Origin of the sequence: Psychroflexus maritimus (genome assembly GCF_011089875.1) — a bacterium.
Taxonomy (GTDB): domain Bacteria; phylum Bacteroidota; class Bacteroidia; order Flavobacteriales; family Flavobacteriaceae; genus Psychroflexus; species Psychroflexus maritimus.
In genome coordinates this window covers 1-48,889 of sequence record NZ_JAANAS010000041.1, presented here as the reverse complement: position 1 = coordinate 48,889, position 48,889 = coordinate 1, and the positions used below count along the sequence as shown (strand labels likewise).

Below are 48,889 nucleotides of genomic sequence, written 5' to 3'. Positions count from 1 at the left end.
CGTAGCTATGGTTTCTTTTTATAATGAAACAGAAAGGGAAAAAGGGCGTTTTATTGCGGTAATTTCAATTGATAAATGGTATAACCAAAGACATGATCAGAATTCCAATCCATAAGATTCCGCATCTCGTTATCGCTCGTGCGGAATGACAAAAGGAAGGGGAAGTGCGGTATCTCCCTGTAACGAAGACTAAATCTACCTCATCATTTCTTGTGAAAATCTTAAAATAATTGCTTTTTTAAGTCGATTTAAAAAAGCTATCTTTGAAGCGAATTTAAAATAATTATAATTATGGGAAAAGGATTTTTTCACGTGCCACCGGCAGTTAATGAACCAATAAAGTCATACGCACCAGGAACTCCAGAAAGAGAGGAAGTGCTTAATACATATAAAGAAATGTGGAATTCAAAAGTAGAAGTTCCACTATTTATTAATGGTAAAGAAGTTAAATCTGGAAATATTAAAAGTATTCGTCCACCTCATGACCATCAACATGAAGTAGGTACGTATCACACCGCAGAAAAAAAACATGTTGATGAAGCCATTCAAACGGCTTTAGAAGCAAGACAAGCTTGGGCAGATTTACCATGGGAGCAACGTGCTGCAGTATTTTTAAAGGCAGCTGATTTAGTTGCTGGCCCATATCGCCAAAAGTTAAATGCGGCCACCATGATAGGTCAGTCTAAAAATATCTTTCAAGCAGAAATTGATTCGGCTTGTGAACTTGCAGATTTTTTACGTTTTAACGTAGAATACATGAGTCAGATTTTTGACGAACAACCCGAATCTGATGCGCAAGCTTGGAACCGCGTTGAACACCGACCATTAGAAGGATTTGTTTATGCAATAACGCCTTTCAATTTTACCGCTATTGCAGGTAATTTACCTTCAAGTGCAGCTTTAATGGGGAATGTTTGTGTTTGGAAACCAAGTGACCACCAAATGTATTCAGCAAAAGTTGTCATGGACGTTTTTAGAGAAGCAGGAGTCCCAGCAGGAGTAATCAACATGATTGTTGGAGATCCTGTTATGATAACCGATACCATTTTAGCACATCCTGATTTTGCAGGTGTACACTACACTGGAAGTACGGATGTCTTTAAAGGACTTTGGGCTAAAATTGGACAAAATATTAATACCTATAAATCTTATCCTAGAATTGTAGGAGAAACAGGAGGTAAAGACTTCATTGTTGCTCATCCTTCAGCAGATGCAAAAGTAGTTTCAACAGCTTTAGTTAGAGGTGCTTTTGAATTTCAAGGACAAAAATGTTCGGCCGCTTCAAGAGCTTACGTTCCAAAAAGTCTTTGGAATCAAGTAAAAGATTTTATGGTAAAAGACATTGAATCCTTCAAAATGGGTTCTCCAGAAGATATGCGTAATTTTATTACAGCAGTAATTCATGAAAATTCTTTTAATAAATTAGCTAAATATATTGACCAAGCAAAAGCCGCTTCTGATGCAGAAATTATTGCCGGTGGAAATTATGATAAATCAAAAGGTTGGTTTGTTGAGCCTACGGTAATAGTTACTACTAATCCAAAGTACGAAACAATGGAAACCGAACTTTTTGGCCCTGTTTTAACCATTTATGTATATGAAGATGAAAAGTATGAAGAGACGCTTCATTTAGTAAATGAAACTAGTATCTATGCGCTTACAGGTTCAATTATTTCGACCGATAGATACGCGGCTACTTTAGCGACTAAAATTCTAGAAAACGCAGCAGGAAACTTTTACATTAATGACAAATGTACTGGAGCTGTTGTTGGAAGACAACCATTTGGAGGAGCAAGAGCTAGTGGAACCAACGATAAAGCAGGTTCTAAATTAAACTTACTTAGATGGGTTTCCCCTCGATTAATCAAAGAAACCTTTGTTCCTGCAAAAGATTACAGATATCCATTTATGGGAGAGTAATTCATTATATCTTTTTAAATGATCTAAAAACCCTGAATTTATTCAGGGTTTTTTGTTTGTGCTATTGATAATTAAAAAGTTTGGCTAAAGCCTACATCCCCCCATATTTTGCAAACGGTATAAATTCTGTTTCTATTGAATGATTTTAATTTTCTGAATCATTTCCAGTACTTAGTGGAGGAATCCAAAAATGCTTTTCAAAATTAATAATTTGGTCATTTTCAACTTTAATTCCTTCATCTTCAAGTAATCTTTGCATAGCGTCTGAGGCAGAAAAATGATGTTTTCCAGTGAGTACACCATTTCTATTTACTACTCGGTGCGCGGGAACATCATCGTAGGTGTGTGAATGATTCATAGCATAGCCAACTACGCGACTGCTTTTGGGAGCGCCTAATGCCTTGGCAATTGCACCGTAGCTAGTTGCTTTTCCCTTAGGTATTTGTCTTACCAAATCATACACTTTTTCAAAAAAATCTTGCTTGTCCTTACCCATAGTAAATTCTTACACTTGTAACTAGAATTAAAATCAGCATCAAAATTGCCATCACAAAATTAGAATACTTTTTAAGCTTTGGAAGTTTTTCGTCTAACTTAGCAAAGGAAACAATGTATAAATAAAGCATGAGTAATGTTCCTAAGCAAGCTGCAAAACTAAACACAAAAATAGCGATTGGAGTGTATGAGGTTCCCGGTAATTTTTTCTGAAGTGTACTCAATACCATAAAAAATGGAATTGGGAAAAGGTTGATAGCTGAAACGCCCAACCCCTTAAAAAAACTCCATCCCGAGACGCTTTTAATTTGTTTTACATTTTTGTTCTTGTTTCCTTGAAATAAAAAAAAGACGAATAAAATGGCTAAAATAACCAATCCTGTTCGTAGAAGCATTCCTTCTGCATCAGGGTGTTTAAAAATATACCTAGCTAAGACAACTCCAAGTAAAGCTTGAAAAAAGACGGTTACTGAAGCACCAACCGCCATAAGTAACCCATCTTTTTGTGTACGTTCCAAACTCATTTTTACCACACTCATATTGACTAAGCCCGGCGGAAAAACCCCCGCAAAAGCGGCTGCAAAAGTGGTGATAAAAAGGAGCAGTGTTTCCAACGCTTAATAATTTAGCCTAAATTTAGTATAAGTAATGGGTTTTCCTTGTTCAAGGTATTGGGCTTCGTAGAAAGTTTGAATACTTACAATTTCTTCAGGAGCTTCAGTATTTTTATAAATGTCATGATGAGCGTATAGAATTTCATGTCCGCTGCCTTGAAGTAAACCTAAAGTATAACCATGCATGTATTCGCTATCTGTTTTTAGGTGAACAACACCTTCAGGTTTTAGAATTTGATGGTATTTTTTTAAAAAATCTGGATTTGTCATTCGGTGTTTGGAGCGTTGGTATTTAATCTGTGGGTCTGGAAATGTAATCCAAATTTCATGAACTTCACCAGGGGCAAAGATTTGATCAACCAATTCAATTTGCGTACGTAAAAACTTAGCGTTATTAATTCCTTCTTCAAGTGCTGTTTTTGCACCGCGCCAAAATCTTGCTCCTTTAATGTCTATCCCTAAAAAATTATACTCAGGATAACGTTTAGCTAGACCAACAGTATATTCGCCTTTGCCACAACCTAGTTCTAGGATTAAAGGTTTTCCATTTTTAAAAAACTCACTTGTCCATTTTCCTTTTAATGGATAAGTTTGATTGACAATCTCCTCTCTACTAGGTTGAACTACGTTTTCAAAAGTTTCGTTTTCCTTAAAACGTTTCAGTTTATTTTTGCTACCCACTTGAATGTATTTATATCTTTTGGCAAAATTACATATTTCAAATTAGATAAAGCAGCTTTGAAAAAACCTATTTTTGTGTAGATTGATGTTTAATTAATTAATGTAAATTTTCAATAAAGACTTATTTTGAATTAGGGTGTATTAGACATAAACATTGTTTGTAAATGAAGTTTTTATTGTTTTTTATGGTGAAGTTAACTTTAAAAGAATAGGCCTAATTTACTTGTTGTTTCTTTAGTTGTTGTTGGTTTTGTTTTTTGTAAAGTAAAGATAAACGTACTGCCTTCCCCAAAGCTTGAAGTTGCAGTAATTTGTTCTTCATGGGCTTCCAAAATGTGTTTTACAATGGCCAATCCAAGACCTGATCCTCCTTCTTTTCTTGAGCCTGACTTGTCAACTCTAAAAAATCGTTCAAAAAGTCGAGGTAAATTTTCTTCTTCAATGCCAATACCATTGTCTTGTACTTTGATCGAATACTTATCTTCATTAAATTCTTCAACAGAAACTTTAATATATCCATCTCTGTTTCCGTACTTAATAGAGTTAACAATTAAATTGGTTAAGACTTGTTGGATTCTTTCTTGGTCTGCCGAAACCATTACGGCGTCTTCTGGAGAGATTACTTCTACCTCTATATTTTTTTTAGTTGCCTTCATTTCAATAAGTTCAACTACATTTTCAATTACTTCATTAAGGTTAAAATCCTCTCTAAATAAAGTCATATCTCCCGTTTCCAACTTGGTAATCATATCCAAGTCTTTTACAATATAAAGTAATCGATCTACGCCTTTACTTGCCCGTTTAAGGTATTTTTTTCTTACTTTTTTGTCTTTAATGGCTCCGTCTAGGAGCGTCATAATGTAGCCTTGAACGGTAAATAGTGGGGTTTTTAATTCATGCGAAATATTTCCCATAAATTCTTTTCTAAAGTTTTCTCTAACTTTAAGGCTTTCAATTTCTAGTTTTTTGTCTTGAGCAAACTTTTCAACTTCAGCTTTTAGCGACGCCATATCTGTAGTAATACTATCTTTCCTTAAAGAAGCTGCATCAAGAAGGGAGACACTATTGTAAATAGATTTCACTCTTCGGTAGATAAAATGTTCAACCCTATATTGAATGATAAAGAAAGATGCTATAAAACAAACAAGTGCATAAATTAAAACTGAACTCCATATAACAGTGTGAAAAACCAGTTCATAAATTACGATTAACCCGCTTAACACTAAGGTAAGAAGCGATGATGTATAAAAAGCAAATTTGTAGGTTTTTTTTAGTTTAGTACCCATTAGTTTTTAAACTTATAGCCAACCCCTTTAACGGTTTGTACTTTTTCTGGTCCTATTTTTTCTCTTAATTTTCTAATGTGAACATCTATTGTTCTTCCTCCAACTACTACATCATTTCCCCAAACGGTATCTAAAATTTCATCGCGTTTAAAGACTTTATTTGGAGCTGAAGTTAAAAGTGCTAAAAGTTCAAATTCTTTTCTTGGAAGTGTCATTTCTTCACCTGATAAAACTACTTTGTACTCTAACCTGTTTATAGTTATGTTGCCTACCGAATAAATTTCACTTTTAGTTTGTTCTTCTTTAAATCTTCTAAGCAGTGATTTTACCTTACTTATAAGTAGCTTTGGTTTAATGGGTTTGTTGATGTAGTCGTCTGCTCCAGCTTCAAAACCAGCAATTTGAGAATAATCTTCGCTTCTTGCTGTCAAGAAAGTGATGATGGTATTTTTTAAGCTATCTATTTCTCTAATTTTACTACATGCTTCAATGCCATCCATTTCGGGCATCATAACATCTAAAATAATGAGATTAGGTTTTAATTCTTTTGCTTTTTCAATAGCTTCAAGGCCATCTTCGGCCAAAGCTACTTGGTAGCCTTCATTTTTCAGGTTATAACTTAAAATTTCTAAGATATCTGGTTCGTCGTCAACCACTAATATAAGCGTGTTTTTTTTCTTCATTAGTCTATTATTATTCACTGCAAATGTACAAGCTAATTTAAAGCTTAAAGTTAAGAAATAATTACTAAAACCAGCATGACATGTAAATTTAATGTAAACTTTAAAAAATAGGGCGATGGGTTATTAAATCGTTAATTCAAATTCAGTTCGAATACGTTCCTTTTTATTTTTGTATTTTTGTTCAAAATTATAAATAACAAATACAATGAAAAAAATTACTTTATTGCTAACTTTACTTATTAGTGCATTTGCATTAGGCCAAACTCCTGTTTTAACGATGATTTCTGATGGAGATTGTTCAGGAGGAAACCCTAAAGTGGTTGAGATTTATGCTCAGGGAACTGTTGATTTTGCTGATTATTCGTTAGAGATACAAACCAATGCTAATGATACTTGGGGAAACGCTTTAAATTTAGCTGATTTAGGTGTAATTACAGATGATTTTGTTTATATTCATAAAGAAGATGATTCTTTTGCTACAGAATATCCATCGGCTTCCAATGTGCTTTCAACAACTTCAAGTGCTGTAAATTTTAATGGAGACGATCGTATTCGTATTATTGAGGATGCTTCAACTACAGTAATTGATCAATATGGTGAAGAAGCTACTGATGGAACAGGTGAAGTTTGGGAATATAAAGACGGTTATGCAAAGCGTAACAATAGCACAGGTCCAGATGCAGGTTTTTTTGCGGGCAATTGGTCTTTTTCTAATGGTGCTTTGGATGGTGAAGGAACTTGTCAAGGTGGTTCAACTTTTGAATCTATTATAGGTATAGGAACTTATACTCCAGGTAGCGGAAATAACGACCCTAGTGTGTTTATTGATTCACCTGCTAACAATGCAGTTTTAAATCCAGGAACCACGAGTGTAGATATTTCTTTTAGTACTCAAAACGAACCTGATGGAGCTCAATTTGATATTACTGTAAATGGTTCAACTACTACAGGAGTAACTTCTCCTTTTAATTTAACTACTCAAAACGGAGAAACTTATGCTGTTGAAGTTGAATTACTAGAAGGACAAAGTGTAGTTGCTTCTGCAACTATCGAATTTAGTGTAGCTGACATTATTCAAGTTCAAAACATTACTGAATTAAGAGCTGATTTTGAAGCCAATGGTGAAGGAAGATTTTACGAAATTACTGGGGTTTCTACAATGTCTCACGCAGATGGTTTCAATAATAGAAAATGGTTTCAAGACGATAGTTTTTCTGGAATTATGATTTATGACCAATCTGAAGTAATTGCTGAGGATGCTTATGAAGCGGGTGACCAAGTTACTAACTTAGTAGGCGAAACTGCTGTTTTTAATGGAGTTTTACAGTTAGTGCCTTCATCAGATAATGGAGTAGTAGTTGGTAATCAAATGCCAGCCACTCAAATTATCACTTTGTCTCAATATCTTGCTGATTTTGAAACTTACGAATCTACTTTAGTAGGTTTTGAAAATGTTTCCTTTGTTGATGCCGATGGAACTATAGAATTTGGAACAGGTCAAAATTATGATTTTACCGATGGTCAAGATACTTCTGTAATTAGAACTGAATTCTTTTCTGCAGACTACATAGGCACAATTATTCCAACAGGAACATTAGACGGATTAAGAGGTGTTGGTTCTCAGTTTAATGGAACAGCACAGATTTTTCCTAGAGATTCTGAAGACATCAACGTTGTTTTAAGCATCAATGGATTTGAGAAAACACAATTTAGTTTGTATCCTAATCCAGCTTCAAACTTTGTTCATCTTGAAGTACCCTCAGGAGAATCTTTTGAAGTGAGTATTTACAATGTTACTGGTAAAAAGGTCTTTGCTACAAAAATTAACCGCACAACAAAACTTGATGTGAACTCTTTAAACGCGGGAGTTTATATGGTAAACTTTAAACAAGGAAATCAAAATACAACTAGAAAATTGATTATTAAATAATCATATTCTTTTTATAATTAATCTAACAACCGCTTCAACTTAGAGGCGGTTGTTTATTTTTGTATTTCATTTAAACATTCCAAGACTTTGGATTATTTTACTTGTATTGATTCAATTCATAAAAAAGGATTTGAGCTTACTGCACTCGAAGTGTTTAAGTTTCAATATAATCAGGTGCCTGTATATCAAGAGTTTTGTAACTTATTGAATAAGTCTCCTGAAAATGTAAGTCAATTAACCGAACTCCCTTTTTTGCCAATTTCTCTTTTTAAGCAATACGAAATTAAAAACACTAAATTTTCAAGCTTTTCTAAAGTTTTTACAAGTAGTGGTACCACAAGCTCAAGACCAAGTCAGCATTTTATTCCTAAAATTGAAGAATACGAGGCCAATTTTAAAATGAATTTTGAACACTTTTATGGACCAATGCAAGATTATGTTATTTTGGGTTTATTGCCTTCTTACTTAGAGCGCTCTGGGTCGTCTTTGATCTATATGGTCAATCATATGATTAATCAAAGTCAGTTTAATGAGAGTGGTTTTTTTCTAAATAATTACGATGAACTTTTAGCCACATTAATGGCTGTTTCAAAGCAAGGAAAAAAATGCCTACTAATTGGAGTTTCGTTTGCTCTTTTAGAATTTGCTGAAAATTATAGTCAAGAATTACATCAACTAGACTTGTCTAATCTTATACTTATGGAAACAGGAGGCATGAAAGGTAAACGAAAAGAAATTATACGAGAAGAACTTCACCAACAATTAAAGTTTGGTTTTGGGAAATCAGGCATAGCAAGTGAATATGGAATGACTGAAATGCTTTCTCAATCTTACGCAATAAAGAATGGCGTTTTTGAATGCCCACCTAGCTTACAGTTTATGTTAAGAGATACAGAAGATCCTTTGAGTTATGTAAAAGAAACTAAAGTAGGAGGGATTAATTTTATTGATTTAGCCAACGTAAGTAGCTTATCTTTTGTAGCTACCCAAGATTTAGGTAAACAAATTTCATCTAACACTTATGAAGTCCTAGGTAGGTTTGATCATAGTGATATTAGAGGTTGTAATTTGATGATGATGTAGTTTAAATTAATGTTTAAAAAAAGTTAATTTGTGTTTTTTGTAGGTTTTTTTCTGCTTTTTATTTTGTCACTTCTTACTTAGTACATATATTTGCAGTGGATGAAGTTTTTTCATAATAGATTGGTTAGTTAATTCAAAGCCTTGCTCGCCTGAGCGGGGCTTTGTTGTTAATGAAAATCAACCTGCTTGTAGGTTATTTAATTGAGGTTTGTTGAATAAATTTAGAAATAGCATATAGTTAAGATGGAACATTTTAGGTTAACCAATATAGAAAATGAGCCGGTACAGCTTTCAAAAATAGTTGATTCTAATCAGCTTAGCCTTTTTTTGGTTTACCACCAATTTTGTTTAGGATGTACGGGAAGGGCAATACCTATGGCTTGGGAAATAGCCCAAAAACATCAATGGATAAATGTCAATTTAATTCATTCTAATTTAGGCGGACAAAAATTCACAAAGCAAGAATTATTGTCGGTTTTTGTTCATCAAAAAAGTCCGCTACCCATTTATATAGACAACGAACATCTGATGTACGATTTTTATGAGGCCGAGGGAACGCCAACTTGGTTGTTTTTTGACCAGCAAGGAAAACTCATCAAACACATTTTTGGTTCTCAACATAATGCAAAGAACAGGATTTTGTATTTTTTGGATGAGTTTAAAAATAGTTAGTCATCTCAATTTTGAATTTAAATGAATAATAGTTACGCATCTTGACACAACTCTATCAAAACACCATGATTAGATTTTGGGTGTAAAAAGGCTATTATTTTTTGGTCGGCTCCCGGTTTAGCTTCTTTATTGATTAATTGAAACCCCTCCGTTTCTAGACGTTTAATCTCTTTATTAATATTATCAACAGCAAACGCAATGTGATGGATGCCTTCGCCTTTTTTTTCAAGGTACTTGGCAATTGGACTAGAAGAAGAGGTAGCTCCTAGAAGTTCAATTTTACTTTCTCCAGTTTCAAAAAAAACGGTTTTAACCCCCTCAGAAGCAACCTCTTCTTCTTTGTATGCCTTTTTATTGAAAAGAAGTTCGTAAGTTTTAGTAGCTTCTTCAATATTGTTTACGGCAATACCAATATGTTCAATTTTTCTCATTATTATTTTTTAAAATTAAAAGCCGAAATTTTTTATATTTCGGCTCAGGAATTTTTTGATGCTTAAGTTTACTTAATTTTAAATGTTACCACAGGTCGTTTAGCATGATTAACAAGATCTTCACTAAGGCTACCATTAATTAGGCGGCTCAATCCTTTTCTACCATGGGTACCAATACCTATAACATCGGCTTTTACTTTCCTTGCATAATTCAAAATGCCGTCTTCTGTGTTTTTGTCGCTTTGAACAGTTACGTGATAGTTTCCTTCGCCTACAGCACTTTTAAACGATTTAATGCGATCATCAATGTCTTTTGAAGTTTTAAATTTAGCAGGTGTATTGATGAAAACCACATCAATTTCAACGTTTAACTTTTCCGCAAAACTCAAGGCCTGTTGAAATGATTTCGCTGTTTCAATAGAGAGATTGGTGGCATAAACAAACTTTTTTGCATCAAATTCTTCTTGATTGTGTTTGACCACTAAAACAGGAATTTCAGAATACCTAACCACTTTTTCTGTGTTAGAACCAATAAAGACTTCCTTCGCTCCTTCGGCTCCGTGAGACCCCATAATAATCAAGTCGCAGTTATTGTTTTGACTTACCTCCATAATTCCTTCAAATGCAGCACTAAATTCAACTGTTTCATGAATCTTTAGGTCTTTTAAATAAGGTTTTTCCATAGCTTCTGTAAAGCGTTGGTGAGCTAACTTCATAAAAAATATAGATTCAGGGAGATTTTGGCTAGAACTTCCTTTATCTACTAAATCTAAGGGCAGGTCTAATAGGTGTAGAAGAAAAATTTCTCCATCATGTTTCTTTGCTATCTGCGCCGCAATCTTAAGAGCCGATTCGGCTAAAGGTGAAAAATCGGTAGGAACTAGTATTCTTTTCATTTTGTTATTATTTGTTATAAATGTACAATTTTGTTAAGTATTTAGCAAAAATAAGTAGAATGTTTTTTGTAAAAAACGATTTTTGTCATTTCAGCGATAAAATTTGATTGAATTGATTGATTAACTTAATTAAGATACTTGTGTTTACACGTGTATAATTTTAATTCTAGAAAAACTATTTGGTTTAAACTTTTGTATCTTAGTTAGTTTAATGATTTGTCTTTAATTTTTAATCTTATGAATATAAATCTCATAAAGTTTTTTAATTAGCATAAAATACCTATATTTGCACCGAATTAAAACGAGGATGGAGGGGACTAATTATGTTCCCTTTTTTTGGTACTTATGTCAAATTTAAAGGAAAAGTCAACTGTATTTTTAAACGAAGCGCTCGAGGAGAATTCTTCGCTGTTTCTGATTAAACATGAGGTCACTTCAGATCACCAGATACGTGTGATTATAGATAGTGACGACAATGTGTCTATTCAGGATTGTATAGCGGTAAGTAGAAAAATAGAACATCAATTAGACCGTGATGAGGTTGATTTTTCTGTAGAGGTGGCTTCACCTGGAGTTTCAGAACCTTTGGTCTTGCCGCGTCAATTTAAGAAAAATCTTGGCAGAAAACTTGAGGTTAAGCTTAAAGATGGCGTGCAAATTAAAGCCGATTTGGTAGGGGTAAATGATGACTTTATTTCTTTAGAATGGAAAGCTAGAGAGCCAAAACCTATTGGTAAAGGAAAGCATACCGTAAATATAACAAAAGACCTTCCTTACGATGAAATTGAAATAGCTAAAGTGATGGTAATATTTAATAAAAAATAGTATGGAAAATATTGATTTAATCAATTCGTTTTCAGATTTTAAAGATAACAAGCTAATTGATAGAGTAACCTTAATGGCTATTTTAGAAGAGGTTTTTAGAGGTGCTTTAAAAAGAAAATTTGGACAAGATGATAATTTTGATATAATCATAAATCCCGATAAAGGTGATTTAGAAATTTGGCGTAATAGAATTGTAGTAAATGACGGTGAAGTTGAAGATGATAACCAAGAAATTTCGTTATCTGCTGCTAGAAAAATTGAACCCGATTTTGAGGTTGGTGAGGATGTTTCTGAAGAAGTGAAATTGTCTGATTTAGGTAGAAGAGCTATTTTGTCACTTCGTCAAAACTTAATCTCTAAAATTCACGAGCATGATAATACCAACATATTTAAGTACTTTAAAGATTTAGAAGGTGAGATTTATACTGCTGAAATTCATCATGTTAGGCATAAAGTGGTTATTTTAGTGGATGACGATGGAAACGAATTAGTTCTCCCAAAAGAACACCAAATACCTAGCGATTTTTATCGAAAAGGAGATAGCGTTAGAGGGGTTATTCACAGTGTAGAGCTCAGAGGTAATAAACCTAATATTATACTTTCTAGGACTTCGCCTCAATTTTTAATTAAATTGTTTGAGCAAGAAATCCCGGAGGTTTTTGATGGTTTAATTACCGTTCAAAATGCTGTTCGAATTCCTGGTGAAAAAGCCAAAGTGGCTGTTGATACTTATGATGATCGTATTGATCCAGTTGGAGCCTGTGTGGGGATGAAAGGGTCTAGAATTCACGGAATTGTAAGGGAATTAGGCAATGAAAACATTGATGTAATTAATTATACAACCAATAATCATCTTTATATAACCAGAGCTTTAAGCCCTGCTAAAGTTTCTTCCTTAAAAATTAATGAAGAAAACAATACCGCTGAAGTTTCGCTCAAGCCCGATGAGGTTTCTAAAGCTATTGGAAGAGGAGGGCATAACATCAGACTTGCAGGAAAACTTACCGGGTTTGAAATTGAAGTCTTTAGAGAAGGCGTTGAAGATGACGTAGAATTATCTGAATTTAAAGATGAAATTGATGACTGGATTATCAAAGAGTTTACTAAGATTGGTTTAGATACAGCTAAAAGTATTTTGGAACAAGAGGTAGATGATTTAGTAAGAAGAACAGACCTAGAAGAAGAAACTATTTACGAAGTAGTACGAATTTTAAAAGAAGAATTTGAAGAATAGTATTACATAAACTATTCTTTGTGTATTTTTGACACGAAATTATATTGGCAATTTATGGCTGAAGAGAAAAAAATAAGATTAAATAAGGTTTTAAGAGAGTTTAATATTTCATTAGACCGAGCAGTAGAATATTTAACTGCTGAAGGTCATGAAATTGAAGCTAGACCTACTACAAAAATTTCTAACGAAGTTTACCAACTTTTATCTGATAAATTTGAAACAGATAAAAGTAAGAAGGTGGCTTCTAAAGAGGTTTCTGAAGAAAAAAAGAAAGAAAAGGAGGAGCTTAAAAAGCAACGTGAAAAAGAACTTCAGCTAATAAAAGAGAAAGAGGAAGCCGCTAGAAAAGAACGTGAGAAACAAGAAGAAATTCTCCGTGCTAAGAAAGAGTTGGCTAAACCTAAAACAGTGGGTAAAATTGATCTTGAAAAGAACAATAAGTTTGCTCAAAAGCCTTCTGGTGAATCCAATAAAAAACAAAAACCTCAGCCTAAAAAAGAAGATGCTAAATCGGATGCTAAAAGGACTGAAAATAAACCTCAAAAAAAGGAAGCTGAAAAAATAACTCAGATCGAAAAAACTAAAGTTCCTAATCAACCGGCTCAACGAAATGAAGCCGAACCTGGTGAAACCGATAACGGTCATGTAGAAACTAAGTATAAAAGACTGAAAGGACCAAATTTTACTGGTGATAAAATTGATTTAGGTAAGTTTAACGATAAAAAGAAAAAAGAAAAACCAAAAGACAATAACGCTAACAAAAAACGTAAGCGCAAACGTATTGTTAAAGATAAGCCTGGAACTTCAAACACAGGTAAACGACCTTTCGACAAAAACAAACCTACGGGTAAAGGAAGAAGAAATAATAAGCCTGCACCGCGTGTTGTAAAAGAAGAGCCTTCTGCAGAAGAAGTACAAAAACAAGTTAGAGAAACGCTTGAAAAACTTCAAGGTAAAGGAGGAAAAAATAAAGCTGCTCGATATAGAAAAGATAAAAGACAGCAACACAAAGAAAAAACACAACAAGAACTTGACCAACAAGAAAAAGAAAGCAAAACATTAAAAGTAACCGAGTTCGTTACAGTTAATGAAGTGGCTATTATGATGGATGTTTCTGTAACTAAAATCATTTCCGCTTGTATGTCGCTTGGTATGATGGTAACAATGAACCAACGTCTTGATGCAGACACACTGAGTGTAGTTGCAGAAGAGTTTGGTTACGATGTTGAATTTATAAGCGAAGACGCTGAAGAAGACATTGAAGTTGAAGAAGAAAATCCAGACGACTTAGAGCCGCGTGCACCAATTGTTACTGTTATGGGCCACGTTGACCACGGTAAAACTTCTTTACTTGATTTTATTAGAGAAGAAAACGTGATTGCTGGCGAAAGCGGAGGAATTACTCAGCATATTGGTGCTTATGGAGTGAAGTTAAAAGGAGGTCAGAAAATAGCTTTCTTAGATACACCTGGTCACGAAGCCTTTACAGCTATGCGTGCTAGAGGAGCAAAAGTAACAGATATTGCTATCATTGTAATTGCTGCAGATGACGATGTAATGCCGCAAACTAAAGAAGCCATTTCACATGCTCAAGCTGCAGGTGTTCCTATTGTATTTGCTATCAACAAAGTAGATTTACCAACAGCTAATCCAGAGAAAATTAAAGAAAAACTGGCTGCCATGAATTTACTTGTAGAGGATTGGGGAGGTAAAGTTCAATCACATGATATTTCTGCTAAAAAAGGAGATGGCGTTGAAGACCTCTTAGAAAAAGTATTACTAGAAGCTGAATTGCTAGACCTAAAAGCAAATCCTAACCGACTAGCCAAAGGTACAGTAGTTGAAGCTTTCTTAGATAAAGGTAGAGGTTATGTTTCTACCATTTTAGTTCAATCTGGAACTTTGAAAATTGGTGATTATATTTTAGCTGGTACTACAAGTGGTAAAATAAAAGCCATGCACGATGAGCGTGGAAAGAAAATCAAAGAGGCTGGGCCTTCTACTCCCGTTTCAATTCTTGGTTTAGATGGCGCCCCACAGGCAGGAGATACTTTCCAAGTAATGGAAGACGAAAGAGAAGCTAAAGATATTGCTTCTAAACGAACCCAACTTCAACGTGAGCAAAGCGTTAGAACAAAGAAACATATTACCCTTGATGAAATTGGAAGAAGAATTGCTATAGGTGATTTCAAAGAATTAAATGTAATTCTTAAAGCTGATGTTGATGGTTCTGTAGAAGCCTTAACAGACAGTCTTCAAAAACTTTCAACCGAAGAAATACAGGTAAATATTATCCATCGAGGGGTAGGTGCAATTACTGAATCTGACGTGTTATTAGCTTCGGCTTCAGATGCGGTAATTATTGGATTTAATGTAAGACCTGCTGGTGCAGCTAGACAATTAGCCGATAAAGAAGAGATTGATATTAGAGCTTACTCAATTATCTATGATGCTATAAACGACATCAAAGATGCCATGGAAGGTATGCTTTCTCCTGAATTGAAAGAAGAGATTACAGGAAATGCAGAAATTAGAGAAACTTTCAAAATTTCTAAAGTTGGAACCATTGCTGGTTGTATGGTAACTTCAGGTAAGATTTATAGAAATTCGAATATTCGCATTATCCGTGATGGAATTGTAGTACACACCGGAACTCTTACTGCGCTTAAACGTTTTAAAGATGATGTAAAAGAAGTTTCTAAAGGCTATGATTGTGGTATGCAAATAAAGAATTACAACGATATCAAAATTGGAGATATCATTGAAGCTTATCAAGAAGTAGAGGTTAAAAAGAAGCTTAAATAGTCAATATTTTAACTGAATTTATATTAAAAGTCGGCTTAGGAATAAGTCGGCTTTTTTAATTTTTATACCAATTTGATTATTAAACACCATTATTTTTTCCTAGATAAGACAATGATTAGTTTACATCTTGTACGAACAGAATGGTAATAATGAACAGGGAAATTTAGCAGGAAATGAATGAGCTAAATAGTTACATTTGATGGTTAAGTTGGTATTAAACTCCAGCCAAAAAAAAAGCCTGAAAATTAATTCAGGCTTTCTCACTAACACACTAAGATTATAGGTTTTATCTGAAACGGTCAACAGATTTTACGAGATCTTCGTCCTTTTTAATGGCTTTATTAGCCAATACTAAAAACACGATAGAAACAAGGGGCACAAACATCCCAATACCTTTCTCTGAAACTTGCGTTTCTCCAGATAAGTTTAGTGACCAGTAAACAAAAAATCCTATTATAAAAAAGTTGATAAGTATATTTATTCTTCCTAAAACAAACTGCAGCTTTCTGTTTTTAAAAAGAAATATACTTATTAATGCCAAAACTGCTGAAGCACTTACACCAATTAAACTAGGAGCGAAATTAAAGGCAAACTGAACCTCTAGACTTTCGTTTTTCCATAGCGGAAAAGTGCTAAGTAATAAAGAAGAAAGTATAACTACCACCAATAAATAAAGGCTTTGTTTTCTTTGTATCATATTACATCTAAATTTCGTACAAAAATAATTGATTTTTTAAATTAAGCTGTGTAAAATTAAAATAATGTTGTATAATTGCAGTATAATTCTTCGCATAAGGGTTTAAGTAACCAACAATCAAATACTTATTATACAAAATATTTAATGTATTCATGTTAGAAATAATCGAATTAAAATCAATGAAATTGACTGAGTTACAGGCAATGGCTAAAGAACTCAGAATCCCAAAATTTAGAAGCTTAAAAAAATTAGATCTCGTTTATCAAATTCTTGATTTTCAGGCAGCTAACCCTCATAAAGTTAAAGAGGTTCTCAATAAAGATAAAAATGAGACCAAATCAGAGGCAGTTCAAGCTGTTTCTTCTGCTGGTGCATTTAAAGAAACTCCTAAAAATTCTAATGACTTGGCTAAAGAAAATTTGGAAAAGCAGCAAAGACGAAAACGCATTAAGAAAAACGATCCTGTTGCAAAAAAACAGAAGCCTAAAGATCAACCCCAGAAGTCTCCTAGTCCTAAGCATTCTCCTAAAGTTAGTCACCCCAAAAAAGAAGTTACTTCTGAAAAACCTCAAGAAAAAAACGAGGCTAAATCACAAACTAAACCAGAAAAAAGGTTCGATAAAAAGCCTGAACAGAAAAATACTTCTTCAAAACCAGAAGTAAAACCTAAAAAACAACACACGAACAAATCTAGTAAAGACCAATCTAAACCTACTAAACCCGAATCTAGAAAACAAGATTCAACTTCAATTAATAAAAATAAATATACCAAACCCGATTACGAGTTTGACGCAATCATAGAAAGTGAAGGCGTTTTAGAATTAATGCCTGACGGATATGGTTTTTTAAGGTCTTCCGATTATAACTACTTATCTTCTCCAGATGACATTTACTTATCTCAGTCACAAATAAAATTATTTGGGTTAAAAACAGGTGATACAGTATTAGGTCAAGTTAGACCCCCAAAAGAAGGTGAAAAATATTTTCCTTTAATACGCATAAATAAAATTAATGGATTAGACCCTCAAGTGGTAAGGGATCGTGTTTCATTTGAACACTTAACCCCTCTTTTTCCTCAAGAAAAATTTAAGTTAGCTGAACGAAGAGCAAGTGTTTCTACTCGTATCATGGACTTGTTTTCGCCAATTGGTAAGGGGCAGCGAGGAATGATTGTTTCTCAACCTAAAACAGGTAAAACAATGCTATTAAAAGATATAGCTAATGCAATTGCTGCCAACCATCCTGAGGTTTATCAAATTGTATTGCTTATTGATGAGCGTCCCGAAGAGGTTACCGATATGCAGCGAAATGTAGATGGTGAAGTAATTGCTTCTACTTTTGATAAAGAGGCTCATGAACACGTAAAAGTAGCTAATATTGTCATTGAAAAAGCAAAGCGTTTGGTAGAAAGCGGTCATGATGTAGTCATTTTACTTGATTCTATTACCCGCTTGGCTAGAGCTTATAACACCGTACAACCGGCTTCTGGAAAGGTGTTGAGTGGAGGGGTAGATGCTAACGCACTGCACAAACCAAAACGCTTTTTTGGAGCAGCTAGAAATATTGAAAACGGTGGTTCTTTATCCATTATTGCTACAGCATTAACCGATACAGGTTCTAAAATGGACGAAGTCATTTTTGAAGAGTTTAAAGGAACAGGAAATATGGAACTTCAATTAGATCGAAGAATAGCTAATCGAAGAATATTCCCTGCAATCGATCTAAACTCATCAAGTACAAGACGTGATGATTTATTACTGCCTGAAAATGTAGTACAAAAAATGTGGATTATGAGACGTTACTTAGCCGATATGAACCCTATTGAAGCAATGGAATTCATTAATGATAGAATTAAACAATCAAAATCAAACGAAGAATTTTTGATTTCTATGAATGGTTAATCTTGTGTCTAGAAGAATATAACTTATTGATTTTTCGATCAAAACCCTTGCTTTTCTGTAAGGGTTTTTTGTTTTATGGTTTTCAATATAACTGTTGCTTAACCATCTATTTTTAGATTTTTAATTATTGAATGAAATTTAAAAAGTTCTGTTTTTTCCAGTAATTATAAATTAAAATCAGTTCACTCAGCATTCAAAAAATATTTACCTTTGTTACTCAGATTATTATAATTATTATCCTAAATCACGCTTGAGGTTATTATTTATAAAGAGCTTTAAGCAATAACAAGTTGTAGTTTACTATAAAACAAAAAGAATTATGCACATAGCTATTATAGGAAGTGGAACAATGGGTAGCGGAATTGCTCAAGTTGCAGCAACAGCCAATTGCAAAGTGAAGCTTTATGATACTAAAAAAGAAGCTTTAGAAAAAGCAAGCAATTCATTAGATAAAATTTTAAACCGCTTAATTGAAAAAGGTCGAATTGATGAAGTCGAGAAAAAAAGAATTCAAGGCAATATTTCTTATGTAGAAAGTTTACAAGATTTACACGACGCCGACTTAACCATAGAGGCTATTGTAGAAAACCTTCAGGTGAAACAAAATGTTTTTCAGGAGCTGGAAGGCATTCAAAAGAAAGATGCGATTATGGCAAGTAATACTTCCTCCTTGTCTATTGCTTCAATAGCCTCTTGTTTAAAAAATCCTGAACGTTGTATTGGAATTCACTTTTTCAATCCTGCGCCCTTAATGCCATTGGTAGAAATTATTCCAGCTGTTCAAACTTCTGTAAAAGTTTTTAATCAAGTTTTTTCTATTATTCAGTCTTGGGATAAAGTGGCGGTAAAAGCAAAAGATACACCTGGCTTTATTGTAAACCGTGTAGCGCGTCCGTTTTATGGAGAAGCATTGCGAATTTATGAAGAAGGCTTTGAGGGTTTACCCGAAGGCGAAAAAGGATTCGCCACCATTGATTGGGCCATGAAAAGCATCGGCAAATTTAGAATGGGGCCTTTTGAATTAATGGATTTTATTGGAAATGATGTGAATTATACCGTAACTGAAACAGTGTTTACTGCTTTTTATTTTGACCCACGATACAAACCCTCATTTACACAAAAACGATATGCTGAAGCAGGATATTTAGGAAGGAAATCGGGTAGGGGTTACTACAATTATGCAGAAGGAGCCGAAAAAGCAAACCCCATTCAAGATGAAGCTTTAGGAAATAAAATTTTTAATCGGATTTTGGTGATGCTTATTAACGAAGCAGCCGATGCTTTATTTTTAAAAATTGCCACCGCTAAAGATATTGATTTAGCCATGACCAAAGGAGTGAATTACCCTAAAGGTCTGCTGAAGTGGGCTAACGAAAAAGGCATTGATTGGTGTGTGGAAGAAATGGATAAATTATACGATACATACCGAGAAGATAGGTACCGATGTAGTCCGTTGTTGAGGAAGATGAGCGAGAAAAGAGAGGTTTTTGAGATTTAAATTTACAGCTTTGATTGTTTGTTTTTAAAATAACTAATCTGAAAATTACATTTACTTTTTGAATTTAAGAATTCACAAATTAAGAGAGATAAATAGATTAAAACTAGATGAGCTCAACAAAAATACCGCACAAAATGCTTTCTCTTGACCCATTTAGTTCGTGGTTGGGAATAGAAATTATTGAAGTAAAAATTGGTTATTGTAAATTAGGTCTTCGCATAAGAAAAGAAATGCTGAATTCCATGCAAAAAGCGCATGGAGGAATTACCTATTCATTGGCCGATACTGCTTTTGGGTTTGCTGCAAATACCCACGGTAAATTTGCAGTATCAATAGAAACTTCGATTAATCATATTGAAGCACTTCAGGAAGAAGATTATATTACCGCCGAAACTAAACTAGAGTTATCTAAGAACAAACTCGGTTTTCAGGTGGTTGAAATCAAACGAGGCGAAGAGCTTGTGGCTTTGTTTAAAGGTGTTGTTTATCGTACTTCTAAAGAGTGGGAGGTTGATTAGTACGAACCGCAATGCAACTTACTGTTGAAAAAGTCTTATGACGTAAGCTCAAATTGAGTTTATTGAATATGCGATAATTGGGAAATTTGAAAGTTTTTGATGTTGGTTTCTAATATAAAAACCCAAAATGCCACAACGGAATTACATTTCCAAAACCATTAATTATATCATCTTTCACGATATATGAATTAGGTATGTTTTCAATTTGTTTTTTCTTTTTGTTTTTACCTCCAATTTCAAATTGGAAGTCTTCCACTTGAAAATCAACTTTTGCAGACAGACTAATCGTATGTTTGACACTAACTTGATTGAGAAAAAATGTTTCTCTAAGTGTTCCAATATTCGTTTTATCTTCACTTAAAGCCATAGCTAAGTTGGTGTTTTCCAGATAGATTTTTTCGGTTTTACCAATACTTCTTATACCTATTTTAGGAAGTGAAATTTGTATGATAAGTCCTGCCTCTTCTAAGTAGTTTAAGTAATCAGCAATATTATTTCTACTTACTCCTACTATTTCAGCAATTTTACTAAAGTTCGGTTTAAAGGGAACGCTTGTGGCAATTATGCTTAGAAGATGCTTAATTTTTCTTGCGGTCGAAATATTCATCCCAGCAAAGAAAGGAATATCAACTTCCATGGTTTGATTAATTATTTGGCGAAGACGAATTTCAAAATCATCTTCTAAGGAAAATGGATAATATCCTGAATTCAAATAGGTGGTAAAATAAGGGAGAGGCGCTTCAAGAGAAGAAAAATCTGCTTTTAATTGAAGTATTTCCGTCAGGCTGTATGCGGGTAAATTAATTTGATGAAACAAACCTAGGTATTCCCTAAATGATAACCCCCTCATAAAGTAAATAATGGCTCTTCTGCTTAAATCTGCATTCCCTTTTTTAATGTCTAAAACAGATGAGCCTGTAAATATGACTTGTAAATTTGGATGTAAATCGTAGATTAACTTTAATTCTTTTGACCATTTTTCGTATTTGTGAATTTCATCTATAACAAGGTGTTTTCCTCCATAGTTGACAAATTCAGTGGCTAGCTCAATCAGTGTATGTGTACTAAAAAACAAGTCCTCAGCTGTTACATAAAGTGCCTTTTTCTCATCGAGTGATTGCTTGATATATTGAAGCACCAAGGTTGTTTTGCCAACACCTCTAGCCCCTATAATTCCAATTAACCTATTGTTCCAATTGATTTCGTTGTGTAAATATCTTACAAATTTAGTATCAACTTGTTTAAGTAGATTAGTCGAATATTCAATTAATTGATTCATTTCTAATAGTTTGGCGCAAAAATACAAAAAACGCACTATAATAGTGCATAAAACCACAAAAAACGCACTATTATAGTGCATTTTTTTTACTCAACTATCCTTAAGTTGACGATTTGCGTTAGGGATTGAACGAAAAGCCCGTAAAATGGATTGCCTTATATTTTTTTGTTTTGAAAAGCGACCGGCAGGAAGCTCTTGCAAAACATTTAAAAATAGAGGCAAAACATTGCGGACTTGAAGTGAAAGCGCGTAATACGCCATAAAAAAAGGCAATCTTATTTAGAATACGATTACCTTTTCTAACCTTATTAAATTTATTTTTATACGTCTTGCCCTTTCATCATTTTGTTCCAATAGAGGTAGGGAAGTCCGTATTTTTTAAGCATCCATAGTCTCCAATGTTCTTTTGCAGAATTGAAAACCAACATTTTTTTCAAATTAGGGTCTGGAGTAAAATTACCTTCATAATCAAATTCTGCCAATGCCATTTTGCCAAAACCAGTAACAAGCGGACAAGAAGAATAACCTTTGTAAGACTCGTTTTGTGCTTGTTGATTGTTCATTAATTGCACGAGGTTATCAACTACAACGGGCACTTGCTTTCTAATTGCGGCGCCTGTTTTAGCCGTTGGTAACCCAGCAACATCACCTAATCCAAAAATATTTTTATGGGTATTATGTTGTAATGAATTGATGTTCACATCTAACCAGCCTGCATCATTTACTAAACTTGATTCTCTCACAAATTTAGGTGCTGCTTGTGGTGGAGCTAAGTGAAGCATATCAAAAGGAACTTCAATATTGGTAACTCCTGAAATTTTTTCACCAATTTCTTTAGATTCGTTAGTGACACACTGATTTTCATCATCGCCTACATATTGAAAAGTAATAATTTTTTTCTTCGTATCAATCAGTTTTGGCGCGTAAAATGGTTTGAAGACCATTCCGTAACGTTCTACTACTCGGGTAAGTGTATCTCTAATTTGCTTTACACCAAATAAAACAGAGCCTGGTGTAGCATAAACTACTCTTGCATCAATATTGTTTTGCTTGAAATAGTCGGCTGCCAAATAAGCTATTTTCTGCGGTGCACCACCACATTTTATTGGGGTTGTAGGTTGAGTAAATATGGCATTTCCTCCTTTAAAATTTTTAAGCACTTCCCACGTATGCTTAGGGTCTGTGTAATTACTACATACAACGCCTTTATCTAAGGCATCTTCTAATCCATCTAACATACTTGGTTCCATGACTAATCCTGGAGCAACTACTAAATAATTGTAAGTAATTAATCCATTTTCTTTCGTGGCTACAGCATTATTTTCTGGCTGAAACTCGGTTGCGTAATCTTTAATCCAAGTCACTCCTTCTGGAATTAACTCTTTCATTGGCTTGGCAGTGTCTTCATAATCGTAAGTCCCAGCTCCAACAAGTGTCCATGCAGGTTGGTAATAATGTTTGTTGGCAGGATCAATTATAGCTATGCTTAATTGCTTGTTTTTCTTCTGTAATTGAGCGGCGGTCATGATTCCTGCTGTTCCTCCTCCAATGATTAAAACTTCAAATTTTGATTTCATCTTTTATTATTTAATTGTTAGTTAAATGCAATGCCTCTTGGTGCATAGCGCTACTTTCATTAAGTCTATTATAGAATTAATAGGTGTAGATGTTTTGCTAAACTAACTTTTTATCAAATATAAGTGGTGAAATTTGAATTTAATGTAACTTATGTTACATTAAAATGTTAAATCCTTAGTTTTCAATTGTCTATTAATCTGAGTTGAATTATAATTATAAAGTCAAAATCAATAAGTATATACAGTTATAAGGTAATTTTTTGAAGGATAGCCTTAGCTATCGTGATTAAAATTAACGCAATAAATAGGTGTTCTTATTTGAATGAAATCGAGTAATCCAACTCAGGTTATAATAAAACTCACAGCTAAATTGATGTGTAAATTTGTTGTAGCAATTGCTTGTAAAGATAGTTTTTCATTATTTAGTAAGAGAGGCAGTTCCGTGCATCCCAGAATTACTCCATCAGCTTGTTTGTGGTAGTTTTCAATAAGTTGCTTATAATATGTTTTTGCTGCTTGAGTAAAGACTCCTTGCGTTAGCTCTTTAGAAACATAATGATGTGATTGTTCAATATTTGTTTGGTCTGGAATAATTACTTCAATAGCATATTTTTCTCTTAAGTATTCTTTTAAAAAAGCCTTCGTCATTGTTGGTTTATTGCCTAGGAGTAATAGCTTTTTAAGTTTTAATTTCTGAGCTTCTTTAGCAACGGCATCTCCAATATGCAAAAACGGAATAGTGATTTTTGGTTGGACATAATTAACCGCCATGTGTGGGGTGTTAGCGGCTATGATTATAGCTTTTGCCCCAGCTTGTTCTAACTTTTTAGCCACCTCTAAGTATTTGGCGTTTATCTCATCTATGTTCTGTCTTCTCATAACATCAATATTGATGCTGTAGATAATAAGCTCAGGGTTTTGATCACTTCCTATTTGTTCACTAACAAGTCGGTTGATTTCTTTATAATATTCTACGGTCGAGTGGTATGAGGTACCTCCAATAATTCCTAAAGTTTTCATTTATTTGATTTTAAAATTAATAGCTAACTTATACTTCATAAGAAGAATTGAAATTATTTTTACATTAGGCTTAACTCTTTTAAAAACTTGACTGTTCAATTTTTCTTCCATGAACAGGTTGCTCTTCTCTGTAATTTTTGATGGGCATTAAATATTTGAGCATTTCTACTTGTTCTAGAGATACTAAGATAGGTTTTTCGAAAATAATCCATCTTACTCCTTCACGGCAGGGTGGGGTGGTAAGTGAGCCAACATAAGTAAAGTAATTTTTGTTGGAAGGTAAATTTAAATTCATATCAAAAGAACGATTAATTAATTTTTCTTCTCCTTTTTGAATAGGCAGAAAACTTTCTAAAAAATCGAAAGGTTCGCTGTTATGGCCTTCTTTAGCTAGTATTTCAATAACTAAAAGTTCACCATTTTTTGCTTGATGGACTAAGTGAATTGCCAAAGGATAACGAACTCCATCTATTAAATGTTCTGCTGGTTCGTGAAAATGAAATTGAGTTAAGTTATAGTTTTTTCCCTCCCAACTTATATAATCGCCAGGTTCAAAATTATACTTTATAGTATGCCCATTATTTTCTACGCTGTGTAAGACTGTTTTTTCATCGTATCTAAAATCAATAGGCTTTAAGTTCTTATTTTTTGTGTACTTAACAAGATTGATAGGCGATTGAAAATTTCCGCCACACTCCGAATTATTTGTTAATTCTTTCCAATGTTCAGGACCTGCCTCGCCTTCGTAACTCCATTCTTGATGATTGCTTAGTTTGTCTTTTTCTATTGATTTGTTTTCATCTTCTTTACAGCCTAATACAAGCAAAAAGATAGTTAAGTATAAATAAGTGATTTTCATTTTAATTTTTATTGTTAAATTCAATAGACCAAATTCCTCTTACTTGATTTACATCGTAGCCAATAGCTTTATCTTCAGGATAAAATTTTAAAATTTTATCATAAGTTTCTTCTTGAATTTGCTTACCAATATCACCATGGCATTTTAGGCACATATCATTGGTAACAATTGGGTAATAGAAGTTTGCTTTATTCCCATTTTCTTCCACAATAGGTTGGGGGGCTTTACCAGCTTGAATCTGTTGACTAAACTTTTGTATGTACTCTATTTCTTTTTCTGAAGCCTTATTGGCTGGATTTCTATTTTTATCTGAAACTCGTTTAATAGTTGCGTTATGAACAGTTGCCATGGAATCGGTTAATGGCATAGCTCTCACATTACAAAATTCTAAAGCGTGAATTACCCCTTCTTTTTGAATAGCTCCCATAAGGTTTTTTCCTAGTTGAGCTTTAGTAGATTTAGCGTAATTAAGACCTATACTAGCTAAATCTTTTTCTTGTTCACCTTCATTCCATTTTTTACCTGTTTGCTCATAATTGTCGCCATGATTCTCTTGCCAGTGTTTTTTGAACCAATCAGGCTCTTCTATTTTATATTCGTACATAAAATGAGCAATGGCCTCAATTTCTTCTTGGCTATACTTTTGATAAGGCATTATTCCAAAACGTTTTATAGCTCCCTTTAGTTTAGCTTTTTCTTTTGAAGGCTTTTCAACAAAATGCCCTATACTTTGCATGAACTCTTCTTTGGTAGAAGCATCTTTTAAGTATCTAGCTTTAATTGCTGGCATTGGTGGACCAATTCTGTTTTTTTCTGAAGAAGTAGGGTTGTGGCATAAATAGCATTTATTTTCCATTGCTTTTTTGCCTTTTTTTGCTAATTCATCTGAAGCCAATCCGTGCTCTTCTGAATTTTTTTCGTAAGTAGTTTCTTTATTTTTTTTACAAGCTGTAAAAAATAACAAAATGCCACTTATTAATACGATTGCTTTTTTCATCACTTCTTTTATTGTTAGGTTGAGCCACCAAAAATAAAGTTAATGAAATTATTAACATGTAACATAAGTTACAAGTAAAAAAAAACCGCTCATTATTTGAGCGATTTCTTTTAAAAGTCAATTTCAATAACGAAATTTTTATTTTACATCTTTCTTAGCTAAGTACCAAGTGGTTTTATCAAGACTGTCATCAGCCATACGTTCTTCGTACTCTTTCAGGTTTTTAGGCGGTGGTACGATAGCTTTATCTCCTTTTTTCCAATCGAGGGGACAAGCTACACCATTTTCATCAGAAAATTGCAATGCTTCAAGCGCTCTTAAAATTTCGTCCATGTTTCTACCAATATTTAAAGGGTAGTACATAATTAACCTAATTTTCTTTTTGGGGTCAATAAAAAATACTGCTCTAACAGCAGCGGTTTCACTTTCATTAGGTTGCAACATTCCATAAAGCTTAGAAACTTTCATATCGATGTCTGCAATGATTGGAAAATCTAAATAAACTCCTGTGTTTTGCTTAACGCTATCTACCCAACCAATATGTGAGTGAATAGAATCAATACTTAGTCCTAGAAGCTCTGTATTTAATGCAGTGAATTCATCTTTTCTTTCTGCAAATCCACTCATTTCAGTAGTACAAACAGGTGTAAAATCTGCTGGATGAGAAAACATGACAATCCACTTGTCTTTAGCAAAACCATCTAATTCAATGTTTCCTTTTGTTGTTACTGCCTTGAAATTAGGTGCATCATCACCGATTTTTGGCATGGTGAAAATTTCTTTTTCTTCGTTCATTATTTCATTTTTTTCCATAGTTAAAAACTTTTAAGTTACACTGCAAAAATAAATAAAACTTATAGTTGTAAGTGTTACATTTGTTACACTAAAAGTTAAATAAAACACAAAAGTCGTTTGATTATCAAACGACTTTCAATTCTGCATTAGTTAAGGTAGTTACAATCTTCCTTCCACAAGTTTTTTGGGTAGGAATGATTTTACGTCAAAAACGACAGCTTTCTCTGTTTTAATTTCATCAAATTTAATTTCAAGAAATTCATTATGTGAAACAGCTAAAATAATGGCATCGTATTTTTTATTTAGTTGATTGCATTTTTCAATAAGCTGAATTCCGAATAATTGTTTTACTTCTTCGGGGTTAGCCCATGGGTCAAGTACATCAACATTCATGTTGTAAGATTTTAGTTCATTGATTACATCAATAGCTTTGGTGTTTCTTGTGTCAGGACAATTTTCTTTAAAAGTGATACCTAAAACTAAGGCATTTCCATTTTTAACTTTAGCTTCTTTATTAAGCATAAGTTTGATTACTTCATTAGCTACATATTTCCCCATCCCATCATTCATTCTTCTTCCAGAAAGAATAATTTCTGGATTATAGCCTACTTCAAGTGCTTTTTGTGCCAAGTAATAAGGGTCAACACCAATACAATGTCCACCTACTAGTCCAGGTGTATATTTAATGAAGTTCCATTTAGTTGCGGCAGCTTCTAGCACTGCATCAGTATCAATATCAAGGAGTCTAAAAATTTTAGCAAGTTCGTTTACAAAAGCAATATTGATATCACGTTGTGAGTTTTCAATAACTTTAGCGGCTTCGGCTACCTTAATGCTTGGCGCAAGGTGTGTGCCAGCAGTAATTACAGAGGCATAGACTTCATCAATAAGCTTAGCTGCTTCTGGTGTACTACCCGAGGTAACCTTTAAAATTTTAGTAACGGTATGCTTTTTATCGCCTGGATTAATACGTTCTGGAGAGTATCCTACATAAAAATCGCTGTTCATTTGGAGGCCTGACTTATGTTCTAAGACGGGTACACATTCATCTTCGGTAACGCCAGGATATACCGTAGATTCGTAAACCACGATATCCTCTTTTTTTAAGACTTTACCAATGGTTTCACTAGCTTTGATTAGCGGGGTTAAAACAGGTTGTCTGTTTTTGTCGGTTGGAGTAGGAACAGTAACCACAAAGAAATTATAATCATCTAAGTCATCAACTTGGTCTGTTAGGTGTAATCCATATCCATTTTCGTTTATTTTTAGCACTTTTTGAAGCTCGTAATCATCTACCTCTAAAGTATGGTCATGTCCATTTTGAAGTTCTTTTACTCGTTCTGAGTTAATATCAAATCCAATTACTTTGTATTTTTCTGCAAAAGCTACTGCCAATGGTAAACCTACATAACCTAATCCTATGATAGCGATTTTTTGTTCTTTGTTCATTTGTAAAAATTTATATTTTATAGAATTTGATGATTTTAATTAAATTTTCAAAAGTTTTCTTGATTAGTTTTTTTAAATTGGTTGTTTTTGTTACTAATTATTTACAAATATAAGTTTTATGTTTGTATTGTAAAACAAATAATTAGGTTTGCCTTTTATTTATTTGAATTTAAAGTAAATTTAATTTTCATTAATCTTTTTATTTACAAAGAATGGCTAATTTTTATTCTTTTGTTATTCCAGTTTTTAACCGGCCGGATGAAGTTGATGCTTTGCTTGAAAGTATTTCCAAATTATACATAAAAGATCTCTTTTTTGAAGTTTTAATTATTGAAGATGGCTCTACTCTTCAGGCGAATCATATTTGTTCAAAATGGCAAGCTAAAATTCCTGTGAGTTATTATATGAAATCGAATACAGGACCTGGCGATTCCCGTAATTTTGGCATGCATAAAGCAAAAGGTAATTACTTTATTATTTTAGATTCTGACGTAAGTTTACCTCCACATTACTTGAAAACTGTTGATGATTTTTTGCAAGCTCACCCAAAAATTGATTTTTGGGGTGGCGCAGACCGAAGTAAAAAAGATTTCTCTGCTATTCAAAAAGCTATTGATTTTAGTATGACTTCCTTCCTTACTACTGGTGGGATAAGAGGGAGTAAAAATAAGATTACATCTTTTGAGCCTAGAAGCTTTAATATGGGAATTTCAAAACAGGCCTTTGAGGCTTCTGGTGGTTTTGGTAAAATTCACCCTGGCGAAGATCCCGATCTTTCTTTAAGACTTAAAGACTTAGGCTTTAAATCGGCTTTTATAGCTAAGGCTTATGTGTTTCATAAAAGGCGAATTAATTTAAAGAAATTTCAGCAGCAAATAAGAAAATTTGGCTTAGTAAGACCAATTTTAATGAAATGGCATCCAAGATCAAAAAAAGCAACGTTCTTTTTGCCAAGTCTTTTTGTAATTAGCCTTTTAACTAGCCTTGTTTTATTTATTCTACAACTTAAGCTTTTGTTCTATAGCTTTGTTATTTACTTTATGTTACTGATGCTTCACTCTTTGTTGATTCACAAGTCTTTTAAAATTTCCTTACTTGCAGTGGTTACTTCGTTTATTCAATTATATGTTTATGGTACCGCTTTTTTGGAGAGTTATTATTTTATTCATACCTTACAAAAAGATGAAACAAAACAATATCCTGATTTATTTTTTGATTAAATGATAAAGAAAGACTTTACTAAACATTATAGAAAAACCGATTGGAAAATTATTTCCTATTTTGTGTCATTCACTTTTTTTATTTGGCTTTTATTGCAATTAAGTAAAACTACTACGCATACTTTTGAGGTACAATTAATTATTGAAAATCTGCCTGTTGAAATAGAACTTGAACACAAAAACTTAGAAGTAGCAGTAGAAATGTCTGGTTTTCAGCGGATAAAAAAAATGATGAGGACGCCTCAATTAATTCTTTCGGCTGATGATGAACTTCAACTGAAGAAAAATAAAATACGCTTAAATTCTAGGCAAGTAAAAGCAGTAATTAAAAATAAATTTGATGTTAGAGACACTTCTAAAATAGATTTTCGCCCAAAAGAAATTGCCTTTATAGAAAAGGAAAAAAAGCTTATTTCAATACGTTTTAAAGAAAAAATTAGTTTTGAAAAAGGCTATAATAGTTTAAGTGGAATAAATTATTCTTCTAAACAAGTAGAAGTAGTTGCACCAGATTTTATCTTAGACACCTTATCAACTATTGAAGCTGAATCTCTTATTTTACCAAATTTATCAAACAATCAAGAAGGAAAAATTGAATTAATTAATCCAGCACCTAAATTTATTGAATTGTCTCAAACTAATTTAAATTATCAGTTACAAGTAGAGGCAACAACTGAAAAAGAATTTCAAATTCCTGTAGAAGTTGAAAATTTACCAACAAACTTTAGCATAAAGACTTTCCCCGAGCTAATCAAAATTAAATTTGAGGTTCCTATTTCGGCTTACGAAGAGATTCAACCGGAAGATTTTAAGATTAAGATTGACTTTAATGCTAGACTGGAAGGTCAAAGTGTGCTTTTTCCTAAATTAACTCGTTGTCCTAAAAATGTACTGAATCCTAAAGTTTTTCCTGTTACAATTGATTATCTACTAAAAGCCAAGAAAGATGAATAAACCAAAAATTATTGGATTAACAGGTGGTATTGGTAGTGGAAAAACAACCGTAGCCAAAATGTTTAAAAAATTAGGGGTGCCTATTTTTATTGCTGATATTGAAGCCAAACGATTAATGAATGAATGTGCTGAATTAAAACAAAAAATAATTTCAATTTTTGGAGAACAAGCTTATCAAAATCAGCAATTGAACCGAAAGTATATTGGAAAACAGGTTTTTAAAGATGAAGAATTGCTGAATAAGCTCAATGAAGTAGTTCATCCTGCTGTACAAGATGCCTTCGAATTATGGCATAAAAATCAAAATGCTTCCTACGTTTTATACGAAGCGGCCATTTTGTTAGAAAAAGGCAGAGCTAGCTATTTTGATAAAATTATATTAGTGATTGCTTCAGAAAGAGAAAGAATTAGACGAATAAAAACAAGAGACGGAGCTTCTGAGGCACACATAAAAGAACGAATGAACAATCAATGGAATGATGATAAGAAGAGAAAATTTGCAGATTTTGTAATAAAAAACGATATTTTAGATAAAACTAAAGAAAAAGTTTTTAAAATTCATAAATTATTAGAAATAAATTAATTTTTTTATAAAAAAAGCAAGTTAATCTTTTCTTAAACACGCAAATGTTAAAATGCTCAAACATATATTTGAGCCATGAATTCAAGACTGTTTAAAATCTTAGTTGTTTTAATGAGTATTTCCTTGATTGGTATTATTACCGTTCAAGGTTTGTGGATAAAAGATGCGGTAGATAGCTCCGAAGAACAATTTTCTATGTCTGCAAAACAGGTCTTAATCAATGTTACTCAACAATTAGAAAAGACAGAATTAGAACACTATTATTTTGAATTTGCTGCTATTGCAGACGAAACACAACCTTTATCAACCCAACTTTCTGAGCTTTTTCAATTTAAGAAAGAGGAAGAAAATAGTGATTACTTCATTTATACCAATACTTTATTGCAAGAAGATTATAAATTGGCTTCACCATTTATTTTAGATGGTGCAGATAGTTTGGAATTCAAAAAATTAGTCAATAAAAAAGTAACACGCATTGTTCGCAGTGATGGAAAAGATGGCAACAATTTGTCGGCTACACAACGTTTCGAGAAAATTCAAAACCTAGCAGAGGATGAGCGTTTTTTAATGATGGATGTGATTCGAGAAAAAGCAAGTTCAATTCCTATTCATCAACGCATTGACCAAGCAGAATTAGCAAATTTTATCAAAGAAGAAATGGAACAGCGTAATTTGAGCTCTAACTTTGAATTTGCTGTTTATAGCAATAACTTAGCCACTAAAGTGCAAACCAGAAATTTTGAATTGAACTCGCCAACTACCTATGGGGTGCCTCTTTTTAGGAATCCTTCTAATCATTCAGAATATCAGCTTTTTATCAACTTTACCGATAAAAACAAACACATTATTGCAGATATTTCCAAACTTGGCTTTTTGTCTGTTATATTTACATTTATAATAATTCTTGCCTTTTCATCGGCAGTAAGTCAGATTTTTAAACAACGTCAAATTGCAGAAATTAAATCAGATTTCATCAATAATATGACGCATGAATTTAAAACTCCAATTGCTACTATAAACTTGGCTTTAGATTCGCTTACAAAATTTGATAAACCCGATGAAGATCGTTTGAATCGTTATTTGGGAATGATAAGGAGCGAAAATAAACGAATGCACGCACAAGTTGAAAACGTACTTCGTATTTCTAAATTAGAACGGAATGAATTAGATATAGATAAAGAACGTGTAAAGCTTCATGATCTTGTAAACCAAGCTATCTCGCATGTTGATTTGATTACCAAAAATAGAAATGGTTATGTGAATACTCATTTTGAGGCTAAAAAATGTTCCATATTAGCCAACACATCACATTTTACAAACGTTTTAGTAAATATACTAGACAATGCTATAAAGTACTCTCCAGACCAACCTAAGATAGATGTTTACACAGAAAATGTTAGAAATTATATTGTATGCACCATTAGAGACCAAGGCGCAGGGATGAATAAACAGGTTCAAAAACGCATCTTTGAAAAATTTTACCGTGAACATACAGGCGATGTGCATAATGTAAAGGGGCACGGACTTGGCCTAGCTTACGTTAAAAAAATTGTAGAAAATCACCACGGAGAAATTTCTGTGGAAAGCGAAAAAGGAGTAGGAAGCTCTTTTATAATTAAATTACCTTTAATATCATAAAAACTATGGAAACTGAAGAAAAAAAGATTTTGTTAGTTGAAGATGACCCTAACTTTGGCGTTGTCTTAAAAGATTATTTAAGCATGAATAACTATGATGTTACTCATGCTAAAAACGGAATGGAAGGCTATGAAAAATTCAAAAAAGGCGACTACGACCTTTGTATTTTGGATGTGATGATGCCTTATAAAGATGGCTTTACCTTAGCTAAAGAAATTAGAGAAAAGAATGAGGATGTTCCTATCATTTTTCTAACCGCTAAAGCTATGAAAGAAGATGTTTTAAAAGGCTATAAAGTAGGTGCAGACGATTACCTCAATAAACCTTTTGACAGCGAAGTCTTACTGATGAAAATTAAGGCAATCATGCAAAGAAAATCGTCTGATGGTTTAGCCGATAGCAAACAATTTGAATTTAACATAGGAAATTTCCACTTAAATTCTAAATTGAGATTTTTAACTTTTAAAGAGGATGAGCCTATCAAACTATCACCAAAAGAAAACGAGCTTTTACGTCTTTTGGCTTTGCATGAAAATGATTTAATGCCTAGAGAGTTGGCGTTGACAAAAATATGGAGAGATGACAATTACTTTACTTCTAGAAGTATGGATGTTTATATCGCTAAACTGAGAAAATACTTAAAAGTAGATGATTCTGTAGAAATCTTAAACATTCACGGAGAAGGCTTCCGTTTAGTAGTCAAAGATTCAGAGAAAAATAATGCTTAATTTAAGCCATTTTTTCAGTTCCTAAGTGATTTATCACAAGCTAAGTTTAAGCTTGGCTTGTGATATTACTTAGAGCTTTTCATCAATTGTTCTATTTCTTTTATAATTTGCTCTTTGGGTAAGTTGTATGCAAACCATTCAATGGCTTCTTGGTTTCTAAACCAAGTTAATTGCCGTTTAGCAAATCTGCGTGTATTTTTTTTGATTTCTGAAATCGCAAATTCCTTTGTCCATTCACCAGAAAAATACTTAAACAACTCTTTGTAGCCTACCGTATTTAGTGCGTTGAGGTTTTGTTGGTTAATTAAGGCTCTTGCTTCTTCTATAAGCCCCTCTTCAATCATCAAATCCACACGTTGTTCAATACGTTGATAAATCACTTCTCTAGGTGCAGTTAGTCCTACTTTAAGGCTTTTAAATTTACGTTTTGATTGGGCTTGACCCAAAAAGCTTGAAAATTTTTTACCTGAAGCTCGATAAACTTCTAGTGCTCTAATAATTCGATGTGGATTTTCTAAGTTTATTTTTTGCGCGTAGGTTGCATCTACTTTTTTTAATTCCTCTTGCAATGGACTTATCCCTTTTTGTTTATAAACTTCATTGAGTGCTAGCCTTATTTCTTCAGGTACTTCTGGAAATTGGTCTAAACCATCAACTAAAGCTTTTACATACAAGCCACTACCACCAACCGCAATAACAACATCATGTTTTTGGAATAGTTCTTCCAATTTATTTAATGCATCTTTTTCAAATTTGCCAACACTGTAAGGAGTTTTAATGCTCATCTGTTGAATAAAATGATGCGGCACTTCTTGAAGCTCTTCCGCAGAAGGAACAGCAGTACCTATTTTCATTTCCTTAAAAAACTGCCTTGAATCAGCAGAAATAATTTCAGTATCGAAATGTTTTGCTAAAGCAATACCTAGGCTAGTTTTTCCAATAGCCGTAGGCCCTAAAACACAAATTAGTTTTTTTTGACGCATTACTTTTCTAGAAAACTTTCTAAATCTTTATTACTGGAATACAAGACTAACACATCATCTTGGGCTATAACGGTATCGGCACTAGCTACGCCTTGTACAATGTTTTCTAACTTAGAATTTCCTAAAAGACTTTTTGATTCTGTTTTTTTGATGGTAGTTAAAATTAAAATGTTGTGTTTTCTTTTTAAATCGATTTCTCTTACGGTTTTACCGATGTATTTCTCTGGAGTTTTTACTTCAATAATACTGTGTTCATCGTCAAGTTCAAAAGAATCAATTACATTTTTGATGCATAATTTTTTAGCCCAACGTTCAGCGGTTTCTTCTTCTGGATGAACTATTTCATCAACGCCAATGGCTTTCAATACTTTTTCGTGTAGCGGGTTAATGGCTCGGCTAATTAAACGTTCTACTTTTAAGTTTTTAAAAAGCGCTGTAGTCATTACATTAGAACCTTGATCTTCACCAATAGCTACAATAACCATATCGGTTTCCTTTAATGGAAGTCCTGAAACCGCCACTTCATCGGTAGAATCCATACAAATCGTATGCGATATTTTTTCTTTGAACAGCTCTACTTTATTCATGCTGTTGTCAATACCAATCACTTCATTTCCTTTCTGAGTAAGCTTCTCACCCAAAGAAGAACCAAAATTTCCTAATCCTATAATAATTACTTTCATCTGCTTATATTTATTGTTTTTCAGTGGTCAAATGCAATCCGTTTAAATACTCTCCTGTGTGAAGAAAATTTGTGCATTTGTGTTTCATTTGTTTATTTATATCATATTTTACAGTAAGCCTTTATTCGAAAATTTTCAACTGAAATCGCTAATGCGTCAAGTATGAAAAATCTAGTTCAATTCATCATTCAAAATTTATATTTAGGTATTCGTACATCACTATACTCTATTGACTAATTCATTGTAATTTCTTCGGTAGGGTAGCGGTAGTTTATTTCTTTTACTTTCTTGAAAAAAGCAATAATTACGGTAAGTAAAGTAACCCTTCCAACAAACATAAGAACAGTAACAATTAATTTACCTAATTCACTCAATTCACCTGTAATACCAAGGCTTAAGCCAACGGTACTGTAGGCTGAAAAACATTCAAAAGCAATACTCAATAAATCTTTTTCGCTGTCTGTTATGGAAAGCAAAATTACGCTAAATCCTATTGCAATAAGCGATAAAGATATTATTGCAAAAGCTCTTCTCACCGAAATATCTGCAATTTCTCTTCTGAAGATTTCGATTTTATTTTTCCCTCTAGCTATACTGAAAATATTCAAAGTAGCAATAGCAAATGTACTGGTTTTAATTCCTCCTCCGGTGGAAGCTGGTGAGGCACCAATCCACATGAGTAAAAAAATGAGCATGATGCTCGAAAAATTAAGACTACTAAAGTCAACCGAATTAAATCCCGCTGTTCTAGGGGTTGTAGCATTAAAAAATGAAACTACAATTTTTCCAAATTCATTGTGTTCCGCAAGCGTATTATTAGCTTCCATTAAATAAAATAAGACAAAACCAAGGCTAGATATAGCAAAGGTAGTAATGAGTGTAATTCTACTGTTTAGGTTTAGCACCCAAGGTTTATAGTATTCTTTCGATTTAAATTTTGAAAATACCCTTATTCCCATGTATTTTGAATACGCATAAATATTAGCAACAATTGGAAAACCTAATCCACCAATAATAAAGGTAAAGGCCACAATGAGTTGAAACCCATAATTATACCTAAACTCTACCTCATATAGGCTATTTGATAAGGTTGAAAATCCTGCGTTACAAAAGGCTGATATAGCATGAAAAATAGAAAAGAAAAGTTGTTCTGAAATTGAGTTAAAATCTGAAGGATTAATACTAAAAAAAATAAGGATTGCAGAAATTCCTTCAATAATAAAGGTAATGAGCAAAATATTTTTTAAGGTAGAAAACACTTCACCAATCTTGTTTGAAGAGGTAACATCGGTAAGTACCATTTGATTTTGGTAAGTGTCATTTCCTTTAAAGAAGTAACTAAAATAACTGGCAAAAGTTAAAATACCTAAACCACCAAGTTGAATTAAAACCATGATTATTGATTGCCCTATTTCCGTGAAATAAGTAGCTGTATCAACCACAATTAAGCCTGTTACACAAACCGCCGAAGTAGCGGTAAAAAGTGCATCAATAAAACTGATGCCCTCATGGGTAGCAGTAGGTAACATAAGTAAGACCGAACCTACAAGTATAATTAATATAAAACTAGATATAAATAGTTGTGCAGGATTTAAAAAAGAAGTTTTGTAGTTGAAACGCAATTCAGAAAAATCTCTTATAAAACTTAAAACAACGGCTACTCTTAACCAAATATCATCATAAAAAACAGCAAAAAAATTATACTTTTCAACTTGGTCAAAATGATGGTAGATTACCCAAATTGAAAAAATAAGAGCTAAGGTATCAAAAACTATGGCTTTTTTTCGCTGGCGTTTTTCTGGGATAAAATACCTGCCAATAGTAGCAAAGACATTGACAATAAGAACACTTACATAGAACAATGCTAAAAGCGAAATAATTCGTGGTGATTGTTCAAAACCAAAATCTGAAATAATGCCTAACAAGCCGAAAAGACTCATTAAAAAAGCAAATCGCTCTAAAAATTGAATAAATTCTTCTTTAGATTTCATTCTTTATTTATAAATTTAAAATACCATTATTAGGATTCATTTACTTAGGTAATTCTTGAATTTTGTAGTGATTATTTTTCTTTCTTAAATACGAAGATACAATATGTCTTGCATTTGGATTATCCTCCATAGGAGTAATTAAAGACTTAATGCGCTTTAGTTCTTTTAATTGGTGGTTGAGGGCTACATAACCAAAGCCTTTAAATTTTCCATTTTCAATAAGTATGATTGATTTTTCTCCAAGCTTTCTTCCTTGGTCAACCACCAAAAAACTCTTATTTTGAAAGCTCAAGCGATCAATTAAAAGTCGCGCTCTTTGGTTGTATTCTTCTGGACTTTCATCTTGAACACAAGCGCCTTTACAAGCTTTTATGGTATAATTAAAACAAGCGCCTTTTGTTTTATGTAAGCCACACAATTTTTGGCACAACTCAAAGTCTTCAACATATTTATTCATCAAGCTTTTTGCTTGTTGTAAATTGGTAAAAGTAGTTAGGGGTACTCCTTTTTGTTTGGCAGAACCTATTTTAAATTCAATATAAGCCTCATTAGTAACATTTTCAAAAAGCACATGCGTATAATTTTTTGCTTTTAAAGCGCGGTTGTACTTTGGTTGTATATCTTTTATTTCTTGATTTTCTTTAAGTAAAGCTAAAACTTCATTGCCGGTAATGTCATAGCTTACGGAGGCTACTTCTCTTTGAATTTCTTTAGCTTTTGGTCGGTCGCTTGTAAAATGTTGATTAGCTCTTTTTTTCATGTTTTTACTTTTGCCAACATAAATAACTTTTCCTGTTTCATCAAAAAAGTAATACACTCCTGTTTTAGCGGGAATTTCTTCAATTAGTCGAATTAATTTTTTGTCTTTTGATTTTACAGGATGTAAACGTTGGCTTTCAGCAACTATATTTTTACGAGAATCTTTTTGAAGTAAAAGTTTAAACAATTCTACGGTAGCTTTAGCATCTCCAGAAGCTCGGTGTCTTTTGCTTACGGGAATTCCTAAACTTTTGCTGAGCTTACCCAATGAATATGAGTTTTCATCAGGAAGGAGCTTCTTAGCTAATTCAACTGTACAGATTGATTTTCGCTTGTAGTCATAGCCTAAACGTTTGAATTCAGTACGCAAAATTCGGTAGTCAAATTTGGCATTATGGGCAATTAATATGCAATCTTCCGTAATTTCTATAATGCGTTTAGCTACTTGATAAAATTTAGGGGCTGTCCTAAGCATCTCTTGGTTGATTCCTGTTAAGCCAACGACAAAAGATTGAATTTTTCGCTCAGGATTAATCAAACTACTAAACTGATCTACAATGTCACTGCCATCAAACTTATAGATAGCAATTTCTGTAATTCCTTCTTCGTTAAATTTACCTCCCGTAGATTCTATGTCTAAAACTGCAAACAATAAGTTATCTTTTATAATTACAAAAGTACATATATATTTTAAGTTTTATCTAATAGACCTTATTTATAAACGTTTTAGTTAGCAAGTTTGTAGGCTCATCAAACTTACTTTACAAATTCATTAATTGATTGAAAAAAAAATTTTTTTTGTTATTCATATAATTTCTAAAATACAAGAAAATCTCGCTACATTTGCAACTTCATTTTTTTGATTTATGCAGGCGTATTTTAAAGAATTTCCGAAAAATTTATCTATAGCTTTTCCTGTAATGCTGGGGCAGTTAGGACATGTTTTAGTAGGTTTTGTAGATAATGTAATGATTGGAAAGCTCGGTCCGGCGCCTTTAGCAGCCGTTTCCTTGGGAAATTCTGTTGTGTTCTTTGCTTTGTTTTTAGGCATTGGCTTTTCTTTTGCCATTACTCCTTTAGTAGCTGAAGCAGATGGGGAAGAGGATTATGTAAAAGGTCGCCAAGTTTTTCAACACGGCTTGTTGATGTGTGGTCTGTTAGGCATACTTCTTTTTGGATTATTACTTGCTGTTAAGCCTATTTTATACCATATAGATCAACCTACGGAAGTAGTTAATTTAGCAATTCCTTACCTTAATATTATAGCGCTTTCTATGATTCCTATGATGTTTTTTCAAGGATTTAAACAATTTGCTGATGGACTTTCGCTTACTAAATACGCAATGTATGCTACTATTATAGCCAATTTAATCAACGTTTTATTTAATTATCTACTCATTTATGGAATATGGATTTTTCCAAGACTTGAGCTTGAAGGGGCGGCTATTGGAACTTTAATTTCCAGAGTTTTTATGTTGATTTTCCTATTTTATATCTTAAAACGAAGACCTAAACTCAAGCCATTCTTCGTCTTAATGAAAAAGTCCTTACAGAAAAATATCTTTAAACGTCTATTTGGTTTAGGTTTTCCTACCGCTTTACAAATGCTATTTGAAGGAGGAATATTTACTGCCACGGTATTACTAGCAGGAACCCTAGGAACCAATGCACAAGCGGCTAATCAAATAGGATTAAATTTGGTTTCTATGACTTTTATGATTGCTGTTGGATTAGGTGTAACGGCAACTATTCGCGTTGGAAATCAAAAAGGAAAAAGAGATTTTGTTAATTTGAGAAGGCTTGCACAATCTATATTTGTTCAAGTCTTCCTGATTATGTCAGTTTTTGCTGTGGGGTATATTATGCTTAAATCTTTTTTACCAACTTTATATATTGATGATGTAGAAGTTGTTCAAATCGCTAGTCAGTTGCTTATCATAGCCGCTATATTTCAATTAAGCGATGGCTTACAAGTTGCTATTTTAGGAGCGCTTAGAGGTATGCAAGATGTAAAAATACCTACCTTGATTTGTTTCGTTGCTTATTGGTTAATTGGCTTCCCTATTTCTTACTTTTTAGGGAAAGAAGAGCATTTTTCAAGTATGGGAATTTGGTTTGGCTTACTTGCTGGTTTAACCACTTCTGCAATCCTCTTGTTTTTTAGATTTGAATATTTATCTAAGAAAAATATTACACAAGTTGTTTAAAAGCTTTAATTTTGAAAATTAATAAGTAGTTAAACATTTCATTATTTTAAATAGAAACACCTAGTTTGAGATAATAGATTATTAAAATTTTTAAGTAAATGTAATAACCACTGAAAAAAATATTTAGAAGTGAGTCGTTGTTCTTTATTTTTTAGGACATGATTAAATAATAATAGTTAGCAAAAAAGCTCAAGGATAAAAAGATATACAATGAAATTACCGCGATTTTTATTAGGTGATAATACCGATTTTCCAGAATCTATTTTTGTGATTCATACGGAATACCCAAGATTTATAATTGATTTAAGTACAGATGATCTCCAGTTTTGGGAAGCTATTCATCAAAGTGAAGAAGACGATCTAAAAGAAGAAACCGAAAACTTGATTAAAGAAGCTTCAGCTTTTTATGACCAAGAAGTTGAACGCTATACCCAAGAAGATTAAAATTGAATAATGAAAAACTTAGATAAAGAACTACTTCTTTGGTTGAATAATTGGGGTTCTGAAAGTATCGACTTTTTTTGGGTTTTTCTTACCGATAAATTTATAGCCATTCCTTTTTTTGGAATCTTAATCCTACTTATATGGTATAAATCAAATTTTAAAACAGCTTTTGTTGTTGGAGTTTTTCTACTAGCTTTAGTTGGATTTACCGACTTATTTGCAACGCTTATTAAAAATTGGGTAGAGCGGCCAAGACCTTGTAGTGTCCATTCCAATTTAACCGATCAGGTAAGAGTTGTAAGAGATGGGCTTTTTAGTAGCTTAACTAAATCAAATGCTGAAAAATGTGAAAAATTTAGTTTCTTTTCTTCGCATGCAGCTGTTTCATTTGCTTTAGCTGTGTTTCTAGGGCGCTTGCTTCAGAAGCTAAGAAAAGCGGCTTTACTTTGGATGTTACTTTGGGCATTTTTAGTTAGTGTTAGTCGTATTTATTTAGGATTTCATTATCCTTCTGATATTTTTGTAGGTGGTGTTGTAGGAATGGTTTTTGGCTTTATTGCCTTCGAAATTTATCAACTTGTCATAAAAAATTACTTATCCAAATTTGCTTTTAAACCCAATAAATAATTAGCAGCTTCAAATGGAGTAGTGGAGTTGTTGTCTATTTTTTCTAACTGTTCTTCTAAGGCTTTTTTTATTACTTCCGATTTATAAAAGTTTCTTTTAAGTTGATCATCAATGCTCTGAAGTAACCAAAACTTGTTTTGTTCTTTTCTGTTAAGGTAGAAAAATTCGTTTTCTTTTGTGGCGGCAAAGTAGGTTGACAGCATTTTCCAAACTTCTTCAATTCCTTCATTATGCAAAGCACTACAAAGCTTTACTTTAGGTTTCCACTGACTTTTTTTCTCAGGATAAAGATGTAAAGCTCTGTTGAATTCAACTTTAGCTTTCTGAGCTGCTTTTTTATTATTACCGTCTGCTTTATTGATGATTATAGCATCGGCCATTTCAATAATTCCTCGTTTAATTCCCTGAAGTTCGTCACCTGCTCCAGCTAATTTTAAAAGTAAGAAAAAGTCGGTCATAGAATGAACAATGGTTTCGCTTTGTCCTACTCCTACGGTTTCAATTAAAATGACATCATAACCAGCCGCTTCACATAAGATAACACTTTCTCTTGTTTTTCTGGCTACTCCTCCTAAAGAACTCCCAGATGCTGTTGGACGAATAAAGGCATTTGGGTTTTTCACCAATTCTTCCATTCGGGTTTTGTCGCCCAAAATACTTCCCTTAGAAATTGAGCTTGTGGGATCTACGGCAAGTACGGCAACTTTTTTACCTAATTGTGTTAAGTACATGCCAAAGGCTTCTATAAAGGTAGATTTGCCAACACCAGGCACTCCGGTAATTCCAATTCTAATAGATTTGTTGGCTTTAGGAAGGCAGGCTTCAATAATTTTTTGAACCAATTGATCGTGTTTTGAAGCATTACTTTCAATGTAGGTAATGGCTTTACTTAAGTCTGTTTTATTTCCATTTATAATGCCCTCGATTAACTTTTGCTCATCTATTTTTTGCTTTCTTATACGCTGAATACGCGCTACCGATGCTTTGCCAATATGACCTGATTTTTCCTTAGCAGGCGTATGACCTAAAGCAGATTTAAAGCTTTCTTCTTTTTTATTTACCAAAATAAATAGTTTATACGTTTAGTAAACGTGCATTAATGGGAATTAACAAATATAGGATAAAGTTTTCTTTTGGAAAATGAAGGCCGAGGTCAATTTGACGTGATAGGTAAATTGGTATAAGTTGATTACTTCATCTAATTTTAATATAACATTTAAAGAATAGGAAAAACAAATAAGTAAATTGTAAAAAATTTAAATGTAAAATTATGAAGACCTTATACACAGCAAAAGTAACTTCCGAAAGGGGAAGAGCTGGACATGCAAAATCAGATGATGGTATAATTGATTTGCCTTTAAGCGTTCCTGAAGATATGGGAGGTGATGGTGGTAATGGCACTAACCCAGAGCAATTTTTTGGCGCGGCTTATTCGGCTTGTTTTGGAGGAGCGGTAAAAGCCGTAGCCGACCAGCATAACGTTGATATTGGAGAGGATTTTTCGGTTACTGCGCATATTAGCCTAGGTAAAACAGAAGAAGGCGATTTTCAGTTGGCCGCCGAATTAGACACCTACTTACCTAAAGTTACTTCAATTGAAGTGGGGGAGAAAATTATTAATGAAGCCCATATAATGTGTCCATTTTCAAGGGCAACGCGAGATAATATTGATGTGACTTTAAATTTGTTGTTAGACGAATAAGAAAAAACTCTACTAAAACCGAAGTTGTTTTTCTTCGGTTTTAGTAGTCAGTTTATGGCTTATGGGCTTGTCTTTGTTTTTTTTTGATTAATTTGTTGTAATTACCCCCATTCTATAAGTGTTTTGACAATGATGTATAGCACAATTAGTTTAGCTGTAAATAAGCTAAACATTATTAGCTTATATCTGTTTAATTTTATCATATTTAAAGGTTTTGGGATATTCATATTAAGTAAGTATTTTTCTTGGTTTTGTGTTTAAAGCACTTAAAAGTTGTTTGAGTAAGTTTGGATTTTTTGATAAATCTTTTACATGAATTTCTAAATCTGATTGATTTGAATTTTCAACTTCTTCTAATAAATCATCTATAACTACTTTAAAGTAATAGTTTCCAGCAATATTCAATGCGAACTTATCTTTGCTTGAAGGATTGTGATTAATAGAAAAAATAAATTTTGATTTAATTAGAGCATTTAAAAAACAGAAATAATTATATCTTTTAATCTGAATTGATTTAATCTGATTTCTTTTTATGTTTTGAATGAAATTAACTGGTGTACTTGGGTGAAGAAACAAAATTACATCTGTGCAAGCTGAAACCTCCTGAGTAAATTTCAAGACTTGATTATTTAAATCGTCAAACGTTTGATAATGACGACCAATTACTATAACAGATTTCATTTTACCTTGTTTCAAAAATACAAGGCAAGCTTTATGCCATAGCTTATAGTTTTGATAAACAGCAAATTAAAAATAAGAAAAATTGTTTTTTTTGGAATTTATTCTATAATTCAGAATAAATAAACGAGTGGAGTCTTTTTTTTAATCTTTCAAGCGAAAGTTTCATGCTTTTGCAAAGCAAACTGAGTTTTTCAAGCTGATTAGTGTTCATTATTTCATTACTTAACTCAACCATTTCAATTAAGCTAAAATCAATTAAGCTAGGTTTAATCTTATGACATAAACGTTTTGCTTTTTCATAATTCTCTTCGGAAAGCAAGCTTTCAAATTCATTGTCAGTTTGTGAAATGATGTCTAGGAAAGTGGTTATTAATTCTTCTTCAAAATGCTTATTTCCTTCTGTTAATTCTTTTATTTGGTCTAGATTAAATTCAGTATTTATTTCTTCTTCTTTCTTATTAGGCCTTCTTTGTAAATAGCTAGTGCATTTTTCTATAAGTACCTTTTCTTTAAAGGGTTTAGTAAGAAAGTCATTCATGCCGTGTTTAAGAAAGATTTCTAAATCTCCTTTAAATACATTTGCTGTAAGGGCAATGATTGGGGTGTTTAGTTTTAACTTATCTCTAATAATTTTTGTACATTCAATACCATCCATTACTGGCATTTGAATGTCCATAAGTATTAAATCTATTTCATTAGATTGTACAATAGATAAAGCTTCTTCCCCATTAGAAGCTTCAAGCGTTTCAAAATTATTTCTTTCAAGTATTTTTTTAACAATAAGGGTGTTCATTTTATTGTCTTCAACAATTAAAACTTTAGGAGTAGTTTTAAATTTACTGCTGGTCTCTGGTTTTTTTATACTTGTATTTTGGAGGAATGACGATTTATGAAAAGCTAGTTGAAATGAAACTTTTGTTCCTTTGTTTTTTATAGAATCAATATTAATTTCACTGTTCATAAGGTTGATAATTCGCTTAGAAATCGTCATTCCTAGTCCTGTACTCTGATGTTCATGTTGTTCTGTTGTGTATTCATTAAATAGCAAGTTTAAAAATTCAGCGCTCATGCCAATCCCGGTATCAGCTATCTCAAACTCAATTACAACTTGACTTTTATTTTCTTTTATTTTAGTAATCTTAAAAACTACGTCCCCTTTTTCTGTGTATTTTACAGCATTGTTTAGTAGGTTAATGATAACTTGTGAGAGTTTAGTTGCGTCACCAACAAGGTGTTGTTCTAGGTGTAAAGCGAAGTTAATTTGGTAATTTAGACCTTTTTCCTTAGCTAAATTTGCTAAAATAGAGAAGGAATTGTGACATATTTTTTCCAAATCAAATGCTTCTTCTTTTAGGGTCATTTCATTGGCGTTTATTTTTGCCATATCTAAAACATTATTTACTAGGCTTAGCAGGTGTTCGCTGGCATTTTTAGTTTGTTCTAGCAGAAAGTCCTTTTCTTTTTCAACTTTTGTTTTTGAAATCTCAGCTATAGCACCATTAATAATATTTAGAGGTGTTCGTATTTCATGGCTCATGTTCGCTAAAAAACGGTCTTTTTCTTTTGAAGCAGCTTCTGCCTTCTCCTTAGCCACTTTTAAATCGGCTTCCAATTGTTTTTTTTGTGTAATATCTAAAAATGCTCCTATATAACCAATGATATTATTTCTTTCATCAAGCTTTAAGCCAATACTTATGTAAATGATTTTCTGTTTTTTATGTTTGGTATAAGTAGTTAATTCAATATTTAAGGTTTGATTTAAATTCATTTGGGTAAGCTGTTCATAAAGTACAGCTTTATCTTGATCATTTAAAAAGAGTGTTAAGGCGTTTTTGCCTATGAGTTCAGAATTTGTATATGCGTATAAATTCACAAAGTTTTCGTTCACATAAACAATTTTAAAATCTCGATCTAGTTCGATTAAATTTAAGTCAACGCTCTTAATTAAAGATTGAAACCTTTCTTCTTGTTCTTTAATTCTGAAAGCATATTTTTTTCTTTTCTCTATATTTACCAATAAGTCGGCATAAAGTTCCAGTAATTTTTTTTCACGATTTGAATAATGTTTGTAATGATTCACCGAGTCAAAACCAACAAAGCCGATTAGCTTTTTGTTGTCAATCATAGGAATAGTAATGAGGCTTTTTATGCCCTGTGCAGACAAGATTTCTTTAACGCTCATCTCACCTTCATCGGGTAAATCTTCTATTTTATCTACAAAAAAAGGCTTACCTCTTTCGTGTTTATTTAGCCAATCTTGCAGATTTTCTGTCCCTACGTTTTGAAGGTTTTCAATCTCTGGACTAACCCCTTCAGCACACCATTCATAGGTGTTGGATGAGGTTTTTAATTGGAGGTCATACTCAAAAATATAACTTCTATCAGCTTTTACAAATTCACCGATTTCTTTCAATGATTGCTGAATAATTTCTTCCACAGAATGGAGTTCGGTATTAATATAAGTTGAAGAAATTTTTAAAAGTAAGTTTTGAAACTTTAATTCTTCTTCAATAATTTTTTCATTTTTTATTTTTTCAGATATATCTCTACCAATAGAAACAATGAGTTTAACACCAGCTTTTTCAATCAGTTTACTTTTTATTTCTAACGGGGTTCTTTCCTTAGTTTTTAGGTTTATAAAGTTAGTCTTATAGTTATAGGTATCCTGTTTCAATAAATTTTGAAGTTGCTCTTGCCACTTCTTAGCAGATTTATTTTTAAAGTCTTCATCGATATCTTGGTAGTAATATTGATTGATTTCGTCTTTTTTGATTCCTGTAATTTGATAAGCAAAAGTGTTGCAGTAGTAAATGGAACCATTTTCGTAAGTAAGAAATATAGCATCTGAGGATTGATTTATAATGGATTGGAAAAAATTTAAATCTTTTTCCTTTTTCTTATTATTTGAAATATCAAGGACTAGCGAAATAATGCCTTCAACTTCATTATCATTAATGATAAAAGGTAACTTTGAAATTAAAGAATGCCTATTGTTACGGTCTATTATTTCTTTATTAAGAATGGCTTGTTTCTTATGAAGGATATATTGGTCTTTAAGCTTGATTCGTTCTTGAGTTTCTTCACTATAAAATTGATCTTCATTTTTTCCAATTAATTCAGTCTCAGTGTTGAGCTTGTGAAAAGCTAATTCTTCTTTATTGGCCAGCTTAATTTTTCCTTTATTGTTTTTTAAATTTATACGAATAGGTATATGGTCAAGAATGGTTTTCACTAATAGTCTTTCTTCTAGAAGTTGCTGTTCTATTCGGGTTCTATATTCTCTTTTATGGGTGTTGAGCAGTGTGTCTCCATAAAATTGAAACACTGGAATTAGCTCATTTTCAAAATTCTCAGGAAAAGCAGAGGTTTTAACTAATACAATATTTCCGTAGTTAGAAAGAGTATAAATATAAATAAAGAAGGAGTCAATTTTAAAAAATGAAGGGCTCATTTTTTGTTTGCTTCTAACTTCCTTGTCTTTAGCTAATTTTTGCTTTATTTCTTCGAAGCATCTATTTTCTCGAAATGCCTTTGGATAGATATATGTTGATTGGCTTAATTCAATTTCTTTAGTAGGAAGTATAAAAGCACATTGGCAGTTTAACTTCTTCACATAAAAAATTAATGTTTCATGTAGGAGGTATTGTTCACTTAGATTACTTCTAACTGAGAAAGTTAATTCTAAAAGAAGCGTTGAATTATTCGTCATCATTAAAATTTAGTTGTAACAACAATCTTTTTCTACATCTCTAACACACCCCATCCTTTGTTGCTAATTTCACCGATTGAAAAGGCTCCAGAAATTCGGTGTTCATTGCTTTACAGCGTTGAACTAGTTGTTTAAAGTTGTCAAAGCTAGAAATAAGAGCTTTAGGATTAGTGATGTATTTTGTATTCATGGCTTGATCCTAATTTGGTTTTTCTTAGCTAAATTATAAATTGTAGATATACCTATGTCTAATAATTCAGCTACTTTTTTAATATTGTAACTGTTTTTTTCTAAACAGTCTTGAATAATTATATTCGTATATTCTTTCAGCGATTTATTCTGTGTTAAATCAAATTTTGTTTTTTTCTTTGGAAAGCTAATGTCTTCTTCTTTTATTTCCGAACCTTCGGCTAATACACATGCTAACTCTACAACCGATTTAAGCTCCCTTATGTTTCCTGGGTAATTGTATTCTATCAATTTTTCTTTAGCTTCTCTACTAAATGTAAGCTGGGGTAGTTTATTTTCTCTGGTGAAAGATTTTCCAAATTCTTGTGCCAAAAGAAATATGTCACTACCGCGTTCTCTAAGAGGTGGTAAATGTATTGGAAAGCCATAAATCCTGTAATATAAGTCTTCTCTAAAATTCCCTTTCTCAATCTCATCCTTTAAATCTCTATGCGTGGCGCAAATAAGTCTAGTTTGTATAGGAATTGTTTTAGTTCCTCCAATCCTTCTGATTTCTCTCTCCTGAAGAGCCCTTAGTAGTTTGGCCTGAAACCTTATGTTTAATTCAGCTATTTCATCTAAAAACAAGGTGCCGTTTTCAGCTTCTTCAAAAAGCCCTTTTTTTTGTTTATCAGCTCCTGTAAAGGCTCCTTTTTCATATCCAAAAAGTTCACTTTCAATTAAATTCTCAGGTATTGCAGACATATTCACCGCTATAAAGTCGCCCTCATATTTATTTTGATAATTATGAATAGCTTTAGCTACTAACTCTTTACCTGTTCCTGTTTCTCCCGAGATAAGCACTGTGATATTGGCTGTTGTTGCCTTGTGAATTAGACTTTTAATATGCTTTATTTCTTTGCTATTACCCGACAACTCAGGAATGTCTAAATTTTTGATTTTAGACTCTAGTGTGTTTATTTTCTCTTTTAATTGTTTTTTTTCTTTTATACTTTCAACCGCTTTCCATAAGTATTCCTTCAAATTTTGGTCTTTTGGAATATAATCTTTAACTCCTTTCTTCATCAATTCTACGGCCACCGAAATATTTTCTTGACTACTCACCACTAATATATCCTGTTCAGGATTAGTCGCTAAGATTTTTGTTATCAAGTCTTTACCATTCATTGTTGGTAACATGAGATCAACACATATTAAATCTGGTTGCTCTTTCAGCTTAGCCAACAAATCCTCGGGTTCTTTTAATAGCTCTACGCAATGTTCTGAGTTTATAGACAACAAATGCTTTAATTTTTTTTGCATCCATACATCGTCATCTATAACAAAAATTTTATAAGTCATAATATTCGTTTCATTAAACAAATTTACATTATTTGACTAAGTTTTGCTTTTTTTATATGATAATAAATAACTTTGATTTTCCCTTATCCAAAATAACCTATACCAGAAATGGGATTATTTCACTTACTAGATACTATACATTCAAAGGGTTTTAGCCAAAATCTTTTTTAATCTAACAAAAAAACCACCTTTAATTAAAGGTGGTTTTTGAATCAACTGCAAAATGATTTTGCTATTTTCTTAGTTTATTTATTCCTAAATATCCGCCAATGGCTAAACCAAGATACACCAGCATGTGTATGGGC

At 32.7% G+C, this 48,889-nt stretch carries 43 protein-coding genes; 19 read left to right on the top strand and 24 right to left on the bottom strand.

All coding sequences use genetic code 11. The features are described 5' to 3' along the window. The first annotated feature begins 291 nt into the window (after positions 1-291). Positions 292-1,920 carry an L-glutamate gamma-semialdehyde dehydrogenase gene (pruA, locus tag G7034_RS05815; RefSeq protein WP_166400028.1) on the top strand — a complete coding sequence of 543 codons (1,629 nt, stop codon included), beginning with the start codon at positions 292-294 and terminating at the stop codon, positions 1,918-1,920. 145 nt (positions 1,921-2,065) lie between these two features. On the opposite strand, the gene G7034_RS05810 is transcribed toward pruA, so the two are convergent. From G7034_RS05810 to G7034_RS05790, 5 genes are all read right to left on the bottom strand, one after another. Beyond that, positions 2,066-2,416: an MGMT family protein gene (locus tag G7034_RS05810; protein ID WP_166400027.1), complete on the bottom strand. Its 351-nt coding sequence runs from the start codon at positions 2,414-2,416 to the stop codon at positions 2,066-2,068. Continuing rightward, a complete protein-coding gene (locus tag G7034_RS05805; RefSeq protein WP_166400026.1) occupies positions 2,409-3,029 on the bottom strand; it encodes a LysE family transporter in 621 nt (206 codons plus the stop codon). Before G7034_RS05805 ends, G7034_RS05810 begins: the two co-directional genes overlap by 8 nt. Before the next feature lie 3 nt (positions 3,030-3,032). After that, positions 3,033-3,710, bottom strand: coding sequence for a tRNA (guanosine(46)-N7)-methyltransferase TrmB (gene trmB / locus G7034_RS05800; protein ID WP_166400025.1), 678 nt, complete (start codon positions 3,708-3,710; stop codon positions 3,033-3,035). Between the two features lie 200 nt (positions 3,711-3,910). After that, positions 3,911-4,996, bottom strand: a complete 1,086-nt coding sequence (locus G7034_RS05795) for a sensor histidine kinase (RefSeq protein ID WP_166400024.1) — start codon at positions 4,994-4,996, stop codon at positions 3,911-3,913. Beyond that, a complete protein-coding gene (locus G7034_RS05790; protein ID WP_166400023.1) occupies positions 4,996-5,679 on the bottom strand; it encodes a response regulator transcription factor in 684 nt (227 codons plus the stop codon). Before G7034_RS05790 ends, G7034_RS05795 begins: the two co-directional genes overlap by 1 nt. A 205-nt stretch (positions 5,680-5,884) precedes the next feature. Between G7034_RS05790 and G7034_RS05785 the strand changes: the two genes are divergently transcribed. From G7034_RS05785 to G7034_RS05775, 3 genes are all read left to right on the top strand, one after another. Beyond that, positions 5,885-7,609 carry a T9SS type A sorting domain-containing protein gene (locus G7034_RS05785; RefSeq protein ID WP_166400022.1) on the top strand — a complete coding sequence of 575 codons (1,725 nt, stop codon included), beginning with the start codon at positions 5,885-5,887 and terminating at the stop codon, positions 7,607-7,609. Positions 7,610-7,696: 87 nt separating this feature from the next. Continuing rightward, positions 7,697-8,692 (top strand): acyl transferase, encoded by a 996-nt coding sequence (locus G7034_RS05780; RefSeq protein ID WP_166400021.1) that lies wholly within the window; start codon positions 7,697-7,699, stop codon positions 8,690-8,692. Between the two features lie 243 nt (positions 8,693-8,935). Beyond that, positions 8,936-9,364, top strand: a complete 429-nt coding sequence (locus G7034_RS05775) for a TlpA family protein disulfide reductase (RefSeq protein ID WP_166400020.1) — start codon at positions 8,936-8,938, stop codon at positions 9,362-9,364. 32 nt (positions 9,365-9,396) lie between these two features. Here the strand turns inward: G7034_RS05775 and mce are convergent, their stop codons facing one another. Both mce and G7034_RS05765 read right to left on the bottom strand, forming a co-directional pair. Next, the gene (mce, locus tag G7034_RS05770; protein ID WP_166400019.1) at positions 9,397-9,795 is read right to left on the bottom strand and encodes a methylmalonyl-CoA epimerase; all 399 of its coding nucleotides are present in this window, start codon (positions 9,793-9,795) and stop codon (positions 9,397-9,399) included. 68 nt (positions 9,796-9,863) lie between these two features. Then, on the bottom strand, positions 9,864-10,691 hold the full coding sequence (locus tag G7034_RS05765; RefSeq protein WP_166400018.1) for a universal stress protein: 828 nt from the start codon (positions 10,689-10,691) through the stop codon (positions 9,864-9,866). Positions 10,692-11,036: 345 nt separating this feature from the next. On the opposite strand from G7034_RS05765, the gene rimP reads away from it, so the two are divergent. The 3 genes from rimP to infB are packed head-to-tail and all read left to right on the top strand — an operon-like array spanning position 11,037 to position 15,555. Continuing rightward, positions 11,037-11,516 (top strand): ribosome assembly cofactor RimP, encoded by a 480-nt coding sequence (gene rimP, locus G7034_RS05760; RefSeq protein WP_166400017.1) that lies wholly within the window; start codon positions 11,037-11,039, stop codon positions 11,514-11,516. A gap of 1 nt (position 11,517) precedes the next feature. Beyond that, on the top strand, positions 11,518-12,750 hold the full coding sequence (gene nusA / locus G7034_RS05755) for a transcription termination factor NusA (protein ID WP_166400016.1): 1,233 nt from the start codon (positions 11,518-11,520) through the stop codon (positions 12,748-12,750). A 54-nt stretch (positions 12,751-12,804) separates the two neighbouring features. Continuing rightward, positions 12,805-15,555 carry a translation initiation factor IF-2 gene (gene infB / locus G7034_RS05750; protein WP_166400015.1) on the top strand — a complete coding sequence of 917 codons (2,751 nt, stop codon included), beginning with the start codon at positions 12,805-12,807 and terminating at the stop codon, positions 15,553-15,555. Between the two features lie 286 nt (positions 15,556-15,841). On the opposite strand, the gene G7034_RS05745 is transcribed toward infB, so the two are convergent. Next, positions 15,842-16,252: a DUF4293 domain-containing protein gene (locus tag G7034_RS05745; RefSeq protein ID WP_166400014.1), complete on the bottom strand. Its 411-nt coding sequence runs from the start codon at positions 16,250-16,252 to the stop codon at positions 15,842-15,844. Between the two features lie 152 nt (positions 16,253-16,404). On the opposite strand from G7034_RS05745, the gene rho reads away from it, so the two are divergent. The 3 genes from rho to G7034_RS05730 all read left to right on the top strand — a co-directional run bounded on the left by rho (position 16,405) and on the right by G7034_RS05730 (position 20,169). Further along, positions 16,405-18,153, top strand: a complete 1,749-nt coding sequence (rho, locus tag G7034_RS05740; RefSeq protein ID WP_166400013.1) for a transcription termination factor Rho — start codon at positions 16,405-16,407, stop codon at positions 18,151-18,153. Positions 18,154-18,472: 319 nt separating this feature from the next. Beyond that, positions 18,473-19,651, top strand: a complete 1,179-nt coding sequence (locus G7034_RS05735; RefSeq protein WP_166400012.1) for a 3-hydroxyacyl-CoA dehydrogenase NAD-binding domain-containing protein — start codon at positions 18,473-18,475, stop codon at positions 19,649-19,651. 107 nt (positions 19,652-19,758) lie between these two features. Beyond that, on the top strand, positions 19,759-20,169 hold the full coding sequence (locus G7034_RS05730; RefSeq protein WP_166400011.1) for a PaaI family thioesterase: 411 nt from the start codon (positions 19,759-19,761) through the stop codon (positions 20,167-20,169). A gap of 109 nt (positions 20,170-20,278) precedes the next feature. On the opposite strand, the gene G7034_RS05725 is transcribed toward G7034_RS05730, so the two are convergent. The 7 genes from G7034_RS05725 to G7034_RS05695 all read right to left on the bottom strand — a co-directional run bounded on the left by G7034_RS05725 (position 20,279) and on the right by G7034_RS05695 (position 28,145). Then, a complete protein-coding gene (locus G7034_RS05725; RefSeq protein ID WP_166400010.1) occupies positions 20,279-21,448 on the bottom strand; it encodes an ATP-binding protein in 1,170 nt (389 codons plus the stop codon). 320 nt (positions 21,449-21,768) lie between these two features. Continuing rightward, a complete protein-coding gene (locus tag G7034_RS05720) occupies positions 21,769-23,025 on the bottom strand; it encodes an NAD(P)/FAD-dependent oxidoreductase (protein WP_166400009.1) in 1,257 nt (418 codons plus the stop codon). A gap of 342 nt (positions 23,026-23,367) precedes the next feature. Next, complete coding sequence (locus G7034_RS05715) at positions 23,368-24,045, bottom strand: aspartate/glutamate racemase family protein (protein ID WP_166400008.1); 678 nt, start codon at positions 24,043-24,045, stop codon at positions 23,368-23,370. A gap of 79 nt (positions 24,046-24,124) precedes the next feature. Next, positions 24,125-24,904, bottom strand: coding sequence for a carbonic anhydrase (locus tag G7034_RS05710; protein WP_166400007.1), 780 nt, complete (start codon positions 24,902-24,904; stop codon positions 24,125-24,127). Position 24,905: 1 nt separating this feature from the next. Then, positions 24,906-25,901: a c-type heme family protein gene (locus G7034_RS05705; RefSeq protein ID WP_187349866.1), complete on the bottom strand. Its 996-nt coding sequence runs from the start codon at positions 25,899-25,901 to the stop codon at positions 24,906-24,908. A gap of 138 nt (positions 25,902-26,039) precedes the next feature. Further along, positions 26,040-26,714: a peroxiredoxin gene (locus G7034_RS05700; RefSeq protein WP_166400006.1), complete on the bottom strand. Its 675-nt coding sequence runs from the start codon at positions 26,712-26,714 to the stop codon at positions 26,040-26,042. Between the two features lie 141 nt (positions 26,715-26,855). Next, the gene (locus G7034_RS05695) at positions 26,856-28,145 is read right to left on the bottom strand and encodes a nucleotide sugar dehydrogenase (protein ID WP_166400005.1); all 1,290 of its coding nucleotides are present in this window, start codon (positions 28,143-28,145) and stop codon (positions 26,856-26,858) included. A gap of 212 nt (positions 28,146-28,357) precedes the next feature. Between G7034_RS05695 and G7034_RS05690 the strand changes: the two genes are divergently transcribed. The 5 genes from G7034_RS05690 (at position 28,358) to G7034_RS05670 (ending at position 33,268) form a co-directional block, all read left to right on the top strand. After that, positions 28,358-29,365, top strand: a complete 1,008-nt coding sequence (locus G7034_RS05690; protein ID WP_166400004.1) for a glycosyltransferase — start codon at positions 28,358-28,360, stop codon at positions 29,363-29,365. Continuing rightward, entirely contained in the window at positions 29,366-30,319 is a 954-nt protein-coding gene (locus G7034_RS05685; protein ID WP_166400003.1) for a YbbR-like domain-containing protein, read from the top strand. After that, a complete protein-coding gene (gene coaE, locus G7034_RS05680; protein WP_166400002.1) occupies positions 30,312-30,902 on the top strand; it encodes a dephospho-CoA kinase in 591 nt (196 codons plus the stop codon). Before G7034_RS05685 ends, coaE begins: the two co-directional genes overlap by 8 nt. 75 nt (positions 30,903-30,977) lie before the next feature. Then, positions 30,978-32,540 carry a sensor histidine kinase gene (locus G7034_RS05675; RefSeq protein WP_166400001.1) on the top strand — a complete coding sequence of 521 codons (1,563 nt, stop codon included), beginning with the start codon at positions 30,978-30,980 and terminating at the stop codon, positions 32,538-32,540. 5 nt (positions 32,541-32,545) lie between these two features. Then, on the top strand, positions 32,546-33,268 hold the full coding sequence (locus G7034_RS05670; RefSeq protein WP_166400000.1) for a response regulator transcription factor: 723 nt from the start codon (positions 32,546-32,548) through the stop codon (positions 33,266-33,268). Between the two features lie 65 nt (positions 33,269-33,333). Here the strand turns inward: G7034_RS05670 and miaA are convergent, their stop codons facing one another. The 4 genes from miaA to G7034_RS05650 all read right to left on the bottom strand — a co-directional run bounded on the left by miaA (position 33,334) and on the right by G7034_RS05650 (position 38,336). Beyond that, positions 33,334-34,251 carry a tRNA (adenosine(37)-N6)-dimethylallyltransferase MiaA gene (gene miaA / locus G7034_RS05665; protein WP_166399999.1) on the bottom strand — a complete coding sequence of 306 codons (918 nt, stop codon included), beginning with the start codon at positions 34,249-34,251 and terminating at the stop codon, positions 33,334-33,336. Then, positions 34,251-34,934 carry a potassium channel family protein gene (locus tag G7034_RS05660; protein ID WP_166399998.1) on the bottom strand — a complete coding sequence of 228 codons (684 nt, stop codon included), beginning with the start codon at positions 34,932-34,934 and terminating at the stop codon, positions 34,251-34,253. Before G7034_RS05660 ends, miaA begins: the two co-directional genes overlap by 1 nt. Before the next feature lie 233 nt (positions 34,935-35,167). Further along, complete coding sequence (locus G7034_RS05655; RefSeq protein WP_166399997.1) at positions 35,168-36,925, bottom strand: TrkH family potassium uptake protein; 1,758 nt, start codon at positions 36,923-36,925, stop codon at positions 35,168-35,170. Between the two features lie 40 nt (positions 36,926-36,965). Then, the gene (locus G7034_RS05650; RefSeq protein ID WP_166399996.1) at positions 36,966-38,336 is read right to left on the bottom strand and encodes an exonuclease domain-containing protein; all 1,371 of its coding nucleotides are present in this window, start codon (positions 38,334-38,336) and stop codon (positions 36,966-36,968) included. A gap of 214 nt (positions 38,337-38,550) precedes the next feature. Between G7034_RS05650 and G7034_RS05645 the strand changes: the two genes are divergently transcribed. The 3 genes from G7034_RS05645 (at position 38,551) to G7034_RS05635 (ending at position 40,962) form a co-directional block, all read left to right on the top strand. Continuing rightward, positions 38,551-39,891, top strand: coding sequence for an MATE family efflux transporter (locus tag G7034_RS05645; protein ID WP_166399995.1), 1,341 nt, complete (start codon positions 38,551-38,553; stop codon positions 39,889-39,891). Between the two features lie 210 nt (positions 39,892-40,101). Further along, positions 40,102-40,335: a hypothetical protein gene (locus tag G7034_RS05640; protein ID WP_166399994.1), complete on the top strand. Its 234-nt coding sequence runs from the start codon at positions 40,102-40,104 to the stop codon at positions 40,333-40,335. A 9-nt stretch (positions 40,336-40,344) separates the two neighbouring features. Further along, on the top strand, positions 40,345-40,962 hold the full coding sequence (locus tag G7034_RS05635) for a phosphatase PAP2 family protein (RefSeq protein WP_166399993.1): 618 nt from the start codon (positions 40,345-40,347) through the stop codon (positions 40,960-40,962). Here the strand turns inward: G7034_RS05635 and meaB are convergent. After that, positions 40,926-42,026: a methylmalonyl Co-A mutase-associated GTPase MeaB gene (meaB, locus tag G7034_RS05630; protein WP_187349865.1), complete on the bottom strand. Its 1,101-nt coding sequence runs from the start codon at positions 42,024-42,026 to the stop codon at positions 40,926-40,928. The two genes, G7034_RS05635 and meaB, sit on opposite strands and share 37 nt — an antisense overlap. A gap of 206 nt (positions 42,027-42,232) precedes the next feature. Between meaB and G7034_RS05625 the strand changes: the two genes are divergently transcribed. Continuing rightward, positions 42,233-42,664 (top strand): organic hydroperoxide resistance protein, encoded by a 432-nt coding sequence (locus tag G7034_RS05625; RefSeq protein WP_166399992.1) that lies wholly within the window; start codon positions 42,233-42,235, stop codon positions 42,662-42,664. A gap of 228 nt (positions 42,665-42,892) precedes the next feature. Here G7034_RS05625 and G7034_RS05620 read toward each other — a convergent pair whose 3' ends face one another. The 4 genes from G7034_RS05620 to G7034_RS05605 form a co-directional block, all read right to left on the bottom strand. Then, positions 42,893-43,345 carry a hypothetical protein gene (locus tag G7034_RS05620; RefSeq protein ID WP_166399991.1) on the bottom strand — a complete coding sequence of 151 codons (453 nt, stop codon included), beginning with the start codon at positions 43,343-43,345 and terminating at the stop codon, positions 42,893-42,895. A gap of 103 nt (positions 43,346-43,448) precedes the next feature. After that, on the bottom strand, positions 43,449-47,054 hold the full coding sequence (locus tag G7034_RS05615; protein WP_166399990.1) for a PAS domain S-box protein: 3,606 nt from the start codon (positions 47,052-47,054) through the stop codon (positions 43,449-43,451). Positions 47,055-47,094: 40 nt separating this feature from the next. Then, positions 47,095-47,244, bottom strand: coding sequence for a hypothetical protein (locus tag G7034_RS05610; protein WP_166399989.1), 150 nt, complete (start codon positions 47,242-47,244; stop codon positions 47,095-47,097). Next, positions 47,241-48,584, bottom strand: coding sequence for a sigma-54-dependent transcriptional regulator (locus tag G7034_RS05605; protein WP_166399988.1), 1,344 nt, complete (start codon positions 48,582-48,584; stop codon positions 47,241-47,243). The genes G7034_RS05610 and G7034_RS05605 overlap by 4 nt, the downstream gene beginning before the upstream one ends. Between the last annotated feature and the right edge of the window lie 305 nt (positions 48,585-48,889).

What these genes read in the sequence shown, in the direction of transcription:
- G7034_RS05640 (WP_166399994.1), top strand. Translation starts at nt 40,102, where the DNA reads ATGAAATTACCGCGATTTTTATTAGGTGATAATACCGATTTTCCAGAA.
- nusA (WP_166400016.1), top strand. Translation starts at nt 11,518, where the DNA reads ATGGAAAATATTGATTTAATCAATTCGTTTTCAGATTTTAAAGATAAC.
- G7034_RS05775 (WP_166400020.1), top strand. Translation starts at nt 8,936, where the DNA reads ATGGAACATTTTAGGTTAACCAATATAGAAAATGAGCCGGTACAGCTT.
- G7034_RS05710 (WP_166400007.1), bottom strand. Translation starts at nt 24,904, where the DNA reads ATGAAAATCACTTATTTATACTTAACTATCTTTTTGCTTGTATTAGGC.
- G7034_RS05745 (WP_166400014.1), bottom strand. Translation starts at nt 16,252, where the DNA reads ATGATACAAAGAAAACAAAGCCTTTATTTATTGGTGGTAGTTATACTT.
- G7034_RS05685 (WP_166400003.1), top strand. Translation starts at nt 29,366, where the DNA reads ATGATAAAGAAAGACTTTACTAAACATTATAGAAAAACCGATTGGAAA.
- coaE (WP_166400002.1), top strand. Translation starts at nt 30,312, where the DNA reads ATGAATAAACCAAAAATTATTGGATTAACAGGTGGTATTGGTAGTGGA.
- G7034_RS05765 (WP_166400018.1), bottom strand. Translation starts at nt 10,691, where the DNA reads ATGAAAAGAATACTAGTTCCTACCGATTTTTCACCTTTAGCCGAATCG.
- infB (WP_166400015.1), top strand. Translation starts at nt 12,805, where the DNA reads ATGGCTGAAGAGAAAAAAATAAGATTAAATAAGGTTTTAAGAGAGTTT.
- G7034_RS05715 (WP_166400008.1), bottom strand. Translation starts at nt 24,045, where the DNA reads ATGAAAACTTTAGGAATTATTGGAGGTACCTCATACCACTCGACCGTA.
- G7034_RS05675 (WP_166400001.1), top strand. Translation starts at nt 30,978, where the DNA reads ATGAATTCAAGACTGTTTAAAATCTTAGTTGTTTTAATGAGTATTTCC.
- G7034_RS05725 (WP_166400010.1), bottom strand. Translation starts at nt 21,448, where the DNA reads ATGAATCAATTAATTGAATATTCGACTAATCTACTTAAACAAGTTGAT.
- pruA (WP_166400028.1), top strand. Translation starts at nt 292, where the DNA reads ATGGGAAAAGGATTTTTTCACGTGCCACCGGCAGTTAATGAACCAATA.
- G7034_RS05790 (WP_166400023.1), bottom strand. Translation starts at nt 5,679, where the DNA reads ATGAAGAAAAAAAACACGCTTATATTAGTGGTTGACGACGAACCAGAT.
- G7034_RS05785 (WP_166400022.1), top strand. Translation starts at nt 5,885, where the DNA reads ATGAAAAAAATTACTTTATTGCTAACTTTACTTATTAGTGCATTTGCA.
- mce (WP_166400019.1), bottom strand. Translation starts at nt 9,795, where the DNA reads ATGAGAAAAATTGAACATATTGGTATTGCCGTAAACAATATTGAAGAA.
- G7034_RS05620 (WP_166399991.1), bottom strand. Translation starts at nt 43,345, where the DNA reads ATGAAATCTGTTATAGTAATTGGTCGTCATTATCAAACGTTTGACGAT.
- G7034_RS05730 (WP_166400011.1), top strand. Translation starts at nt 19,759, where the DNA reads ATGAGCTCAACAAAAATACCGCACAAAATGCTTTCTCTTGACCCATTT.
- G7034_RS05700 (WP_166400006.1), bottom strand. Translation starts at nt 26,714, where the DNA reads ATGGAAAAAAATGAAATAATGAACGAAGAAAAAGAAATTTTCACCATG.
- rho (WP_166400013.1), top strand. Translation starts at nt 16,405, where the DNA reads ATGTTAGAAATAATCGAATTAAAATCAATGAAATTGACTGAGTTACAG.
- G7034_RS05670 (WP_166400000.1), top strand. Translation starts at nt 32,546, where the DNA reads ATGGAAACTGAAGAAAAAAAGATTTTGTTAGTTGAAGATGACCCTAAC.
- G7034_RS05610 (WP_166399989.1), bottom strand. Translation starts at nt 47,244, where the DNA reads ATGAATACAAAATACATCACTAATCCTAAAGCTCTTATTTCTAGCTTT.
- G7034_RS05655 (WP_166399997.1), bottom strand. Translation starts at nt 36,925, where the DNA reads ATGAAATCTAAAGAAGAATTTATTCAATTTTTAGAGCGATTTGCTTTT.
- rimP (WP_166400017.1), top strand. Translation starts at nt 11,037, where the DNA reads ATGTCAAATTTAAAGGAAAAGTCAACTGTATTTTTAAACGAAGCGCTC.
- G7034_RS05690 (WP_166400004.1), top strand. Translation starts at nt 28,358, where the DNA reads ATGGCTAATTTTTATTCTTTTGTTATTCCAGTTTTTAACCGGCCGGAT.
- G7034_RS05735 (WP_166400012.1), top strand. Translation starts at nt 18,473, where the DNA reads ATGCACATAGCTATTATAGGAAGTGGAACAATGGGTAGCGGAATTGCT.
- G7034_RS05660 (WP_166399998.1), bottom strand. Translation starts at nt 34,934, where the DNA reads ATGAAAGTAATTATTATAGGATTAGGAAATTTTGGTTCTTCTTTGGGT.
- miaA (WP_166399999.1), bottom strand. Translation starts at nt 34,251, where the DNA reads ATGCGTCAAAAAAAACTAATTTGTGTTTTAGGGCCTACGGCTATTGGA.
- G7034_RS05720 (WP_166400009.1), bottom strand. Translation starts at nt 23,025, where the DNA reads ATGAAATCAAAATTTGAAGTTTTAATCATTGGAGGAGGAACAGCAGGA.
- G7034_RS05695 (WP_166400005.1), bottom strand. Translation starts at nt 28,145, where the DNA reads ATGAACAAAGAACAAAAAATCGCTATCATAGGATTAGGTTATGTAGGT.
- G7034_RS05810 (WP_166400027.1), bottom strand. Translation starts at nt 2,416, where the DNA reads ATGGGTAAGGACAAGCAAGATTTTTTTGAAAAAGTGTATGATTTGGTA.
- G7034_RS05625 (WP_166399992.1), top strand. Translation starts at nt 42,233, where the DNA reads ATGAAGACCTTATACACAGCAAAAGTAACTTCCGAAAGGGGAAGAGCT.
- G7034_RS05795 (WP_166400024.1), bottom strand. Translation starts at nt 4,996, where the DNA reads ATGGGTACTAAACTAAAAAAAACCTACAAATTTGCTTTTTATACATCA.
- G7034_RS05705 (WP_187349866.1), bottom strand. Translation starts at nt 25,901, where the DNA reads ATGAAAAAAGCAATCGTATTAATAAGTGGCATTTTGTTATTTTTTACA.
- G7034_RS05645 (WP_166399995.1), top strand. Translation starts at nt 38,551, where the DNA reads ATGCAGGCGTATTTTAAAGAATTTCCGAAAAATTTATCTATAGCTTTT.
- G7034_RS05635 (WP_166399993.1), top strand. Translation starts at nt 40,345, where the DNA reads ATGAAAAACTTAGATAAAGAACTACTTCTTTGGTTGAATAATTGGGGT.
- G7034_RS05615 (WP_166399990.1), bottom strand. Translation starts at nt 47,054, where the DNA reads ATGACGAATAATTCAACGCTTCTTTTAGAATTAACTTTCTCAGTTAGA.
- G7034_RS05605 (WP_166399988.1), bottom strand. Translation starts at nt 48,584, where the DNA reads ATGACTTATAAAATTTTTGTTATAGATGACGATGTATGGATGCAAAAA.